Annotated in this window: 57 protein-coding genes and 1 riboswitch (2 of these 58 cut by a window edge); of the genes, 26 read left to right on the top strand and 31 right to left on the bottom strand. The window is 61.4% G+C overall.

The annotated features are described in order from the left end of the window. Window positions 1-335: the end of a calcium-binding protein gene (locus tag IF204_RS17140; protein ID WP_194098395.1), read on the top strand. It extends 505 nt beyond the left edge of the window; the window shows 335 of its 840 coding nt (coding positions 506-840); its start codon lies beyond the left edge, outside the window; its stop codon occupies window positions 333-335. Window positions 336-380: 45 nt separating this feature from the next. Here the strand turns inward: IF204_RS17140 and IF204_RS17135 are convergent, their stop codons facing one another. Further along, complete coding sequence (locus IF204_RS17135) at window positions 381-818, bottom strand: 6,7-dimethyl-8-ribityllumazine synthase (protein WP_167639197.1); 438 nt, start codon at window positions 816-818, stop codon at window positions 381-383. 69 nt (window positions 819-887) lie between these two features. Next, a riboswitch (FMN riboswitch) is annotated at window positions 888-1,017 on the bottom strand. Window positions 1,018-1,076: 59 nt separating this feature from the next. Here IF204_RS17135 and IF204_RS17130 point away from each other — a divergent pair. Further along, window positions 1,077-2,201 (top strand): AMP-binding protein, encoded by a 1,125-nt coding sequence (locus tag IF204_RS17130; RefSeq protein ID WP_194098394.1) that lies wholly within the window; start codon window positions 1,077-1,079, stop codon window positions 2,199-2,201. Continuing rightward, a complete protein-coding gene (locus IF204_RS17125; protein ID WP_194098393.1) occupies window positions 2,198-3,250 on the top strand; it encodes a thiolase family protein in 1,053 nt (350 codons plus the stop codon). Before IF204_RS17130 ends, IF204_RS17125 begins: the two co-directional genes overlap by 4 nt. On the opposite strand, the gene IF204_RS17120 is transcribed toward IF204_RS17125, so the two are convergent. The 7 genes from IF204_RS17120 to repA all read right to left on the bottom strand — a co-directional run bounded on the left by IF204_RS17120 (window position 3,243) and on the right by repA (window position 9,267). Next, a complete protein-coding gene (locus IF204_RS17120) occupies window positions 3,243-3,905 on the bottom strand; it encodes a nitroreductase (protein WP_194098392.1) in 663 nt (220 codons plus the stop codon). The two genes, IF204_RS17125 and IF204_RS17120, sit on opposite strands and share 8 nt — an antisense overlap. Then, window positions 3,902-4,471 carry a biotin transporter BioY gene (locus IF204_RS17115; RefSeq protein ID WP_194098391.1) on the bottom strand — a complete coding sequence of 190 codons (570 nt, stop codon included), beginning with the start codon at window positions 4,469-4,471 and terminating at the stop codon, window positions 3,902-3,904. Before IF204_RS17115 ends, IF204_RS17120 begins: the two co-directional genes overlap by 4 nt. 41 nt (window positions 4,472-4,512) lie before the next feature. After that, the gene (locus IF204_RS17110; protein ID WP_194098390.1) at window positions 4,513-5,118 is read right to left on the bottom strand and encodes an energy-coupling factor transporter transmembrane component T family protein; all 606 of its coding nucleotides are present in this window, start codon (window positions 5,116-5,118) and stop codon (window positions 4,513-4,515) included. Next, window positions 5,099-5,824: an energy-coupling factor ABC transporter ATP-binding protein gene (locus IF204_RS17105; RefSeq protein WP_228069564.1), complete on the bottom strand. Its 726-nt coding sequence runs from the start codon at window positions 5,822-5,824 to the stop codon at window positions 5,099-5,101. The genes IF204_RS17110 and IF204_RS17105 overlap by 20 nt, the downstream gene beginning before the upstream one ends. A 25-nt stretch (window positions 5,825-5,849) precedes the next feature. Next, window positions 5,850-6,995, bottom strand: a complete 1,146-nt coding sequence (repC, locus tag IF204_RS17100) for a plasmid replication protein RepC (RefSeq protein WP_228069562.1) — start codon at window positions 6,993-6,995, stop codon at window positions 5,850-5,852. 180 nt (window positions 6,996-7,175) lie between these two features. Next, entirely contained in the window at window positions 7,176-8,078 is a 903-nt protein-coding gene (gene repB, locus IF204_RS17095; RefSeq protein WP_194098388.1) for a plasmid partitioning protein RepB, read from the bottom strand. Next, the gene (gene repA, locus IF204_RS17090) at window positions 8,068-9,267 is read right to left on the bottom strand and encodes a plasmid partitioning protein RepA (protein WP_194098387.1); all 1,200 of its coding nucleotides are present in this window, start codon (window positions 9,265-9,267) and stop codon (window positions 8,068-8,070) included. The genes repB and repA overlap by 11 nt, the downstream gene beginning before the upstream one ends. Before the next feature lie 339 nt (window positions 9,268-9,606). On the opposite strand from repA, the gene acs reads away from it, so the two are divergent. From acs to IF204_RS17055, 7 genes are all read left to right on the top strand, one after another. Then, on the top strand, window positions 9,607-11,580 hold the full coding sequence (acs, locus tag IF204_RS17085; protein ID WP_194098386.1) for an acetate--CoA ligase: 1,974 nt from the start codon (window positions 9,607-9,609) through the stop codon (window positions 11,578-11,580). Window positions 11,581-11,701: 121 nt separating this feature from the next. After that, window positions 11,702-11,959: a DUF4212 domain-containing protein gene (locus IF204_RS17080; RefSeq protein WP_194098385.1), complete on the top strand. Its 258-nt coding sequence runs from the start codon at window positions 11,702-11,704 to the stop codon at window positions 11,957-11,959. A 12-nt stretch (window positions 11,960-11,971) separates the two neighbouring features. Beyond that, window positions 11,972-13,729: a sodium:solute symporter family protein gene (locus tag IF204_RS17075; RefSeq protein ID WP_194098384.1), complete on the top strand. Its 1,758-nt coding sequence runs from the start codon at window positions 11,972-11,974 to the stop codon at window positions 13,727-13,729. Between the two features lie 147 nt (window positions 13,730-13,876). Continuing rightward, entirely contained in the window at window positions 13,877-15,634 is a 1,758-nt protein-coding gene (locus IF204_RS17070; RefSeq protein WP_194098407.1) for a DUF294 nucleotidyltransferase-like domain-containing protein, read from the top strand. Between the two features lie 12 nt (window positions 15,635-15,646). Continuing rightward, on the top strand, window positions 15,647-16,123 hold the full coding sequence (locus tag IF204_RS17065; RefSeq protein ID WP_194098383.1) for a hypothetical protein: 477 nt from the start codon (window positions 15,647-15,649) through the stop codon (window positions 16,121-16,123). Window positions 16,124-16,155: 32 nt separating this feature from the next. Beyond that, window positions 16,156-16,536 (top strand): response regulator, encoded by a 381-nt coding sequence (locus tag IF204_RS17060; RefSeq protein WP_194098382.1) that lies wholly within the window; start codon window positions 16,156-16,158, stop codon window positions 16,534-16,536. Further along, complete coding sequence (locus tag IF204_RS17055; RefSeq protein WP_194098381.1) at window positions 16,533-18,623, top strand: 3'-5' exonuclease; 2,091 nt, start codon at window positions 16,533-16,535, stop codon at window positions 18,621-18,623. The genes IF204_RS17060 and IF204_RS17055 overlap by 4 nt, the downstream gene beginning before the upstream one ends. Here the strand turns inward: IF204_RS17055 and IF204_RS17050 are convergent. Next, on the bottom strand, window positions 18,620-18,814 hold the full coding sequence (locus IF204_RS17050) for a YbaN family protein (protein ID WP_194098380.1): 195 nt from the start codon (window positions 18,812-18,814) through the stop codon (window positions 18,620-18,622). The genes IF204_RS17055 and IF204_RS17050 overlap by 4 nt on opposite strands. 52 nt (window positions 18,815-18,866) lie before the next feature. Between IF204_RS17050 and IF204_RS17045 the strand changes: the two genes are divergently transcribed. Further along, window positions 18,867-20,026 (top strand): IS3 family transposase gene (locus IF204_RS17045; RefSeq protein ID WP_194093722.1). Its coding sequence is split into 2 segments (ribosomal slippage): window positions 18,867-19,119 and window positions 19,119-20,026, totalling 1,161 coding nucleotides; the frame shifts between segments, so codons are not numbered across the junction. Window positions 20,027-20,054: 28 nt separating this feature from the next. Here IF204_RS17045 and IF204_RS17040 read toward each other — a convergent pair. The 7 genes from IF204_RS17040 to IF204_RS17010 all read right to left on the bottom strand — a co-directional run bounded on the left by IF204_RS17040 (window position 20,055) and on the right by IF204_RS17010 (window position 25,986). After that, a complete protein-coding gene (locus IF204_RS17040) occupies window positions 20,055-20,321 on the bottom strand; it encodes a YbaN family protein (protein ID WP_194098379.1) in 267 nt (88 codons plus the stop codon). Between the two features lie 60 nt (window positions 20,322-20,381). Continuing rightward, the gene (locus IF204_RS17035) at window positions 20,382-21,560 is read right to left on the bottom strand and encodes an AGE family epimerase/isomerase (protein ID WP_194098378.1); all 1,179 of its coding nucleotides are present in this window, start codon (window positions 21,558-21,560) and stop codon (window positions 20,382-20,384) included. A gap of 81 nt (window positions 21,561-21,641) precedes the next feature. After that, on the bottom strand, window positions 21,642-23,066 hold the full coding sequence (locus IF204_RS17030; RefSeq protein WP_322743307.1) for a TrkH family potassium uptake protein: 1,425 nt from the start codon (window positions 23,064-23,066) through the stop codon (window positions 21,642-21,644). Window positions 23,067-23,156: 90 nt separating this feature from the next. Further along, a complete protein-coding gene (queE, locus tag IF204_RS17025; protein WP_194098376.1) occupies window positions 23,157-23,864 on the bottom strand; it encodes a 7-carboxy-7-deazaguanine synthase QueE in 708 nt (235 codons plus the stop codon). Beyond that, window positions 23,861-24,214: a 6-carboxytetrahydropterin synthase QueD gene (gene queD, locus IF204_RS17020; RefSeq protein ID WP_194098375.1), complete on the bottom strand. Its 354-nt coding sequence runs from the start codon at window positions 24,212-24,214 to the stop codon at window positions 23,861-23,863. The genes queE and queD overlap by 4 nt, the downstream gene beginning before the upstream one ends. Next, complete coding sequence (queC, locus tag IF204_RS17015; protein WP_194098374.1) at window positions 24,214-24,915, bottom strand: 7-cyano-7-deazaguanine synthase QueC; 702 nt, start codon at window positions 24,913-24,915, stop codon at window positions 24,214-24,216. The genes queD and queC overlap by 1 nt, the downstream gene beginning before the upstream one ends. A gap of 213 nt (window positions 24,916-25,128) precedes the next feature. Continuing rightward, window positions 25,129-25,986: a MurR/RpiR family transcriptional regulator gene (locus IF204_RS17010; RefSeq protein ID WP_194098373.1), complete on the bottom strand. Its 858-nt coding sequence runs from the start codon at window positions 25,984-25,986 to the stop codon at window positions 25,129-25,131. 142 nt (window positions 25,987-26,128) lie between these two features. Here IF204_RS17010 and IF204_RS17005 point away from each other — a divergent pair, with 142 nt between their 5' ends. From IF204_RS17005 to IF204_RS16980, 6 genes are all read left to right on the top strand, one after another. After that, complete coding sequence (locus IF204_RS17005; protein ID WP_194098372.1) at window positions 26,129-27,088, top strand: TAXI family TRAP transporter solute-binding subunit; 960 nt, start codon at window positions 26,129-26,131, stop codon at window positions 27,086-27,088. A 76-nt stretch (window positions 27,089-27,164) separates the two neighbouring features. After that, on the top strand, window positions 27,165-29,798 hold the full coding sequence (locus tag IF204_RS17000) for a TRAP transporter permease (RefSeq protein ID WP_194098371.1): 2,634 nt from the start codon (window positions 27,165-27,167) through the stop codon (window positions 29,796-29,798). A 13-nt stretch (window positions 29,799-29,811) separates the two neighbouring features. Continuing rightward, window positions 29,812-30,237 (top strand): universal stress protein, encoded by a 426-nt coding sequence (locus IF204_RS16995; protein WP_194098370.1) that lies wholly within the window; start codon window positions 29,812-29,814, stop codon window positions 30,235-30,237. Window positions 30,238-30,240: 3 nt separating this feature from the next. After that, a complete protein-coding gene (locus IF204_RS16990) occupies window positions 30,241-31,566 on the top strand; it encodes an aspartate aminotransferase family protein (protein ID WP_194098369.1) in 1,326 nt (441 codons plus the stop codon). Then, a complete protein-coding gene (locus IF204_RS16985) occupies window positions 31,566-32,342 on the top strand; it encodes a BKACE family enzyme (protein ID WP_194098368.1) in 777 nt (258 codons plus the stop codon). The genes IF204_RS16990 and IF204_RS16985 overlap by 1 nt, the downstream gene beginning before the upstream one ends. Window positions 32,343-32,353: 11 nt before the next feature. After that, the gene (locus tag IF204_RS16980; protein WP_194098367.1) at window positions 32,354-33,958 is read left to right on the top strand and encodes an FMN-binding glutamate synthase family protein; all 1,605 of its coding nucleotides are present in this window, start codon (window positions 32,354-32,356) and stop codon (window positions 33,956-33,958) included. A 36-nt stretch (window positions 33,959-33,994) separates the two neighbouring features. Here IF204_RS16980 and IF204_RS16975 read toward each other — a convergent pair whose 3' ends face one another. The 5 genes from IF204_RS16975 to pcaC are packed head-to-tail and all read right to left on the bottom strand — an operon-like array spanning window position 33,995 to window position 38,457. Further along, a complete protein-coding gene (locus tag IF204_RS16975) occupies window positions 33,995-35,350 on the bottom strand; it encodes a TRAP transporter large permease (protein WP_322743306.1) in 1,356 nt (451 codons plus the stop codon). Continuing rightward, on the bottom strand, window positions 35,350-35,826 hold the full coding sequence (locus IF204_RS16970) for a TRAP transporter small permease (protein WP_194098366.1): 477 nt from the start codon (window positions 35,824-35,826) through the stop codon (window positions 35,350-35,352). The genes IF204_RS16975 and IF204_RS16970 overlap by 1 nt, the downstream gene beginning before the upstream one ends. A 23-nt stretch (window positions 35,827-35,849) precedes the next feature. Next, entirely contained in the window at window positions 35,850-36,878 is a 1,029-nt protein-coding gene (locus tag IF204_RS16965) for a TRAP transporter substrate-binding protein (protein ID WP_194098365.1), read from the bottom strand. Between the two features lie 23 nt (window positions 36,879-36,901). Further along, the gene (gene pobA / locus IF204_RS16960) at window positions 36,902-38,083 is read right to left on the bottom strand and encodes a 4-hydroxybenzoate 3-monooxygenase (protein ID WP_194098364.1); all 1,182 of its coding nucleotides are present in this window, start codon (window positions 38,081-38,083) and stop codon (window positions 36,902-36,904) included. Next, on the bottom strand, window positions 38,080-38,457 hold the full coding sequence (pcaC, locus tag IF204_RS16955; RefSeq protein WP_167639087.1) for a 4-carboxymuconolactone decarboxylase: 378 nt from the start codon (window positions 38,455-38,457) through the stop codon (window positions 38,080-38,082). The genes pobA and pcaC overlap by 4 nt, the downstream gene beginning before the upstream one ends. Before the next feature lie 145 nt (window positions 38,458-38,602). On the opposite strand from pcaC, the gene IF204_RS16950 reads away from it, so the two are divergent. Further along, window positions 38,603-39,511 carry a LysR substrate-binding domain-containing protein gene (locus IF204_RS16950; RefSeq protein WP_194098363.1) on the top strand — a complete coding sequence of 303 codons (909 nt, stop codon included), beginning with the start codon at window positions 38,603-38,605 and terminating at the stop codon, window positions 39,509-39,511. Here the strand turns inward: IF204_RS16950 and IF204_RS16945 are convergent. The 5 genes from IF204_RS16945 to IF204_RS16925 all read right to left on the bottom strand — a co-directional run bounded on the left by IF204_RS16945 (window position 39,508) and on the right by IF204_RS16925 (window position 45,230). After that, entirely contained in the window at window positions 39,508-41,394 is a 1,887-nt protein-coding gene (locus IF204_RS16945) for a bifunctional sugar phosphate isomerase/epimerase/4-hydroxyphenylpyruvate dioxygenase family protein (RefSeq protein WP_194098362.1), read from the bottom strand. The genes IF204_RS16950 and IF204_RS16945 overlap by 4 nt on opposite strands. 12 nt (window positions 41,395-41,406) lie before the next feature. Next, a complete protein-coding gene (locus IF204_RS16940; protein ID WP_194098361.1) occupies window positions 41,407-42,681 on the bottom strand; it encodes a TRAP transporter large permease in 1,275 nt (424 codons plus the stop codon). Between the two features lie 4 nt (window positions 42,682-42,685). Next, window positions 42,686-43,213, bottom strand: a complete 528-nt coding sequence (locus IF204_RS16935; RefSeq protein ID WP_194098360.1) for a TRAP transporter small permease — start codon at window positions 43,211-43,213, stop codon at window positions 42,686-42,688. Window positions 43,214-43,297: 84 nt separating this feature from the next. Then, window positions 43,298-44,305, bottom strand: a complete 1,008-nt coding sequence (locus tag IF204_RS16930) for a DctP family TRAP transporter solute-binding subunit (RefSeq protein ID WP_228069560.1) — start codon at window positions 44,303-44,305, stop codon at window positions 43,298-43,300. A gap of 22 nt (window positions 44,306-44,327) precedes the next feature. Next, window positions 44,328-45,230 carry a shikimate dehydrogenase gene (locus IF204_RS16925; RefSeq protein ID WP_194098359.1) on the bottom strand — a complete coding sequence of 301 codons (903 nt, stop codon included), beginning with the start codon at window positions 45,228-45,230 and terminating at the stop codon, window positions 44,328-44,330. Between the two features lie 122 nt (window positions 45,231-45,352). Between IF204_RS16925 and IF204_RS16920 the strand changes: the two genes are divergently transcribed. After that, entirely contained in the window at window positions 45,353-46,012 is a 660-nt protein-coding gene (locus IF204_RS16920; RefSeq protein ID WP_194098358.1) for a TetR/AcrR family transcriptional regulator, read from the top strand. Here the strand turns inward: IF204_RS16920 and IF204_RS16915 are convergent. Beyond that, window positions 46,009-46,455 carry an RrF2 family transcriptional regulator gene (locus tag IF204_RS16915; RefSeq protein ID WP_228069559.1) on the bottom strand — a complete coding sequence of 149 codons (447 nt, stop codon included), beginning with the start codon at window positions 46,453-46,455 and terminating at the stop codon, window positions 46,009-46,011. The two genes, IF204_RS16920 and IF204_RS16915, sit on opposite strands and share 4 nt — an antisense overlap. A gap of 86 nt (window positions 46,456-46,541) precedes the next feature. On the opposite strand from IF204_RS16915, the gene IF204_RS16910 reads away from it, so the two are divergent. Next, entirely contained in the window at window positions 46,542-47,171 is a 630-nt protein-coding gene (locus IF204_RS16910; protein WP_228069557.1) for a class I SAM-dependent methyltransferase, read from the top strand. Here IF204_RS16910 and IF204_RS16905 read toward each other — a convergent pair whose 3' ends face one another. The 4 genes from IF204_RS16905 to IF204_RS16890 all read right to left on the bottom strand — a co-directional run bounded on the left by IF204_RS16905 (window position 47,172) and on the right by IF204_RS16890 (window position 51,436). Next, window positions 47,172-47,762 (bottom strand): TetR/AcrR family transcriptional regulator, encoded by a 591-nt coding sequence (locus IF204_RS16905; protein ID WP_194098356.1) that lies wholly within the window; start codon window positions 47,760-47,762, stop codon window positions 47,172-47,174. It abuts the gene before it with no gap. An 84-nt stretch (window positions 47,763-47,846) separates the two neighbouring features. Then, a complete protein-coding gene (locus IF204_RS16900) occupies window positions 47,847-48,719 on the bottom strand; it encodes an aldo/keto reductase family oxidoreductase (protein WP_194098355.1) in 873 nt (290 codons plus the stop codon). A 160-nt stretch (window positions 48,720-48,879) separates the two neighbouring features. Further along, entirely contained in the window at window positions 48,880-50,616 is a 1,737-nt protein-coding gene (gene dhaL, locus IF204_RS16895; RefSeq protein WP_194098354.1) for a dihydroxyacetone kinase subunit DhaL, read from the bottom strand. Between the two features lies 1 nt (window position 50,617). Further along, window positions 50,618-51,436: a sugar phosphate isomerase/epimerase family protein gene (locus IF204_RS16890; RefSeq protein WP_194098353.1), complete on the bottom strand. Its 819-nt coding sequence runs from the start codon at window positions 51,434-51,436 to the stop codon at window positions 50,618-50,620. 216 nt (window positions 51,437-51,652) lie between these two features. Here IF204_RS16890 and IF204_RS16885 point away from each other — a divergent pair, with 216 nt between their 5' ends. The 6 genes from IF204_RS16885 to IF204_RS16860 form a co-directional block, all read left to right on the top strand. Then, the gene (locus IF204_RS16885; RefSeq protein ID WP_194098352.1) at window positions 51,653-52,504 is read left to right on the top strand and encodes a transketolase; all 852 of its coding nucleotides are present in this window, start codon (window positions 51,653-51,655) and stop codon (window positions 52,502-52,504) included. Further along, the gene (locus tag IF204_RS16880; RefSeq protein ID WP_194098351.1) at window positions 52,501-53,529 is read left to right on the top strand and encodes a transketolase family protein; all 1,029 of its coding nucleotides are present in this window, start codon (window positions 52,501-52,503) and stop codon (window positions 53,527-53,529) included. The genes IF204_RS16885 and IF204_RS16880 overlap by 4 nt, the downstream gene beginning before the upstream one ends. 28 nt (window positions 53,530-53,557) lie before the next feature. Further along, the gene (locus IF204_RS16875) at window positions 53,558-54,313 is read left to right on the top strand and encodes an SDR family NAD(P)-dependent oxidoreductase (RefSeq protein ID WP_194098350.1); all 756 of its coding nucleotides are present in this window, start codon (window positions 53,558-53,560) and stop codon (window positions 54,311-54,313) included. A gap of 133 nt (window positions 54,314-54,446) precedes the next feature. Further along, complete coding sequence (locus IF204_RS16870; protein ID WP_194098349.1) at window positions 54,447-55,418, top strand: TRAP transporter substrate-binding protein; 972 nt, start codon at window positions 54,447-54,449, stop codon at window positions 55,416-55,418. 32 nt (window positions 55,419-55,450) lie between these two features. Next, the gene (locus tag IF204_RS16865; RefSeq protein WP_194098348.1) at window positions 55,451-55,975 is read left to right on the top strand and encodes a TRAP transporter small permease; all 525 of its coding nucleotides are present in this window, start codon (window positions 55,451-55,453) and stop codon (window positions 55,973-55,975) included. Between the two features lie 12 nt (window positions 55,976-55,987). Beyond that, on the top strand, window positions 55,988-56,093 hold the start of the coding sequence (locus IF204_RS16860) for a TRAP transporter large permease (RefSeq protein ID WP_194098347.1). The gene runs 1,151 nt beyond the window's last position; 106 of the gene's 1,257 nt are visible here — the first part of the coding sequence; the start codon lies at window positions 55,988-55,990; its stop codon lies beyond the right edge, outside the window.

Below are 56,093 nucleotides of genomic sequence, written 5' to 3'. Positions count from 1 at the left end.
CGGGCCGCGATAAACTGCGCGGCAATGCGGGTGACGACACCATCATTGGCGGCGGCGGACGTGACAAGATCAACGGCGGCGCGGGCGACGACATGCTGACGGGCGGCGGCGGAAACGATCGCTTTGTTTTCAAGGGTGAGTTCGGCAACGACGTCATCACCGATTTCGAGGTCGGCGCGGACCGCCTGATCATCGAAGGCGGCAATATGTATCACACCCACACGGGCTACGCGGATACCGATGCGGGTCTGCTGCTCATCTACGAAGGCGGCACGATCTTGCTAGAAGATCTGCAACTCAGCGATTTCGTCCAGCAAGGCGACATCGACTACTGAGCAAACCGCCCTCCCCTACTGCGGGGAGGGCGACATTCCGAGAAATCAGATCTCGATATCGGCGACCATACGGACCGCGTTCGCAGCCTCGGCGCCTTTTTTCACAAAGTGTTCGGTGTAGAACTTCACGTGCTCGTCGTTGCCGTGGAAGTGGTGCGGCGTCAGCGAAACCGAGTACACCGGAACGCCGGTGTCCATCTGCGCGCGCATCAGATTCTCAACGACGGTCGACGCAACGAAATCGTGGCGGTAGATGCCGCCGTCAACGACGAGCGCCGCACAAACGATCGCATCGAACTTGCCGCTTTCGCCCAGTTTCTTGGCCAGCAGCGGCATTTCGAAAGCGCCCGGAACGTCGAAGGTTTTGACGTCGCAGTCGCGGCCTGCATCGGCCATGCTCTGGTTAAAACCGACGAGCGTCTGATCGACGATATCGGCGTGCCAGCGTGCCTTGATGAAGGCGATGTTCAGAGTTTTGGTCATAGGGTCCACCTTTAATTACCAATGGTCCCCAAGGCGATATTGAACAGGGGCCGGAGTCTCCTCCGTCCTGTCCATTCTCTTTCATCCGGACTCTAACCGTCGGCGCCGGAATTACACCGGACTCTGCTGACCCCTCACAGGAGGGCGCTCGCGGGCTTTAACCGCCGGTGGGGAATTTCACCCCGCCCCGAGAATGTGTTTCAGCTAGCAAACGCGGTTCTGCTTCGCAAGGCAGATCACATTCGCTATGAGCGCACCATGACCCTGCATCCCGACGCCCGCCTTTCGATAAACGGCATTCCGGTGCCCTTCCCCGTCGCGTCAGAGCCGGGATCGCGCCTGCGCGTCATCAAAACGCCCGCCGAAGTCATGCAAGCGATGGCCGACGGAGCGCCTTTCTGCGTGGCCGAGTCGAAAATTGACGAGGCGGAGGCCCCGCAACGGCTTCACACGCTTACAAGCGGCTCCTCAGGCGCTCCCAAGCGCATTCGGCGCACATATGATAGCTGGATTGCGTCCGCGAAGGTCAATGCAGAGCTTTTCGGGCTCACTCCCACGGACAAAACCGTGATCCTCGGCGGGCTCGAGCACTCCCTTGCGCTTTACGCGCTATTCGAGGCGCTGGTCCTCGGGATGGAGGTCGACGTGTTGACAGGCGTCAGGCCTGATCGTCAGGCGGACGCCATCGCGAAAATGGAGGCAACGCACCTCTACGCCACGCCGACCCAGCTGCGGCTGATCTCCACGCGCCCCCTGCCCTCTTTGCAGCACGTGGTCGTTGGCGGCGGAAAGCTGGATGAACGCACGCAGGTCGCGTTCTGGAAACGCACCCCCACCGCCCGCCTCGTCCCTTTCTACGGCGCGGCGGAAACGTCCTTCATGACCATCGGCAATGACGAAACCGCCGTTCACAGCGTCGGCCGTCCCTACCCCAAAGCCGAGATCGCACTGCGCAATGTGGTGGACGGGATCGGAGAGGTTTGGGTCAAAAGTCCTTACCTGTTCCTCGATTACGCCGAAGGTGCATCAAGCACCACTATCCGCGATGGCGACTGGATGACGGTGGGCGAACTGGGCACCATCATCGACAGCAGCATCCACATCGTCGGGCGCGTCGACCGGATGTTTCAGGTCGCGGACCAGAACGTCTATCCCGAGCTGATCGAAGAAATGCTCCTGTCAACCAAAGGCGTCGAAAGCGTTGCGGTGCTGCCCCTTCCCGATCCGGTGCGCGGGAATATCTCCGTCGCGCTCTACTCTGGTACGGCCTCGCCCGATGACCTCGACATCCGCCGCGCGTTCAGGTTGGAGGCGTTCCCCACCCTGCCCTCCGGCAAACCGGATTACGTCCGGCTGCGCACGCTGCTACAGTCGCTCGTATGACCGCATTCATCACAGCTGCCCGCCGCACGATCGTCGCGCCCAAGGGCGGCGCTCTTTCGGCCTTCTCGCTCCATGACCTCGCCGCACCTGTGATCCGCGCGGTGCTGGAGGACGCGGGTCTGAGCGCCCATGACGTCGACGAAGTGATCGTCTCCAACGCCATCGGCGGCGGCGGCAACCCTGCCCGCCTCTGCGCGCTCGCCGCTGGTCTGCCGGAACGGATCGCTGGCCTCTCCATCGACCGTCAGTGCGCCGGCGGTCTGGACGCCATCGGCCTCGCCGCCGCACTGGTGAACTCTGGCCAAGCCCGCGTTGTTATCGCCGGCGGTGTCGAGAGCCATTCCCGCCGTCCGCTGCGTTTCGCACAAAACGGAGACGGCTCACCGATCCCCTATGACCGCCCGCCGTTCACCCCGTGGGCCGACCGTGATCCCGACCTGACCGTGGCAGCCGACAGCCTCGGCATCAGCCGCGAACGTCAGGACGTCTGGGCCATCGACAGCCACGCCAAGGCCATGGCGGCACGCGAACACCTCCGCGCTGAAATCGTCCCGCTCGGCCCCGACCTCGACGATCCGTTCACCCGCAAACTCGCCCCGCGCGTCGTTGCCCGTGCGCCTGTCATCGCGGGATCGGTTACCACTGCGACCACCGCCGTCGCCGCCGACGCTGCGGCCTTTGTCATTGTCACCGACCACGCCACCGCCCGCGCCCTGCGCATCGACGACTACAAATCAGTCGGCGGTGATCCGATGCAGCCTGGCCTTGCACCCATTGCCGCGATCAACGCGCTCGGCCACGCGGACCGCTACGAGATCATGGAAGCCTACGCCGCCCAAGCCATCGCGTGCGTCGAAGGTGCGCTGCTCCCGCCCGAGGCTGTGAACCTGAATGGCGGCGCACTGGCCCGAGGTCATCCCATCGGCGCGTCCGGCACGATCCTCGCCGTGCGGCTGTTCCACGATTTGCAGGATCAGGAAACGGGCATCGCCGCGATTGCTGCGGCTGGCGGGATCGGCTCGGCGATAAAGTTGACAGCTGTCAACTAAACCCGCGGAACTCCGCAAACACATCCAGCGCGTCACGCTCGGTCCGGAACTGGTTCACCGGCGCGTCCATATCGGGATGCCCCAGAGCGATCCCGCAAACCACGACTTCGTGCTCCGGCAGCGCCAGCGCCTCGCTCACCACATCACCGTAGTTTGCCAGTGCTCCGATCCCGCAAGCACCGAGCCCCGCATCGTGCGCCGCCAGCAGAAACGTCTGGAGCGCCATGCCCAGATCCATCCAGCAGCCCTTGCCGAAGTCGCGGCGCATGGTGACGACGATCCCGACGGGCGCATCGAAGAAGCGGTAGTTCTTGTCGAACTGCGCCTTGCGTCCGTCCAGATCGCGCTTGTCGATGCCGAGCGCCTGATACAGCGCATAGCCTGCCGCACGCTGCCGCGCTTTGAGATCGGCGGGCATCGGCTGCGGGAAATAGCTGTATTCGGAAACCATCGGGCGGCCCGCTGAAATCGCGTCGGCCAGTGCGCTTTGTAGCGCCGCGAACGGCGCGCCCGTCAGAGCGATGAGCCGTCCGGGTTGCAGGTTGGCTCCGCTGGGAGCCATCCGTGCCTTGGTCAGCAGATCAGCGACCTGCGCTTGCTCAACGGGTCGATCCAGAAAGGCCCGAACCGACCGACGTTCAGCAAAGATACTCATGCACGCGTCAGAACGTATTGCGGACGCGCGCGGTAGATCGCGTGAGTGACCAGCGCGGTCGCGATGACTTTGATCAGGTCGCCCGGAATGTAAACCGACATGACGAAGGTCGCGTCAGCGATGCTGCGCTCGTTACCCATGGAGAAATTCATGATCGCCCAGAACCCGAAGATCCCGCAGATATAGAGCGCGACGACACCGCCAGCGAACGCGCCGATACCGGCGGACAGACGCACATCCATGTCGCTGAGTTTCTCCATCACGAGGCCGGTGAAGAATGCCGCAATCGGGAAGCCGATCACGAAGCCAGCGGTCGGCGAAGCAAAGACGCCCAGACCGCCGCGACCGCCAGCCAGTAGTGGCAGACCAAGCGCGACAAGGCCGACAAACAGAAGGACCGAGAGGAAGCCGCGCTTCGCGCCAAGAACCGCACCAGCGAGCATGACGCCAAGGCTCTGCGCCGTGACCGGAACGCCCCAAGGCATGTTGATCGCAGGGATCAGCCCCAATGCCGCGATAAGTGCCGCAAACAGTGCAATGAACGCGATATTCTTTTCTCTGGTCATTTTTTGCCCCTCAACTGTTGGGCAGCGATTTAACAGGAAGTTTATTTTCCCGCTAGTCCTCCGCGCGCTCTGAGAGCTTCTGACACGTGTTCCGCGTCATCCATGGCAGAAATGGTCAGGGGCGCCACGATGCGCCAGAAAGGTCGCTTGGTCGAACGGGCCTTCCATGCGTGGAGGATCGTCGTCGTGCGCTCACCCAGCACCGGCACAAACCGGATCACCAAGGCAATCGCCAGCGCGATGGGGGCGGTCTTCAGGCCGAGCTTCTCGAATGGCTTCAGCACCGTCATCAGAACGTCGATCATCTTGTCGAGCGGAGTGGTCAGCGTCACGAGGTTTGCGATCATCAGCAGCGTGACCAGACGCAGCACGAGGATCAGCGCGGGCAGCGGCGAGACCGTAATCGCGATCCAGCCGCCGAAGATGACGAACATGATCCAGAGCGGTTTGATGGCCCGATACATCTCGCGGCGAATGACTGGGCCGAGAAAGTTGACAGCTGTCAACACAATCAGAAACGCGGCGAGCACCAGCCAGACGGAGTCCAGCGCATAGATCAGCCAAGCCGAAACCAGCATGAAGCCGAGCTTGAAACCCGCCGGAACGCGATGCAGCGGAGTAGGGGTCTCAACGCAGAGCGTCAGCATCGTCAGCCTCCATCGCAGCGATGTATTCCGGCATGAGGCTTGCAGGCGTCCCATCACCGCGCAGCTCGCCGCGCTCGATCCATAGAACGCGGTCATAGTCGGCGATGTGGCGCGGTTCATGGGTAATGTGGATCAGAGTCTGATCGACTTGGTTTAGATACTTCTCCAGCGCCCGGACGGTCGGAATATCCAGCCCGCTGAACGGCTCGTCGAGGATAATCACCTTCGGCTCCATCGCCAGCACGGCCATGAGACAAACGAGATGCCTTTGTCCTTGGCTTAGGGTCGAAACGGAGCGGGGCGCCCACTGCGAACGGTCGAACTTCGCCAGCATCTCTTCGGCCATCCGGTTCGCGGTTTTCGCATCGTGTCCCATCTGGCGCAGGCCGAACGACAGCTCCTCGATCACCGTTGGAAAGATGATCTGGTGGTCGGGGTTCTGAAACAGAATACCCACCGAAGCGATCGCGTCCTTGCGATCGTTCAGAACATCGACGCCCGCGATCACAGCTTTGCCCTCATTCGGCGCAATCAGACCGCTCAACACGCGGGCCAGCGTCGACTTGCCCGAGCCATTGCGACCCACGACGCCGATCCGCTTTTCACTTGCCGTGAAAGTCAGATTGTTCAGCGCGGTGCGCTCGCCGAAACGGCAGGTGACGTGGTCGATATTGATCAACGGGTTTTCCATAGGGCCAAGGGCCATATCACTGGCTCAAAGTAAAGTCCGGTTAAGCCGCTGCCTGCCGCCGCAAGAGCGACATGACCATCGGGGCAGGGGAATAGCTCCCGTCCATCGCCTTGAGCGCAAGGGACCGCATGTAGCCGCCAGGTGATTGGACCTCACTCATGCGTTGAAGGATCGCAGCGCATGTAATCGCCGCTTTCTCAGCCCCCATACAGGTGATCGCATGATCCCACGTTTCCTTGGTGATCCCCATCATGGCTCTCACATAGGCCATCGCTGCCACAAGATCCCGCCACGTATTCACCTGCCTGTCGCTGTAGGTCAGCACTTCTGGGCAGGCTTTGAGCACGAGGCCGAGCGGTACGGTGGTTTCGGATTTCGCGGGCTGTTCAGATTCATAAGAGGTTTTATCTGACTCTGTATGGTGCCGCTCATTTTGGCTGTCAGAGGCGCTCGTTTCGGACGCACAATCCACAGACATTCCCAGCAAACCGTGGAGTTTTTCCACCAGCTTTTCCATCCGCTGACGCAGATCGGTGAGGGCGGAGAGGTCGAGCTTACGGCGGAGCATCTTGCCCAGTTCGGCGAGCGCAAGGCGCGGCGTGTCCCAACGGTCGTCAGGATGGGCTTCGGCACCGTAGGCGATGAGCTTGGACGCATCACGGCGCAGGATCGCGACGTCATCACGAGCGATGCGGAGCGTTTCGCGTTCCTCGCGGACTTCCTCGGCGGCTTCGAGAATTTCGCGGGCACGGACGAGGAGGGGACGCAGGTCAAAACCGAACGCCCGGACCATGTCACCGCCGCGGGTGCGGGTCGCGTATCGTTTGCCGTTCGGACTGTCGTTGCGCAGGATCAGGCCGGCATTCACCAGCGCGGCCACATGACGGCGCAGCGTGCTTTCGGGCATCCCGTGGGCGCGCTGTGACAAGGTGGCGTTTGACGGGAACACGACGGTGCGTTCGCCGTCGGTGATCTGGGTCGGTCTATGGAAGGTCAGAAGAGCGTTCAGGACCGAAAGATCACGGTCTGTCACCCCGAAGCGGGCGCGCGCCTCGCAGAGGGCATTGAACACTTCCCATTTGTGGACGGTCGGCAGGCTAGGATTCTGTTGACGGAGCGCAGCCCGTTCAATCAGCCCAGCCGTCACCGGTCGCCGCCCGAAAGGCGTCGTGGCATGTACTGTCATCGCGTTTCACGAAGCAAAACTTTTTCGTCCGCCCGAAATCGACGCCTGTTGACAGCTGTCAACTCAATGCCTAGTTTGGAGGTGCTAGAACCAAATTGGCCTTCTGGGGTGTCGCCTCGGGGGGCCTTTTTGTTTTTGTCCTGCTGTTGTCGTGCCTCCTAAGTTATTGATACTGCTCGATTAATTACCGTTCTGGGCTTTCCAGTCACGGTGCATGATGGCCAGATGGCTGGCCAACCATTCGTCAAAACCGTCCTTTGGCAACGTGATGACAGTCGCGTTGCGCTTCCGTGCGATCCGCGCGATCTCCGCGCCGTCCGACTTCACCGTTTCAGGAAGCGGGGCAGGGGCCTTTGGCGGGTTCAGCGCGGTGAAAACAGCCTCGAAACGAGCGTCCGAGGTGTCACCGACGGCGGCCAGCGTCATATCGCGGCCTTTGAGTTTATCGGCCAGCGATAGCCAGCGATCACGCCCGATGGAGGGCGCCGCGCCGATCGCTTCGATCAGATCGAGCGGAATGGTGTCCGCCACGGTCAGCATCCGCGAGATCAGCGATTTATCCATGTTGAGCGCGTCGCAGATCACCTTGCGCTCGTATCCTGCGTCCCGCATCTGGCGGGCGAAGTTCGCGCGTTCGATGAACGACAGCTCTTTGCGGGTGGAGTTCTCCTGACCCTGCGCAATCACCAGCTCGCGGTCGTTGAGAACGCGTACCATCGCGCTGACCGGCATCTGGAGCAGCTTCATCGCCGCCACACGGCGACGACCGTAGACCACTTGATACCGCTCGGGATCGTTGGGGTTCGGACGCAGAAGAACCGGAACCTGCTGACCATAGGTCTGGAGGCTTCGGATCAGGTCTTCGAGGTCGTTACGCTCCAGACGGTCCTTCATGCCCGCGTCGTCGATCATGCGCGGATCGACCTGCACGATGGAACGCGCCTTCAGATCGGCAATCGACTGGCTCACGGCACCGATGGCGCCCTTGGTGTAACGGGGCTTCGCCGGATCGACGCGCGATCCTTCCTGCGACGGGGCAGGGGCCTGATCCATCAGTCCGTTCAGAATGCCCTTACGCGCCATTGGTCCGTCCCCATCCTTGCTGCACCAGTGCTTCGATCTCGTCGCACACGTTGGTGATGGACTCGATCGCCCGCTCGTAGGTCGAACGGGTGAACTGGGTTTTCTCGATCTCCCAAAGGGTCTGTTTCGTCAGGCCCGCGTCCGAAATCGCGGTGGATTTAAGCATCGGGTGGTTCAGTACGTGCTCCCCGAACATGGAACGCATGAAGCTGACCATCTGGTTCTGCGGCCCGTCACCCGGCTCGTAGCGGGTCACGACATAGCGCAGCCAGTCGTAGGACATGTCCCCGCCCGCTTCGGCCACAACGCCCAAAAGGTTGGAGGTCATCAACAGGAACTGACACATCGACATCACGTCGAGCATCTGCGGGTGCACCGTCACCAGAACCGCGGTTGCGGCGGACAAGGCGCTCATCGTCAGGAAGCCCAGTTGGGGCGGGCAGTCTACAATCACCACGTCGTAATCCTCTTCCACTTCGGAAAGCGCGTCGCCCACTCTAGTGAAGAAAAGGTTACCGTCCCGTTGTGCCAGCGCACGGGGGGTGTCGTGCTCGAACTCCATGAGGTCGAGGTTGCCCGGAATGATGTCGAGATTGCGGAAATAGGTCTTCTGGATCACCTCGCGCAGGGGCTTGGGATCATCGTAACGGATCGCATCATAGAGCGTCCCGCCGTCCAGAAGGTCGAACTCGGGCTGGAACCCGTGCAGCGCACTGAAGGACGCCTGCGGGTCGATATCCACGGCCAGAACGCGGTAGCCGTCGAGCGCCATCTTCTGCGCGAGGTGCGCCGAAGTGGTCGTTTTGCCGGAGCCGCCTTTGAAGTTGATCACGCAGATTACCTGCAAATGGTCGTCACCCTGACGGCCAGGCAGGTAGGTGCCGGGGACCTTCGCGCCTTTTTCGAGATATTCGCGCAGCGCCACGATATCATCGGGGCTGTAGAATCGGCGTCCATTGGAGCGGATCTCGGGCTCGGGGCCTTTGCCTTCGAGGCTGATCTTGCGCAGATAGGCGTCTTTCACGCCCAGAAGATCCGCCACCTCGCCGCTGGTGAACTTGCGAAGTTCCTTGCGTGCGTTGGGCGGAAACAGTTGGGCGCGGTGCATCTGCAACCGCTCGGACAGCATTGCTGCATGTTGTCCGACGACTTCATCGATACGAAGGTTTATGCCTGTATCCTTGCTCATGTGCCTCTCGACTGCGGACCGTTTGTTACGGTTTTCGGCGTTAGTTACCGTTTTTCCGTATATTACTGCCTCCACTTCCGGATTCTCGCAAGTGTTTTTCCACAGGCACCCGCTCCCGCCCGTATGCGGCGTTGCGGCGAAGCTGTTTAAATCTTGGGATTTTCGCGGCGTTCTGAAAAGCGATTTACATGTTTTCAGAACGCATAGTCAAAACGTTTACAAAAAAATGCTGTTAGCGTAGCAAGTTACTTCTTTTTTGACATTTCGTTCGTCTACCTTCGCATCAAATGCGATCCGATTGAGGAGTCGGGCCGCAGCTTGATGCAACCGGAGGACCACATGACCGACGAATCCGTCAAAACATACCCGCCCGCCGAATCCTTTAGCTCTGCCGCACACATTGACGCCGACACCTATGCCTCGATGTACGAGGCGTCTGTTTCGGATCCCGAGGGGTTCTGGGGCGAGCATGGCAAGCGGCTGGACTGGATCGAGCCGTATACCAAGGTCAAGAACACCTCGTTCGACTACGGCAATGTCAGCATCAAGTGGTTCGAGGACGGCGTGCTGAACGTCGCCGCCAACTGCATCGACCGCCATCTTGCGACCCGCGGCGAGCAGACCGCGATCATCTTCGAGCCCGACAGCCCCGAGGACGAGGCGCAGTACATCACCTACAACCAGCTCTCGGACAAGGTGAACCGTTTCGCCAACGTTCTGCTGAGCCAGGGCGTCATGCGCGGTGACCGCGTGGTGATCTATCTGCCGATGATCCCCGAAGCGGCCTACGCCATGCTGGCCTGTGCGCGCATCGGCGCGATCCACTCGGTCGTCTTCGCAGGCTTCTCGCCCGACGCACTGGCCAACCGCGTCAACGATTCCGGCGCCAAGGTCGTCATCACCGCCGACACCGCGCCGCGCGGTGGTCGCCGCACCCCGCTCAAGGCCAATGCCGATGCCGCGCTGCTGCACTGCTCGGACAAGGTGCGCTGCCTCGTGGTCAAGCACACCGGCGATCAGACCACATGGATCGACGGCCGCGATGTCGACGTCAAAGCGATGATGGAAACCGTCGCTCCCGACTGTCCGCCGCGCCCGATGAACGCCGAAGATCCGCTGTTCGTGCTCTACACCTCCGGCTCGACCGGCAAGCCCAAGGGCGTCGTCCATTCGTCGGGTGGCTATCTCCTGTATGCGGCGATGACCCACCAGTACACCTTCGATTACCACGAGGGCGATATCTACTGGTGCACCGCCGACGTGGGCTGGGTCACCGGCCACAGCTACATCGTCTACGGCCCGCTGGCCAACGGCGGTACCACGCTGATGTTCGAAGGCGTGCCGACCTACCCCGACGCGGGCCGCTTCTGGGCCGTCTGCGAAAAGCACAAGGTGAACCAGTTCTACACCGCCCCCACCGCGATCCGCTCGCTGATGGGTCAGGGCAAGGAGTGGGTCGAAAAGTACGACCTGTCGGACATCAAGGTGCTCGGCACCGTGGGCGAGCCGATCAACCCCGAAGCGTGGAACTGGTACAACGACGTCGTCGGCAAGGGCACCCGCCCGATCGTCGATACGTGGTGGCAGACCGAAACCGGCGGTCACATGCTGACCCCGCTGCCGGGCGCGACGCCGCTCAAGCCGGGCTCTGCGACCAAGCCGTTCTTCGGCGTGCAGCCGGTGGTTCTGGATGGCACCTCGGGCGCCGAGATCGATGAGACCGCCTGCGAAGGCGTTCTGGCGATCAAGGACAGCTGGCCGGGTCAGATGCGCACGGTCTACGGCGACCACGAGCGCTTCATGCAGACCTACTTCAGCGACTACAAAGGCTACTACTTCACCGGTGACGGCTGCCGCCGCGATGCGGATGGCGACTACTGGATCACCGGCCGCGTGGACGACGTGATCAACGTCTCGGGCCACCGCATGGGCACCGCCGAGGTCGAAAGCGCCCTCGTCGCCCACGCCAAGGTCGCCGAGGCTGCGGTCGTGGGCTACCCGCACGACATCAAGGGTCAGGGCATCTACGCCTACGTTACCCTGATGAACGGCGAGGAGCCTTCGGACGAGCTGCGCAAGGAGCTTGAAAAGTGGGTCCGCACCGAGATCGGCCCCATCGCCAAGCCCGACGTCATCCAGTGGGCCCCCGGCCTGCCCAAAACCCGCTCCGGCAAGATCATGCGCCGCATCCTGCGCAAAATCGCCGAAAACGACACAGGCGCACTGGGCGATACGTCAACGCTCGCTGACCCGTCGGTCGTGGATGATCTGGTCGCCAATTCAATTCACAAGAAGCAGGCCGAACCGGCCTGATGAATAACGGAGCGCCGGACACACGGCGCTCCGGTCATCGCCCTGCATAACGGCAGGGCAGGGGGACAGGCGCTATCGCCGGTCTAGTCGGCCCTTGGGAGAGGGCCTCATGGAGGAAGTTATGGCTATCCAAAGCGACAAAAACGCTTACTGGTCGGCGAACAAGAGGATCATCGGCATCAGCCTCGTGATCTGGTTCCTGTGTTCGTTCGGCTTCGGCATTCTGCTGCGTCCGATGTTGTCGGGCATCATCATCGGCGGGACCGATCTTGGTTTCTGGTTCGCCCAGCAAGGGTCGATCCTCGTGTTTCTCATCCTGATTTTCGCCTACGCGTTCCGCATGAACAAGCTGGACCGCGAATACGGCGTTGACGAGTAAGGGGCGCGGGACATGGACCAGTTTACTCTGAATATCATCGTCGTCGGCGCGACCTTCGCGCTTTATATCGGCATCGCCATCTGGGCGCGTGCGGGCTCCACGTCGGAGTTCTACGCAGCGGGCCGCGGCGTTCACCCTGTCGTCAACGGCATGGCCACCGGCGCTGACTGGATGTCGGCGGCATCGTTCATCTCGATGGCCGGCATCATCGCATTCGGCGGCTATAACACCTCGGCCTACCTCATGGGCTGGACCGGCGGTTACGTGCTACTCGCCATGCTGCTTGCGCCCTACCTGCGCAAGTTCGGCAAATTCACCGTGCCCGAGTTCGTCGGCGACCGCTTCTACAGCCAGACCGCCCGCACCGTGGCCGTGATCTGCCTTGTCGTTGCCTCGCTCACCTACGTGATCGGCCAGATGACCGGCGTTGGTGTTGCGTTCTCGCGCTTCCTCGAAGTCGACAACCTCACCGGTCTGCTGATCGGCGCCGCGATCGTGTTCTTCTACGCGGTTATCGGCGGCATGAAGGGCATCACCTACACACAGGTGGCGCAGTACGTCGTTCTGATCATCGCCTACACCATTCCGGCGATCTTTATCGCGCTGCAACTGACCGGCACGCCGATTCCGGCGCTTGGTCTGTTTAGCGACACCACCACCCAGATCGCAGGTGTTCCCGCAGGTCAGCCGATGCTGGCAACGCTCGAACAACTCGTGACCGACCTCGGCTTCGGTTCGTATCTGGCGCAGACCGATACCACGCTGAACCTGTTCCTGTTCACCATGACCCTGATGATCGGTACCGCAGGTCTGCCGCACGTGATCGTTCGCTTCTTCACCGTTCCCACCGTGAAGGACGCACGTTTCTCGGCTGGTTGGGCGCTGGTGTTCATCGCTCTCCTCTACCTGACCGCTCCGGCAGTCGGTGCGATGGCCCGCCTCAACGTGATCGATACCTTCTGGCCGAACGGCCTGAACGCCGAGGCCGTTTCGGTCGAGGAAATCGAGACCAGCGACGAGCTTTCATGGGTGCGTAACTGGGAAAAGACCGGCCTTCTGACTTTTGAAGACACCAATGGCAACGGCACGATCGAGTACCGTTCGGGCGAAGGCAACGAGCTGGACGTGAACCGCGACATCATGGTTCTGGCCAACCCCGAGATCGCCAACCTTCCGGGCTGGGTGATCGCGCTGGTAGCTGCTGGCGGTCTAGCTGCGGCTCTGTCGACTGCGGCAGGTCTTCTGATGGCGATTGCGTCGGCGGTTTCGCACGACCTGATCAAGTCGCAGATCAATCCGAACATCTCGGAAAAGAACGAACTGCTGGCTGCCCGTATCTCGATGGGTGTTGCGATTGTCGTGGCGACCATTCTGGGTGCGAACCCGCCGGGCTTTGCTGCGCAAACCGTGGCTCTGGCCTTCGGTCTGGCCGCTGCGTCGATCTTCCCTGCACTGATGATGGGCATCTTCTCGAAGCGCATCAACAACAAGGGCGCGGTCGCCGGTATGATTGCAGGTCTCGTCGTGACGCTGGTCTACATCTTCCTGCATAAGGGCTGGTTCTTCATCCAAGGCACCAACAGCTTCACCGATGCCGATCCGCTGCTGTTCTCGATCAAGTCGACCTCGTTCGGTGCGGTCGGTGCGCTGGTGAACTTCGCCGTGGCCTACCTGGTGTCCAACGCCACCGACGAGCCGCCGGTCGAAATTCAGGAGCTCGTTGAAAACATCCGCATCCCGAGCGGTGCAGGAGCGGCTGTCGACCACTAAATCGACCTCGTTTGATACAGGTCAATTTGTTGGAAGAAGTCTCATGTTTCACTGAAGGCGCGGGGGAAACCTCGCGCTTTCTGCCCGAAAGGCCATTACTTGAAGTCGCTACTCCCCTTTCTGAAACAGACCCATCCTTACGACGGAATGGACCCTGCCGCGCTTGAGGCACTGGCTGTCCAGTTGATCCGTCAGAACGTCGACGCAGGGCAGACCGTTTACACGCATGGTGACGACCTCGACGGCGTGTGGCTCATCGCCAGCGGCGCGGTCGAAGTGACTGACGGCAACGGGGCGCTGGTTTCTGTTCTGCGCGCCCGCAACCACTTTGGCGAACGTGGTCTGCTGCGCGACGGAAAGGCTGCGACGACCGCAGTCGTTACCAAAGACGCGGAACTCTACCTTCTTCCCGCCGCCGTTTTCCGGCAGGCGATGACCGACGCGCCTGCGTTCAACCGGTATTTCAATCGCGGCGGCACGCGCGGCATGACCCAAGGCGGGATCATGACTCTGAAGCTGGGCGATATGCTCACCCACGCGCCGGTGACCTGCACCCCCGATACGACAATCCGCGATGCGGCGAAGCTGATGCGGGAGCACCGGATTTCCTCGCTCGGCGTGGTGAAGGGCGATCTGCTCGTCGGGCTGATTACCGTGCGCGACATGAACAACAAGGTCATCGCAGAGGGCCGCGATCCGTCCGCGCCCGTGTCCGAGGTGATGACTGCTGATCCGGTTTCCCTCCGCCCCGAGGCGCTGGGGTCCGATGTGATGCACACCATGATCGATCGCCGCATCGGGCATATTCCGGTGGTGGAGCAGGGACATTTCGTCGGGATGATTACCCAGACGGACCTGACCCGTTTCCTCGCCAGCAATCAGGCGAATATGGTGGCCGATGTCACCCGTGCGGGATCTGTGGCGGAAATGGCGGATGTCACGCGCCGCTTGCCTGAAATGCTAATGCAGCTTGTCGGTAGCCACCTCGCGCATGATGTCGTCACCCGCAAAGTCACCGACATCGCGGATATCGTCACCCGCCGCCTACTGAAAATGGCGGAGGCGCAGTTCGGCCCCGCGCCCGTACCCTATTGCTGGGCGGCTTGCGGCAGTCAGGGGCGACGCGAGCAGACGGGCGTCAGCGATCAGGACAACTGCCTGATCATCCACGACAGCGCCACGGACGACGATATGCGCTGGTTCGAACAGACTGCGCGCTTTGTCTGCGATGGTCTGAATGCCTGCGGCTATGTCTATTGTCCTGGTGATATGATGGCGACCGCCGACCGTTGGCGGCAGCGGCTGAAAACGTGGAAGGGCTACTTCCACCGCTGGATCACCCAGCCGGACGAGGAGGCGCAGATGCTCGCCTCCGTCATGTTCGACCTGCGCCCCATCGCGGGCGACGAGCGGCTGTTCGATGAACTGCAAGAGGGCACACTCAAAGCTGCGGGCAAGAATTCCATCTTCGTCGCCCACATGATCGGCAATTCGCTCAAGCACACACCGCCGCTGTCGCTATTTCGCGGCTTTGCTACGATCAAATCGGGCGAGCACCGCCATCAGGTCGATATGAAGCACAACGGCGTTGTGCCCATCGTCGATCTGGGTCGCGTCTATGCGCTCCGCGGCCAATTGTCCGTGGTGAATACGCGTTCGCGTGTTGACGCAGCGATCGAGGCAGGCATCATATCGGATAGCGGGGGGAGGGACCTGCTGTCGGCTTACGATACGATTGCCACCGTGCGTCTGGAACATCAGGCCGCGTTGGTGAGGGCTGGAGAGAAGCCCGACAACTATCTCACCCCATCGACATTGCCCGCGTTCGAACGGAGCCATCTTCGCGATGCCTTTGTCATCGTCCGCACCATGCAATCGTCGCTGGGGTCGGGCGCGGTAAAGTAGGGGGGAGAGGCCATGCTTTTCGAATTTGCAGCAACGCTCATCGCAGGCGTTGCCTTAGCGGGCATCGCGCTCGGGGCGGTCAAGATGTCGCGAGAACGCCTGCCGAAATGGATCGTGCCAGCAGCGGGCGGAATTGGAATCCTGTGCACAACGATTTACGCGGAATACGTGTGGGCCGAAAATACGGTGCCCGCAGACGCGGTTGTCGTAGAACGCGCATATTCACAAAGTCCTTTCAAACCCTGGTCATACGCGTGGCCCGTGGTTTCCGGCGTGTTATATGCGAAAGATATTTCTATTACTGACACCAATAACGTGTATTCTGGATACATCATTGCCGCGTCTCGGTGGAAGGAGTCGTCTGGCGTATTGGTCCGAGTGAACTGCAACCAAAGTACTATTGCACGAGCGCTTACCGACGGTAGCTATGAACCAGAGGAAATGCTCGCCAAAGGAGAAACCATACTGCAAGCATTCTGTCAGGCGTAAAGTCTGGCAGGGAACACTGATTGGGGTTCCTTATGAACGCGAATTACATTCTGATTGTTGAACACGATCTGACCTTCGGGCAGTCGCTGTCGACGTTGATCGAGGAGGAAGGCTACACCACCTCGTACGTTCGCTCGGCCAACGCGGCCATGGAAAGCTTGCAGCTCCACAAACCCGACGCTCTTCTGATCAATGCCCAATTGCCTACCATGTCGGGCTTTGCGTTTACGCAATGGGTCCGCCTCGAAGCCGATTTTCGTGACATCCCGATCGCGCTGATGATCCCCGCCGACAATGACATCGTGCGGCTCAAAGCCAGTGGCGTGGGCGCGACGGTGGTGCTGCCGTTGCCGTTCGATCTGCCCGAATTGAATTACGCGATTTCGGAATTAGGGAAGGGAGTGCGGCTATGATGGCAATTCTCCGCAGGAAAAAGCTCCGGACGCGGATGGGGCTGTTCTTTGTCCTCATGTTCGTGGGCAGCGTGGCGATCATTCTGCTCTCCGCAGCGTTTGGCCGCCTTTATCCCGACGCGGGTCCGGCGCTGCCCATGGTCCTGTCGATCATCTTCCTCGCGGCATTCCTGACGTGGGTCTGGACGCTGTTCGACCAGAACCTCGCGACGCCGATCCAAGCCGTCGCAAATCACCTTCAAGCCCGCGCCCAGCACGACAGCGCGGTGCCGCCCAGTCCGGAAATGACTCGCTATCTGGGCGATCTCGTTCCGGCGGTGGAGCAAATCGGACGCAGCCTCAGCAACGCGCGCAATTCGATGGCGGAGTCCGTGGCGCATGAAACCACTCGGATGAGCAGCGAGCTGGAAAAGCTGATCCAGACACTTGCGGTCCTGCCTTTGGGGGTCGTCGTCTGCTCGGGTCGCCACACGGTGACGTTCTACAATGGCGCGGCCACCGTGCTGCTGAACGAGGGCGAAACCGCGATGGCCTTGGGGCGGTCGGTGTTCGAATTCACCGAATACGGCCCGCTGCTGGAGGCGTATAACCTCGCGGTCGCTAGCCATTCGCCCGACCGTTCGGTCACTTTCTTGATGGAGAACGCGCGCACGGGTCAGTTCATCATGGGCGAGGTGCGTCTGCTCTACGCGCCCAGCACCGTCGATGCGCAGCCGCCCTATGTGCTGGTCCTGCGGGACGCGAGTTTCGAGACGCGCAACGCGATTGCGGCGGGAACGCTCATGGCGGACCTCTTCGTCACGCTCCGCCCCGAACTTGCCGCGCTCGAAGCCAACCTTGCGCTGCGCGAACAATCCCCGAGCCTTGCCGCCGATATCACCGTCTCCGAGGCGCTGCTGACGAGAACCCACAAGCTGATCGCACAGGTCAACAACATGGACGCGGCATATCGCAAAACGCGCGAGGCGTACTGGCCGCTGGAAGAAATTTCTCCGACCAAGTTCATCCGCGCGATCCGCAGCCGTCTAGATGGTGTGACACTGATCGCCGAAGGTCACGAGCAGTACCGCCTCAATATCGCGCTGTCGCCGATGGCGTCGCTGGTTGCGCAGCTGGCAAGACTCATCGCGAAACAGCACAACGCGCGGGCGCTGTCGCTCATCATCCGCGAAGAGGCCGGCATGACGGTGATCGGTCTGGGGTGGAGCGGTCAGCAACTCTATTACGACCGTCTGGCGGAATGCATCGCAGCGCCTCTGCCGGATCGCCGCACGGTGCTGACGGGCCGCTCGGTCCTGCGCCTGCACGGGACCGAATGTTGGCCCGAAGAGGACGGGGCAGGGCGGTATATCCTGAAAATCCCGCTGCCCAAGACCATTGGTCAGCACTCGACCAAGCTGGCGACCGGCGTGAATTACGACTTCGAACTCCTGCGCCGCCCGCCGCCGACCGAGCTGATCAAGGCCAAGCTGTCGGAGATGACCTACACCGTCTTCGACACCGAAACGACCGGCCTGATGCCGTCCCAAGGTGACGAGATTTGCCAGATCGCCGCCCTGCGTATCGTCAACGGGCGGATCGTGCCGAACGAGGTGATGGAGCAACTGGTCAATCCCGGACGGCCCATTCCGATTCAGACGACCAACCTGCACGGCATCACCGACGACATGGTGGCGCAGCGCCCGACCTTCGACGTGGTGGGGCGGCAATTCCACGCCTTTGCCAAGGAGTCCGTGCTGGTGGCGCACAACGCGCCCTTTGATATGGAGTTCCTGCGGCGGCACGAGGCGGGGATCGGAAAAAGCTTCGATCAGCCAGTGATAGACACTGTTTTGCTGTCCGCATTCCTGTTTGGACGCGGCGAAAAGCACTCGCTGGATTCAATCTGTGAACGGCTGGGTGTCCGCATTCCCGAAGGCGCGCGCCACACGGCTATGGGCGACACGATTGCCACCGCCGAGGCGTTCCAGAAAATGCTGAAAATGGTCGAGGCGCGGGGCATTGAAACCTTCGGTCAGCTCATCGCGGAGTTCCGCAAGCACGAGCGCCTGCAAAAGGATCTCAACACCGACCTGATGCAGATCTAGTCCGCGTCGACCCGTCCCGATGGGCGGGTCACGATGTAGATCGCAACGAGCGAGATGCAGACAAGCTGGATGATGATGACCTTCTGCGGCGCGCCGAGCACGAGGGCGGACACGACGGTCACCAGCATCGCGCCGATAGCGATGACTTTGTACTTGGGCGCGATTGACCTGCCCCCAAGAAACTGGGCCATTCAAAAGGAGAGTTTGTTCTCGTAACGTTCGAAGCAACGAGGAGAACAAAGAATGCGTAAATCACGTTTCACGGAAGAACAGATTGTCCGGATTTTGCAGGAATATACGGCCGGGGCGAAGGTCGCGGAGCTGTGTCGCAAGCATGGCATGTCGGATGCGACGCTCTACAAGTGGAAGAGCCGGTATGGGGGCATGCAGGTTTCCGAACTGCGCCGCCTGAAAGATCTGGAAGCCGAGAACGCTGAACTCAAGCGGCTTCTGGCGGATGCCATGCTCGACAATTCGGGTCTGAAAGGGCTGCTGGCAAAAAACTCCTGACGCCTGCACACCGCCGGGATGCCGTGAAGACGCTGATGGCGGATCATCAGTTCACGGAGCGGCGGGCGTGCAGGCTGGTCGGGATTTCGCGGTCGAGCCTGGCCTATCGGGCACGGCCAGACCGCCATGTGCGACTTCGAGAACGCCTGATCACTCTTTCAGGCAAACACAGGAGGTATGGTTATCGCATGCTGCATGCCAAGCTTGTCCGCGAGGACTTCAAGGTGAACGTGAAGGTCGTCGAGCGCCTCTATCGGGAGGAGCGCCTATGGCTGCGCCGGACGAAGCGCAAGAAGATCCCGCGCGAGGCGCGTGAGGGCAGTTGGTGCCCGATCGCTGCCAACCAGCGTTGGTCGCTCGACTTCACCAGCGATGCGTTGGCCAATGGCCGGAAGTTCCGCACCGCCAATCTCAAGGACGATTGCACCCGCGAATGCCCGGTGATCGAGGTGGACTTTTCTCTGCCTGGTGAGCGGGTTGTGGAAATGCTGGAGCGGGTTGCCCGGGAGCGAGGATACCCCGATATCCTGGTCGTTGATAACGGCCCGGAACTTCGTGGTCGGGCCATGGACAGATGGGCCGATGATCACGGCGTGCAGCTGTATTTCATCGACCCGGGGAAACCTACGCAGAATGCTTACATCGAGAGCTTCAACGGGCGGTTCCGCGAGGAATGCCTGAACCAGCACTGGTTCACGAGCATCGGTGAAGCCCGAGAGATTATCGAAGAATGGAGGGCCGATTACAATACGGAACGCCCGCACAGCAGCTTGAAGTATCAGACGCCGGAGGAGTTCGCCGCAGCGCGGCCCTTCGACAAAACGCAATGGGCACCGACGCTTGAGCTACCTGATGGCTCCGCGCCTGCGCCCATTGCTCACGCAGCCGAATGATGGCACACAAAAGGGGAACAGGCTCTTCTCACAAGTGGCCCTGAGAAAAGGGGCAGGTCACGATGGCCCCGTACTTGCGCCAGTCCTGAATGATCGGGCCGAAATAGCGGTGGTTGAGCAGATACGCCTCGATCGCCGGTGACGATTTGCCGAACGCGAATGCCGCCATGATCACGAACACCGTCGTCGGCATGATCGGGAGGACCGCGCCGATGACCGCAAGCACGATCATGATGACGCCGATGCTGAACCAGACAGCGCGAGCGACGTGTTGATGGGCGCGGGTTTTGGGCATCGGTTGGATGTACCTCCGAGGGCCAACATAATCCTCGAAGCAGGCGGAGCAATATCCGATTTACGCGCTCATGATGCGCGTCACGCCCTTTTGCGCGGGCAGGATCGCGGCCTGGATCGAATGATAAAGATCGGGCTTGCCGCGGACCGTCGCCTCGGTCGGGGTGCCGTCGGGCGCGACCTCGTGGAACCAGCCGCCATAGTCGTGGTCGATAAACAGCGCCTCGGCCTCGTCCCAGAGCCTGCGGAAACGGCCTTCGTCGTTGGGCATCGGTGCGACCTTGATGAGCGCCTGCAACGCGAGGATCGCTTCGGTCACGGGCCACCAGTAACGGGCGGGGTTCAGGATGCGGCCATCGTAGTCGAGCGTATATGAAATGCCGCCGTCATCATCCCAAGCATCGGCCAGCGCGGTGTCGATGATGTTGCGCGCGTCATAAACGAGGTCGCCCCGCGGCTGTCCGGCGAGGTCCCAATACTGGATCATCAGCCGCGCCAGTTCGAACGAATGCCCCGGTGTCGTGCCGCGCGGGGTCAGCGCGAAATGACCGTCGTAGTCCATGTCGGGCGACCAGTTGGCATCGTAATGTTCGATCACCCGCCAGTGGTTTGCCCGCGCGATGCGGTTCGCGAAAAAGTCGATCACCTGTTCGGCGCGGGCCAGAAAACCCGTGTCGCCCGTGGTTTCATAGGCGGCGAGGTATGCCTCCAGCCCGTGCATGTTGGCGTTATAGCCGCGGTAGGCGGAGCAATAGCTCCAATCGCGGGAAAACTCGTCGGCCAGCAGACCGGCGGAGCTGTCCATGAAACGGTTCAGAAGGAGGTCCGACAGATCCTCCAGCAGTTTGGGGCCAAGCGGATGACCGACTTGCGTTGCGGCGGATGCGGCGAGCAGCACATGGACGTGCCCATAGGCCATTTTGTGATCGACGGTCGGTTCGGTGCCATTCAGCGTCCAGTAAAAACCGCCGTGGGCCTTGTCGCGGAAATGGCTGTCGAGCCACGTCAGGCCCGCGTCGATCATGTCATCGCAATCTGCGTGGCCCGTCGATTTGGCGAGCGCGTAGGAATAGACGTGCCGCGCGGTGCCTGTCAGCCCTTGGTCCTGCCCGGTGATCGGGGTGCCGTCAAACGCCAGCAGGTCAAACCCGCCATCGGCCCTCAGCGATCTGCGGAAGAACGCCAGTTGCGCCTCGGCCTCGGTTCGGAGTTTTTCGCAAAAGGAAGGTTCGTCAATCAAATGGGAGTCGAGCGCGGAAAAATCCGAGGCGTCCATCGCAATAAACCTCAATCACTGAAATACTTTTCTATGATTAACGTTCTAGTTGCGCGTGTCGACCAAAACTTCCCGCCAGAAAAGGGGGGTGAAGAGGACAAAGACGGTGAGCATCTCCAACCGGCCGAGGTACATGCCGAAGGTTAGGACCGCTTTGACCGGCGCGGACAGCGTGGCGAAGTTGCCCGCCGGCCCGATGATGTCACCCACGCCAGGGCCGACGTTGGCCAGTGCGGTGAGCGCGCCCGAGGTCGCCGTCGACAGGTCCAGCCCCAGCATGGTGAGCGCGGCAGACATCAGGCCAAAGGTGATGGCGTAGAACACGAGGAACGAGACCACACCGCTCATGACGTCTGGCTCGACGCGGCGGCCTTCGAAGTAGACCTCTGAGATGCGGTTCGGGCTGCGCACCTTCTTTAGCGATGCCCAGATGGCCCGCGCAGCGATCAGCCAACGCATTGCTTTGCCCCCGCCTGCGGTCGAGCCAGTGCAGCCGCCCGTTGCCGTCAGGATAAAGAACCCCATCACCGCGAACGGTCCCCAAAGGGTGTAATCGGTGGTCGCGTAGCCCGTGGTCGTCACGACAGAAATCACGTTGAACGCCACCATCCGCAGCGCGGTCAGTAGGTCGATCTGCTGGTGGAGCGCCAGCCACGCGGACATCGGCAGGATGACAGCTGTCAACGAAATCAGCATCGCGTTCACCTGCTCGGACCGCACGGTGCGGCGCAGGATAAAGCGGATGTACCACGCGAAAGGAAGCGCCCCGAGCAGCATGAACAGCGTGCAGACCCATTGCAGATAGGCGCTCTCGAAATGGCCGAAGGAGGCGTCGTAGCCCGAATACCCACCCGTCGAAAGCGTCGTCATCGCGTGGGTGATCGCGTCGAACCCGCTCATCCCGCCCGCGAGGTACAGCAGCGCGCAAATGGCGATCAGGCAGACGTAGATTTTCAGGGTAGAGGAAGCAAAGGTCGCGGCATTGCGCACCTCCTTATCGCCCTTGTCCGAACTTTCGGTGCGGAAAAGCTGCATCCCGCCGACCTTGAGGAACGGCAGCATCGCGATGCCCGTCACGATGAACCCGACCCCGCCGAGCGCCTGCAACAACGCCCGCCAGAAAATGATGCCCTTGGGCGTCTGGTCCAATCCGCTCATCACGGTCGAACCTGTGGTGGTGATGCCTGACATCGCCTCGAAAATGGCGTCGATGGCGTGCATGCCCCAGAACTCCAGCGGGATCGCACCGACCAGCGCGGCGATCAGCCAGACCGAGGATGTCATCAGGAAAAGGTGCAGCCTGTGGACGCGGTCGCGGCGGTGCGCGGTGGCAACCGCCATCAGCCCGCCAACGCAGCCCACGATCACCGCCGACGTCAGGAAGTGTACGGCGGTTTCGCGGAAGAAGAGCGCATCCAGCCCCATCAAGGCAGCCAGAAACACCATCACGATGCCATTGACGTAGACCACAAAGTGCAAGGCGAGCTCTCACAAGCGAAACTTGTCCCTGTTTCTCTGCCTCTTATCGGCAGAGTACAACAGGGAATGCAGGGGCGCCCGTCAGACGCCCCGCTTGTTGCCCCACACCATCACGTGAAGCTGCGGCAGAACCCGCGCGCGGAAGAAACGGTCGGCAGTGACCTTGTCGATCAGCCATTCCAGCCGCTCGGTGGTCTGTTCCAGATCGACCGGCCTATCGGGATCGACCATCGGATTGCCCGGTTGCAGATAAAGCTGCATATCCGGATACCGCGCGGCGGCGTCCTTGGCCCACGCGTAATCGGTGTCGTCGAAAATGACGATCTTCATGCAGCGCGGCGCGTCCTTGGCGGCGGCGACACACTCGGCGAACATGTCCCAATCGACGGTCTCACCGCTCGACGGCGGCTTGGGCGACAGGACCAGCATCGACAGATCGGCAAACCACGGACGTGCGACAGAGCCTTGGGTCTCGCAGGCAAAACGATAGCCCTCGGCCTTCCCCAAAGCGATGACGCCGGTGAAATCCTGAATGGCCGGATTGCCGCCCGAGATCGACACCGTCAGCGGCACGCCGCCCGACAGGTCACGCACCTCGGACCAGACGGCCTCGTCGGTCATCGGCAGCCACGTGTGGCGATACTCGCTATCCACCGCGTGCATGGAGTCGCACCACGAACAGCGGTAATCACAGCCGCCTGTGCGGATGAACACCGTCGGCTCGCCGATCAGCGCGCCTTCGCCCTGAACGGTGGGACCAAAGATTTCGGCGATGCGCAGATTGCTCATGGCCGGAACTCTGCCCAAGTCTTCGGCGTCTCGGACACCTTCACAGCCGAGGTCTCGGGCCAGCGCGCTTTGCACCAGTCAAAGAAATGCTTGGCCATGTTTTCGGCGGTCGAGTGTCCTTCCATCACGTCGTTGAGGTGACGGTGATCGAAGGTGTCGTCGATATAGGTCTTGAGCGGCTTCAGCTCATGATAGTCCCGCACGAACCCGTCACTGTTGAGCGTGGCCGAGGCCAACTCCACGACGACGATATAGTTGTGCCCGTGCAGACGCGCGCACTGGTGATCGTCCGGCAGGTGCGTCAGCTGGTGCGAGGCAGAGAAATGGAATTCCTTGGAGATACGGAACATCAGCCCTGTCCCCGCTCTTCGACGGCCTTGATCCAGAAGTCCGGATCTTCATAGGGCGTCGGATCTTCGACGCCCGCCAGATGGAACGCTTCGCGCCGCTCGACACAGGTGCCGCAACGCCCGCAATGGATCTCACCGCCTTTGTAACAGGACCACGTCTCCGCGAACGGCGTGTTCACCTTGGCGCCTTCGGTCACGATATCCGCCTTTGAGCGACGCACGAACGGCGTGTAAAGGCTCACGTCCGCATACCCGTCCAGCGCCGCCTTCTGCATGGCATCGAACGCCTCGGTAAAGGCGGGACGGCAGTCCGGATAGATAAAGTGGTCGCCGCCATGCACAGCGGTCGCCACATGGTCGTCCCCGTTCGCCGCCGCGATGCCATAGGCAATCGTCAGCATGATGGCGTTCCGGTTCGGCACCACGGTGATACGCATGGTTTCTTCGGCATAATGCCCGTCGGGCACATCGACATCGTCGGTCAGCGCCGAGCCCGTGAGGCTCGCCCCGACAGAGCGCAAGTCGATCACATGATGCGGCACGCCCAAACGCTTGGCGCAGGCCGCAGCCGAGTCAATCTCCTTGCTATGGCGCTGGCCATAGTCGAACGAGATCAAACGGCTCAAATCTCCACTGGCGGCAACAACATGGGCCAGCGATACGGAATCCAGTCCGCCGGAGCAGACAACAGCTACTTTCATCATTTTCCCCTTGTTTTGTTGACCGGGTAGGCTGCGACCGGTGCGGCGCACATATGCCTGTCCCTGCATGAAAGCAACCCGCTTTGAAAAACCGGGCGCAGCGTTACCGCTTCATTCTGATAAAAATACCTCCGCCGGAGGCTATGGCCGCTAGGCCATACTGCAAGTCTACCCTGCCTCGCGCGTCCCGAAAGGCTGGAGCAGCCCCCAAGCTCAGTCCTTGAAGTATCCACCGTAGTGGCTGATCGCGCTTTCGAACTTCGCGACGTTTTCTGCCGCGTTCGGGCTGCGGGCGGTCATGGCGGACAAAAGGAGTTCGCAGGTGATGAACGCCGTGGTCAGCGAGGGCATCAGTTGCGGGCCGCTCATGGGGAGGCGAATGACTTTCCACGCGCCGATGGCGATGGGGGACTGGTAGCTGTCGGTCAGTGCCAGAACCCGCGCGCCTGCGTCGCGCGCGACCTGGCAGGCGCGGACGACCTCGGATGAATAGTGTTCATAGGTGATCGCAACAACGATATCGTCGGGCGTGGCGCGGCTGATCTGGTCGAGGATCGCGCCGGGCATCGCGGGGACGTGGACGAAATTGTCGAATGCCATCGCGCCCGCGTAACTAAAGTAGTGCGCAATGGAAAAGCAGCTGCGCACGCCGAGCGAATAGACTTTTTTCGCCTCCAGCAGCGGATCGACGCATTCGTCCAAGGTCGCCAGCGCCTCGCGGGTGAAAAGCGTCTCGACGTTGGTCCAGCTTGAGAACAGAGCCTCCTGCCAGATGTCCGAACCGGTCTTCTGGCTGAGCGCCTGCGCGCGGTCGCTGTATTGCGAGCGGGGGCGGTTCAAAAGCGAGCGGACGTCTTGCCGAAAGGCTTCGTATCCGTCATAGCCCAATTCTCTCGCGAGGCGTGTGACGGTGTTGGGGTTCACCTCCGCCATGGTGGCAAGCCCGCGAATCGATTGGAAAGCGACATCGTTCAGGTGATCGAGGATCCATGCCGCGAAAGAAGAGAGTGTAGGGGTGCCGTCCTCCACAACTCCTATAAGCAGCTGACGGATTTCCTTGTACTTTTCCATATCCCAGACCCCCTGATGCGTTCGTTTTGTTGCGCATTTTGCGCTTATATAAACAAAAAATAATACATTTGCATTATCTGAATGGCTTGTTATCACAAACGCATACTCATCACGAAATGATGAGCCTTCAGAGGAGAGAAACATGAAAATCACGAACATTGCGCTCGCAGGCGCTCTGGCAGTGGCAGGCGCACCGGCGTTTGCACAAGACTTCATCTCGATCGGTACCGGCGGCGTCACCGGCGTTTACTACCCGACCGGCGGCGCGATCTGCCGCATGATGGCCAAGACCCGTTCCGAGCACGGCATCCGCTGCGCCGTCGAGTCGACCGGTGGTTCGGTTTACAACGTGAACGCTGTCCGCTCGGGCGAGCTGGAATTCGGCGTTGCACAGTCGGACGTCCAGTTCAAAGCCTACAACGGCGAAGGCTCGCTCGCTGAAGCCGGTGCAAACCCGGATCTGCGTTCGGTCTTCTCGATCCACCCCGAGCCGTTCACCGTTGTTGCCCGTGCCGACGCTGGTATCGTCAACTTCGAAGACCTCAAGGGCAAGCGCGTCAACGTCGGCAACCCGGGTTCGGGCCAGCGCGACACGATGGAAGTCGTGATGAACGCTATGGGCTGGACCATGGACGACTTCGCGCTGACTTCGGAGCTTCAGGCTGCCGAGCAGTCGCAGGCACTGTGCGACAACAACATCGACGCCATGGTCTACACCGTCGGTCACCCGTCGGGTTCGATTCAGGAAGCCACCACCGCATGTGACGCAACCCTCGTGAACGTCACCGGCGATGTCATCGACGGCCTCGTGGAAGAGTTCCCCTACTACCGTACCGCCACCATTCCGGGCGGCATGTACCGTGGTAACGACGCAGACACCGAAACCTTCGGCGTTGGCGCGACCCTCGTGACCTCGGCTGCTGTTGACGAAGAAGTTGTCTACCAGCTGGTCAAGGCTGTCTTCGAAGACATCGACGGCTTCCGTTCGCTGCACCCGGCGTTCGCGAACCTCGACCCCGAGCAGATGGCAAACGACGGTCTGTCGGCTCCGCTGCACCCGGGTGCAGAGCGCTACTACCGCGAAGCCGGTCTGATCGACTAATTCACGGCTGATCGAATTTGACAGGCCGCTGCTTCTGGCGGCGGCCTGTTTTGCTAGCGTGACGGGGGCATTTTGAATGAGTGACGCAGAGACTAAACAGAACCGGACCTTCTCGGACGACGAGCTACAGGACCTCGTTGCGAGCACGGACTCGGGCGGTCGTAATCCGACCAACAGGGCGGTTGCGCTCTTTATCTCGGGCGCGGCGTTTGCCTGGTCGCTCTTCCAGCTCTGGATCGCGCAGCCGCAGCTGTGGTTCGGCGCTTGGGTTCCCGTTCTGAACTCGTCGCAGACGCGTCCCGTTCACCTCGGTTTTGCCATTCTTCTGGCTTTCCTCGCCTATCCGGCGATGAAGTCCTCCCCGCGTGATCGCGTTCCGCTGCTCGACTGGGTGTTTGCCATCGTCGGCGCGGGCTGTGCGTTCTACGTGTTCCTTTTCTCCCGCGAACTGGCGATGACCGCGCGGTCGGGTCTGCCGACCACGCCGCAGATCGTCATCGGTTCGGTGGGTATCCTGCTTCTGCTCGAAGCGTCGCGCCGCGCCTTGGGGCCTGCGCTGACCATCGTCGGGTCGATCTTCCTGCTTTATGCCTACATGGGCCAAGGCTGGCTGATCCCCGATATCATTGAGCACGCGGGTCTGTCCTTCACCGCTATCGTGAACGCGCAATGGCTTGATACCACGGGTGTGTTCGGCATTCCGCTGGGTGTGTCGACGGCGTTCGTGTTCCTCTTCGTGCTGTTCGGCGCGATCCTCGATAAGGCGGGTGCGGGTAACTACTTTATCCAGCTGGCGTTTGCGGGCCTTGGCGCGCTGCGCGGCGGTCCTGCGAAGGCGGCGGTCGTCGGCTCTGCGATGACCGGCCTGATTTCGGGCTCGTCGATTGCGAACGTTGTGACCACTGGTACCTTCACCATTCCGCTGATGAAGAAGGTCGGCTTCTCGTCCGAAAAGGCCGGCGCGGTCGAGGTTGCGTCTTCGGTCAACGGCCAGATCATGCCCCCCGTCATGGGCGCGGCGGCGTTCCTGATGGTGGAATTCGTCGGCATTTCCTACGTCGAGGTCATCAAGCACGCCTTTATTCCGGCGGTGATTTCCTACATCGCGCTGGTCTACATCGTGCACCTCGAAGCGCTGAAGCGCGATATGCCTGCGCTGGGTGCTGCGGCGAACCTCGGTAAGATGTTCCTGAAAATCGCGATCGGTTTCGTCGTGGCGGGCGCTGCCTTCTACGCGCTGATCTGGGCGGTCGGCACGCTGCAAAGCGCGGCTCCGGCGATTTCGGGCTGGATCATCATGGCGGCGATCATCGTGACCTACATTCTGATGGTCCGCACCGCTGCGCATCATCCGGACTTGACGCTGGACGATCCGAATTCGGGCAAGTTCACCCTGCCGACCGTCAAGGAAGTCTTCCCGACCGGTCTGCACTACCTGCTGCCGATCCTCGTTCTGGTCTGGTTCCTGATGGTGGAGATGCAGTCTCCGGCGAAGTCGGCATTCTACGCTGTGGCCGTGATGCTCGCGATCATCATCACCCAGCGTCCGCTCAAGGCGATGTTCCGCGGCGAGTCCGTTGGCCTCGCGTTCCGTGCGGGTCTGATCGACCTCGTGGATGGCATGATCACCGGCGCGCGCAACATGATCGGTATCGGTGTGGCGACGGCTGCGGCGGGTATCATCGTGGCGACCGTGACCAAAACCCCGATCGGCACCGAGCTTGCGGGTCTGGTGGAGATGCTTTCGGGCGGCCACCTGATGATCATGCTGCTGCTGGTGGGTGTGTTCTCGCTGATCCTCGGTATGGGTCTGCCGACCACGGCCAACTATATCGTCGTGTCGTCGCTGATGGCGTCGGTCGTCGTGCAGCTTGGCGCGCAGGAAGGTCTGATCGTTCCGCTGATCGCGGCGCACCTCTTTGTGTTCTACTTCGGCATCATGGCGGATGTGACGCCCCCCGTCGGCCTCGCCAGCTTTGCGGCGGCGGCTGTGTCGGGCGGCGATCCGATCAAGACGGGCTTTACCGCGTTCTTCTATTCGATGCGGACCGTCGCGCTGCCGTTCCTGTTCATCTACAACCCGACGCTTATTCTGTATGGCGTCGATCTGGGAACGACCGCGGGCATCCTGCAAGCGATCATGGTGTTCTGTGTGGCAACGGTTGCGATGTTGCTGTTCGCAGCGGCGACGCAGGGCTATTTCCTCGCCGCGTCGCGCAAGTGGGAAAGCGCCGCGCTGCTGCTCGTCGCGTTCACGCTGTTCGTGCCGGGGTTCTGGCTCGACCGCATCCAGCCGCGTTTCGAAGAACTGCCGCCGACCCAACTGGCGCAGGCTTTTGACGAGGCGAGCGTGGGCGACACCATCCGCTTTGTCGTCTCTGGCCCTGCGTTCATCGACGGTAGCCCGAGCGAGCTGACGCTGGTGCACACCGTCACCGAAGACGAGCCCGCGACGGGCCGCGCCGATGCGGCGGGTCTGTTCCTGATGCCGGAAGGTGACAACCTTTATATGGAAGAGCCGATGTTCGGCACGCCGTACCAGCAGCAGCTTCAGGGCTTCGACTTCTACATGGACGAGCGGGTCGAAGTGACCAGCCTGCTGCATCCGGCGGACCGTCTGCCCAAGCAGATCTTCTGGATCCCTGCAGTTCTGCTTCTGGCGCTTGTCGTGGTGATGCAGCGTCGTCGCCAGACGAAACCCGCATTCTGAGGAGGGCGCGGACATGGCTAACTCAATCCTACTCACCGTGGACCTGAGCGAAGAGGCGGCATCGCTGTCGCCTCTCAAAGAAGCGCTCCGCCTGCTGGACGACAACGGCACGATGCACATCATTGCCGTGCTGCCCGATTTCGGCATGGCGCAGGTGTCGGGGTTCTTCAAACAGGACTTCGAAAAAGATGCGCTCAAGGCGTTCGGCAACAAGCTGAAGTCCTGGGTGAACACCAACATTCCGGACGGGATCGACGTGCGTCCGCACGTCACCCACGGCACGGTCTATGACGAAATCCTCCGCGCGGCCGACAAGCTGGCGGTGGACACGATTGTCATGGGCGCGCTGCGACCGGAGTTCTCGGACTATCTGCTCGGCCCGAATGCGGCCCGCGTTGTCCGCCACGCCAAACAATCGGTTTATGTCGTAAGGAACTGACACATGACCCACATTTTCGGACGTTCAACGCGCGGCCAGTTGCCCACTGCCGTCGCGGGGGATGGCTGTTATCTGATCGATGCCTCGGGCAAGCGTTATCTGGACGGTTCGGGCGGCGCGGCTGTGTCGTGCCTCGGTCACTCCAACGCCCGCGTTCGCGCGGCCCTGCATGAGCAACTCGATCAGGTCGCGTTCGCGCACACGGGCTTTTTCACCTCCGATCCGGCGGAGCGTCTGGCGGACCGTCTGACCGCCGCTGCGCCCGAAGGCATCGACCGCGTCTATCTGGTGTCAGGCGGCTCCGAAGCTGTCGAGGCGGCGATCAAGCTGGCCCGTCAGTACTTTATGGAGATCGGCGAGCCCCAGCGTCACCGCGTTATTGCCCGCCGTCAGAGCTACCACGGCAATACGCTTGGCGCGCTGGCTACCGGCGGCAATGAATGGCGCCGCGCGCAGTTCGCGCCGCTGTTGGTCGAGACCTCGCACATTTCGCCCTGCTACGAATACCGTGGCCGCGAAGACGGCGAGACGGTCGAAGCCTACGGCCTGCGCGTTGCGAACGAGCTGGAGGCAGAGATCGAACGCCTCGGCGCGGAGAGCGTCATGGCATTCGTCGCGGAGCCTGTTGTGGGCGCGACCTCGGGCGCGGTGCCTGCGGTCAAAGGCTACCTCAAGCGTATCCGCGAGATTTGCGACAAGCACGGTATCCTGCTGATCCTCGACGAGGTTATGTGCGGCATGGGCCGGACGGGTTATCTGTTCGCGTGTCAGGAAGACGGCATTTCACCCGATATGATCACCATCGCAAAGGGCCTCGGCGCGGGATACCAGCCGATTGGTGCGCTGATGGTGCAGGGCAAAATCTACGACGCGATTGCGAGCGGGTCGGGCTTTTTCCAGCACGGTCATACTTACATGGGTCACGCGATGGCGGCGGCTGCGGCGAATGCCGTGCTGTCGGAAATTGAAGAAAACGACCTTCTGGCGCGCGTCCGAACGCAGGGCGAAAAGCTGCAAGCGGCGCTGGAGGCCGAATTCGGCCAGCACCCGCATGTGGGCGACATCCGTGGTCGCGGCCTGTTCCGCGGGGTGGAGTTCGTGGCCGACCGCGACACGAAGGAACCGTTCGACCCGGCGCGCAAACTGAACGCCAAGATCAAGAAGAACGCCTTTGACGCGGGCCTCGTCTGCTACCCGATGGGCGGCACCATCGACGGGGTGCGCGGAGACCACGTTCTGCTTGCGCCGCCGTTCATCATCGAAGACGCGCAGATCGACGAGCTTGTCTCCAAGCTGTCGGGCGCAGTTGAAAAGGCACTGGCCGAATAATGCGACCCCTTCCGCAAATCATGGTCGCGCCCAATGGGGCGCGGCTGACGACCAAAGACCACTCCGCCGTTCCGGTGACGATTGCCAAGACGGTGGCCTGTGCGGTTGCCTGCAAAGAAGCGGGCGCCGACGGCATCCACGCCCATGTCCGCGACGCGGGCCAGCAGCACGTTCTGGACGCAGGTGCGTATCGCGAGCTGATCGCGGAGACCAAGCAGAAGCTGCCCGATTTCTACGTGCAGATCACGACCGAGGCCGTGGGGCGCTACACCCCCGAAGAGCAGCGCCAGCTGGTTGCCGATGTCGACGCCGAAGCCGTCAGTATTGCCGTGCGCGAGATGATCGTCGGGCAGGATGACAAGGTGCTGCGCCGTTTCTACCACGACACCCATGCGGCAGGGACGGCTGTGCAGCATATCCTCTATGACGCGGGGGACGTGCATAAGCTGGCGGATATGGTGGCCGACGGGATCGTGCCGTCCGACCATCTGCAAGCGCTGATCGTTCTGGGCCGCTATGCGCCGGGGCAACGGTCGACGCCGTCGGACCTCGGCAAGCCTGCGAATTTACTCCTGACCATGTTGCCCTACGTTGATTGGGCGGTCTGCGCGTTCGGCGCAGAGGAAACCGACTGTCTTCTCGCAGCGCGCAAGATGGGCGGCAAAGCCCGCATCGGATTTGAAAATAACCGGATCAACCGCGATCTGACCTGCGCCAAGGACAACGCCGAGCGTGTCAGGGAACTGGTCGCCTCGCTTCCGGAAGAAAAAGCATAAAGGAGCCCGCTATGTTGGCCCGTTATCTGGTATTTGCGATCACTGTCGTGATTACCATCGTCTGTTTCGCGTTCCCCGTCTGGCACGATTGGTCCTACGCGATCGGGTCGCTCAGCGGGATCTTCATGCTGGTGGGCATCTACGACATGCTCCAGTCGCGGCACGCGGTGCTGCGCAACTATCCCGTCATTGGTCACTTCCGGTACCTGTTCGAAACCATCCGCCCCGAGATCCGCCAGTATCTGATCGAAGGCGATGACGAAGAGGTGCCGTTTAGCCGCGAAGCGCGGGCGATCGTGTATCAGCGCGCCAAGGACGTCGAGGACAAGCGGCCATTTGGCACGAAGAAGCGCGTCTACGATTCCGGCTATCAGTGGATGACGCACTCGATCAAACCCAAGAAGATCGCGGACTCCGACTTCCGCGTTCTGATTGGCGGTAATGATTGTGCGAAGCCTTACTCCGCGTCGATCTACAACATCTCGGCCATGAGCTTTGGCGCGCTGTCGGCCAACGCCATCTCCGCGCTGAACAAGGGCGCGAAGATCGGCGGGTTCGCGCATGACACGGGCGAGGGCGGGATCAGCCGTTATCACCGTGAAGGCGGCGGCGATCTGATTTTCGAGATCGGCACGGGCTACTTCGGCTGCCGCACCCACGACGGTCGTTTCGATCCCGAAAAGTTCGCGGCGCTGGCTGCGGACGATCAGGTGAAGATGATCGAACTCAAGCTGTCCCAAGGCGCGAAACCGGGGCAGGGCGGTATGCTGCCCGCCGCGAAGATCACGCCAGAGATTGCTGAAGCGCGTGACATCCCCGCAAACGAGGATTGCCATTCGCCCGCCAGCCATTCGGCCTTCGATACGCCGCTGGAGATGATGGACTTCATCCAGCAGCTTCGCGATCTGTCGAAGGGCAAGCCCGTGGGCTTCAAGCTGTGCATCGGGCACCGCCGTGAGTTCATGTGCATCGTCCGCGCCATGCTGGAGACGGGGATCACGCCCGACTTCATCGTGATCGACGGTAAGGAAGGCGGCACGGGGGCGGCTCCGCTGGAATTCACGAACCACATGGGGATGCCGCTGGTCGAGGGTCTGACCTTTGCCCACAATACCCTGCGCGGCGTGGGTCTGCGCGACCGTATCCGCATCGGTGCGAGCGGCAAGCTGGTGCAGTCCTTCGACATCGCCCGCACGCTGGCGCTGGGGGCGGACTGGTGTAACTCGGCTCGCGGGTTCATGTTCTCGGTCGGGTGCATTCAGGCGCAGGCTTGCCACACGAACCACTGTCCGACGGGCGTTGCAACGCAGGACGAATGGCGCCAGCGCGCGCTGAACGTGCCGGACAAAGCGCAGCGCGTGGCGAATTTCCACCGCAACACCATGAAGGCGCTGGCCGATATCACCGGCGCTGCGGGCCTCAGCCATCCGGGTGAATTTCTGCCGCGTCACCTGATGATGCGCGAGAAAGACCGCGATATGGTCACAGGCGACGACGTTTATCCGTACATGCCCGAAGGGTTCCTGCTGCGCGAGGATGACGACCGCGGCGGTTATCTGCAACGGTGGCGGCGGGCTGCGTCAAACGACTTCCGCCCCTTCGACGATGGTATCTAAGAAAAGAAGGCCCGCTGGAATAGCGGGCCTTTTCAGTTAGTTGCCCAACAGGGCAGGGAGACCGAGCGTCAACGCCGGAAAGGCGATCAGGAGAGCGACGCGAACGAGTTCAGACGCAAAGAACGGCATGACGCCTTTGAAGGTCGTCAACATAGGTACGTTCTTGGCCATGGCAGAGATCACAAAGACGTTCATGCCGACGGGCGGTGTGATGAGCCCGAGCTCCACCACCACTAGGGCCAAGATGCCGAACCAGACCTTCAGATCCATCGTAGACATCCCGTAGCCCGCGCCCTCCGCCATCTGGTAATCGCCGCCGTTCATCGCGACGAGCACCGGCCAGAAGAACGGGAGGACGAGCAGGATCATGGACATGGAGTCCATCAGGCAGCCCAGCAGAACCAGCGCGAAAAGAAGGATCATCATGATCATCATCGGCGACAGGCCCGAGTTCACCGCGATATCGGCAGCGGCTTGGGGCACGCCCGCGCGGGACATGAAGATCTTCAGCAGTTCGGCCCCCAGCAGGATCAGGTAGATCATACCCGTGGTGCCTGCCGTTTCCTTGATCGACGAGGCCAGCGTGGAGAGGTTCATCTGCTTGCGGATCAGGCCGTAAATGAACACCGCGAACACACCGATCGCTGCGGCAGGGGTCGGGTTGTAGAGGCCGGCATAGATGCCGCCGATCACGATGCCGAACACCACAAGCACAGGGATCACGCCGCGGGTCGCGGCCCAGAACTCTGCCTTATCGGACGCGCCGTGGGCAGGGCCGGAGCCAGGAACGAGGCGGACATAGATCGCGATGGTCGCGATGAACAGGGCCACGGCCAGCAGACCGGGGATCAGCGCCGCCATGAACATGGTGACGATATTGGCCTCGACCAGCACGGCATAGATCACGAGGATCACCGATGGCGGAATGAGGATGCCGAGCACGCCGCCTGCTGCGACCGAACCGGTGGCAAGCGCAGGGGAGTAGTTGTAGCGCTCCAGCTCGGGCAGGGCGACTTTGCCCATCGTGGATGCAGTCGCCAGCGACGAGCCGCAGACCGCGCCGAAGCCTGCACAAGCCGCAATCGCAGCCATCGCAGTGCCGCCGCGCATCCAGCCGAACCACGCGTTTGCTGCGCGGAAGAGGTCTCGGGACAGGCCGGTTTTCGTGGCGAGCGCGCCCATCAGGACGAACATCGGCACCACGGTCAGGTCGTAGATCGAGAACTGGCCGTAGCCGAGCGTTTTCAGCTGCGAGAAAAGGATCTTGTAGCCGCTGATCGAAACCGTGCCGACAGCGCCCACGATAATCATGGAGTATGCGATCGGCATACGAAGGGCGATCAGGCCGATCAGGACCGCAAGTCCGATCAGGCCGAGAGTAATTGGTTCCATCAGGAAGCTCCGAAAAGGTCTTCGGCAGTGGTGATGACGGCTGCGATAAACAGCAGCGCCAGCGACACGAGGATCGGCACATACGGCCACCAGAGCGGAACGCTCAAGATGGTCGAGGAATAGTTGTATTCCTTCGTGTCGAGCATCCCGTACGTCATCCGCCAGAGCAGAAGCGCGGCGAAGCCGAGCGCGACCAGCGATGCGATCCCGTTGAGGATGTTCACAAACCGCGGGTTCATGTTCGAGGTAAAGATGTCGGCGGTCACGTTGTGGCGGTGGAGCTGACAGAACGGCAGGAACATGAAGGCCGCCGCAGCAACCATCATTTCAGTGAGTTCGACGTCTCCCGCAAAGGGCAGCCCGATCAGGCTGCCCACTGTGGTCCACACGTTGACCAGCACGATCACCGCGAGGACGAGCCCCCCCATCAGGGCCCAACCGTCGATCACCTTGCGACCAAGTGCGAAAATTTTCATGCGAAAGTTCCCGTGGTTCGATGTTATTCGGCGTGCGAGGCGATGGCCGCGCGTGCCGCTTCGACCAGACCGTTGCCGTCAAGACCGGCGCCGTTGGCTTCTTCGATCCAGCGATCGACGACACCGTTCATCGGCTCCTCAAAGGCAGCGTATTCTTCTGCCGAAAGGGTCACGTGGGTGTTGCCTGCTTCGGTCGCCATGTTGATGCCGAAGTCATCGGCGCCGCGCCAGATGCCGCCGACTTCGGTCAGCCACTCTTCGTTCGAAGCCTGACGGAACGCGTCCTGAATATCGGCGGGGAGCGACTCCCAGACGTCCTTGTTCATCGAAACCTGGAAGATCGACGTGCCGAAACGGGTCATGTCCGGACCTTCGATCTGGTAGTCGGTCTGTTCCTGAAGCTGGAGCGCGGGGATGATTTCCCAAGGGATCAGCGCGCCTTCGACGACCTTTTTGGAGAGCGCCTGCGGCAGTTCCGGAACCGGCATCGCAACCGGCGACGCGCCGAGAGCTTCGATCACCCATGCGCCGGTGCGGCTCGGGGTGCGGAGTTTCAGACCTTCGAGGTCAGCGGGGCTGCGCACGTCGGCGTCGACCATGTGGAGCGCGTTACCTGCGTGGGCTTGCAGGAACATCACTTCGAGGCCCTTGTATTCTTCGGCCAGATATTCGTCGAACATCTCGCGCATGGCGAGGTTCGCTGCGGTCGGGTCGTTCACGAAAACGGTCGGAAGTTCAAAGACTTCGGTGCGCGGGAACAGGCCCGGCGTGTAGCCGTTGAGGGTCCAGATCAGATCGACAACGCCGTCGCGTGCCTGCTGAACGAGTTCCGGCGGACGACCACCAAGGGTCATCGACGGGTAAACCTCGATATCGACGCGGCCTTCGGTCAGTTCCTCGACGCGCTCGGCCCACGGAACCAGCATCTGCTGGTGAGCCGGCGAACGTTCGCTGAGGAAGTGGTGCAGTTTGAGGCTGTAGTCCTGCGCAACTGCGGGCAGTGCGATAACGGTGAGCGCGGTGGCGGCGCCGAGAAGTGCTTTCAGTTTCATGTTTTCCTCCCTTGGGGTTCTTATCAGTAGGGTAGCCCTACGTAGTTTTCTGCCAGACTCTTGCGGGCAGTTTCCGAGCGGGCGAGGTATTCGAACTCGGCCCTTTGCATCCGTTTCTCGAAGTCTCCCTGATCGGGGAAATCGTGGAGGATGGACGTCATCCACCATGAGAAACGCTCACATTTCCAAACGCGGGACAGCGCGGTGTCGGAATACCCGTCGATGCCTGCGGTGTTGTTGTCCTTGATAGCCTGCTCCAGCGCGCGATGCAGGTAATAAACGTCGCCGATGGCGAGGTTCAGGCCCTTCGCACCCGTCGGCGGCACGATGTGCGCCGCGTCACCCGCAAGGAACAGGGAGCCGTAGCGCATCGGCTCGGACACGAACGAACGGAGCGGAGCGATGGACATCTCCAGCACTTCGCCTTCTGTCACGAGGTTTCCGGCAACATCGGCGGGGATGCGGCGCTTGAGTTCGTCCCAGAAACGGTCCGGCGACCAGTCCTCGACCTTTTCGGTCAGCGGTACCTGCACGTAATAGCGGCTGATCTCGTCCGAGCGCATGGAGCACAGCGCGAAACCGCGATCATGGGTGGCGTAGATCAGCTCTTCGGTCGCGGGCGGGGTGCGCGACAGCATTCCCAGCCAGCCGAAGGGATATTCGCGGATGAATTCCTTGCGGTGCGTGTCGGGGATCGCCTTGCGGGCGGGCCCGTGGAAGCCATCGCATCCGGCGACAAAGCGGCATTCGATGCGGTGTTCCTGACCGTCCTTATGGTAGACGACAACGGGGCTGTCCGTCTCCGCGCCTTCGATGCGTTGGACCTCGGCCTCATGGATCACCTGACCGCCGCGCGCTTCGCGGGCATCGTAAAGGTCGTGGGTGATTTCGGTCTGACCGTAGACCGTCACCGGCGTTCCGGTCAGCGCCTTAAGGTCGATGTGTAGGCGTTCGTCGTGCCAGCTCAGTTCGACGCCGTCGTGGGTCTGGCCTTCGCGGGCCATGCGGTCCCCGACACCTGCGTCCTGAAGCAGTTTCACCGACCCCGCTTCGAGCACGCCAGCGCGGATGCGGCCCAGCACGTATTCGCGGCTTTTGCGTTCAATAACAATGCTGTCGATGCCATTCAGATCGAGCAGTTGCGATAGCAGAAGGCCCGAAGGCCCGCCGCCGATGATGGCAACCTGAGTGCGGGTTGTCGTCATTCCGCTTCCATTTCCTGATAGGTCTGCTTGGCCAGTTTCAGCGCGTGATTGGCGCGCGGAACACCGGCGTAGATCGCGACGTGCTGGAGCGCCTCGGCCACGTCTGTCTTAGTCGCACCCGTGCGGGCGGTGGCGCGGATGTGCATCGGGATTTCTTCGTGATTGCCCGTCGCGGCGAGCAGCGCGATCGTGATCATGGACCGTTCGCGGTCGGTGATGCCATCGGAGGCCCAAACGGTGCCCCACGCGCCTTCGGTGATCAGATCCTGAAACGGTTTGTCCAGTTCGGTCGTGCAAGCTTCGGCCCGGTCGACATGCGCATCGCCAAGGATGCGGCGGCGCGTTTGTTGTCCGGTTTCGAAATGATCAGCCACGGGTCGGTCCTCTTAATTTACGTATGGGGAGGGCCGACGACAATGCGCATATCTGCGACTTTCGTCTCGTTTTCTCCCCCTTTCGTATTGGTGACATAAGAAAATGACTTGTTAAAATTCATTCTCGTGCCTTATCCATAACCAAATGAGCATACCTAACGGACTGAAGCTGCGTCATATCGAAGGATTCCTCGCCGTTGCGCAGGATGGCACGATCTCTGGCGCGGCGCGAAAACTGAACATGACGCAGCCCGCGTTGTCGAAAACCATCGGCGAATTGGAGCTGAGGTTGGGGTCGGTTCTGTTTGATCGAGTGGGGCGCAAAACCGTGCTGACCGCGGCCGGCGAAACGTTCCAGCGCCATGCGCTGAGCGCGATGAACAGTATCGAGGCGGGTGTCAGATCGCTCGGCGGTGAGGATCGGCGGCACACTGTTTCGGTGGGCATTCTGCCGACGGTGGCGGGGGAGTTTTTCCCCTCCGTCGCGCTGGAATTTTCCCGTCAGCGGCCAGAAGCGCAGATCCGTGTCCTCACCGGGCCAAACAAATATCTGCTGGAGCGGCTACGAGCGGGGGAGATCGACCTGATGGTCGGGCGGATGCCGACGGCGGCGGACCTTGCGGGGCTGAAATTCGAATTCCTCTATGAAGATCCGATCTGGCTGGTCGCTCGTGCGGGGCATCCGATGGCAAATGCCGACCCCGCCGACGCCGTGCGGAAAAGCCCGCTAATCCTGCCGAACAAGGGCGCGATCATCCGCGAGGCGGTGGACGCGTACCTCAACGTCATCGGGCTGGACGATGTGCAGCCCGCGTTCGAATCCGTGACGTTGTCGTTCGCGCGGGCGCTGCTGCTGAATTCGGACATGATGTGGTTCATCTCGCGCGGGGTGGTCCGGCAAGAGGTCCGGTCGGGCTCGCTGATGACGTTTCCGGTCAAGAGCGCGTTCATGTCGGGCGCGCTGGGGATGACGACAAAACCGACCGCTGAAGCCAACGGCATTGTCGCGCATCTGGCTGAATTGCTGAGGAAATTCGGCGCCTGCGAGGATTAGGCCGCAGGCACGCCCTTGACCCGTCCGAGCCGCTTTTGGGCAGCGATCCGGAACGGCGCGTTCGGGCCGCCAAAGCCGGTGTATCCGTCGCCGCGCTGGACGATTTCGAAGAACATGCCGCCCGCGAAACTGCGAGAGTAAAGCTGGAAGAAGCTGCGACCGTTTTCTTCGTCGTAGAGGACATTCGCGGCCTTCAGCCGGGCCAGCAGATCGGGCGAGATGTCGAAACGGCTGGCGAGGTCGGCGTAGTAGTTCGCGGGGATCGGCAGAACCTCGAACTTGCAGTCGGCCAGAGCTTTCGCCGTCGCGAAAATATCGTCTGTATCCAGTGCGATGTGCTGGACCGACGCACCGAAATTCGACGCAAGGAAGTTACCCGCCAGCGTGCGGTGCGTTTCGGCGCCGTTGAGCGTGACGCGCATTTCGCCGCCCTTTGATTCCACAATCTGGCTACGGACGAGGCCGTCGGGGTCGATCACGTCGACCATGGGCGATTTCTGCATGTCGAACAGCGACGAATAGAACAGCGTCCAGCTGAGCATATCGTCGTAGCTCATGGTCTGGGCGAGGTGGTCGATCCGCTTGAGGCCCGCGCCCTTGGCCTTGTCGCCGGTCGGCACGAATTCGACGTCCCACACGCGGGACAGGCCGCTGTCTTCGTCGATGAAATGCAGGATCGAGCCTTCGAGACCGCGAATGGCGGGGATGTCCAGCTCTCCCGGGCCGAGCGGTTGGTCAAAGGGTGACATCCCCAGAGCGCGTGCGCGCTCCACGGTGTCCTGCGCGGAGGAGACCCGCAGCCCGATGTCACAAACGCTCAGCCCGCGCGCATTCCAGACGTGAGCGGCGTGGCCCTCGGGGTCGGAATTGACGACGATGCGGATCTCGCCCTGCTGCCACAGGTCGATGTCTTTGTTGCGGTGGCGGGCGGTGCGGACGAAGCCGAGCGAACCGAGAAGGCCAGCCAGCTTGCCCGCGTCATCGCCGCGCGCGGTGAATTCGATGAACTCGACACCGTGAACGCCGATGCGAGAAGGGATCGCGGGCAGGTCGACTTTGACCTCCGGTTCGGCTTTGCGCACGTCGTCCATCAGGGTGATGAGCGAGCGGTAGCCATCCTTGGCCACGGTGCGAGCATTGCCGCCGCGGAACTGGTCGTTGAAAATCTCGAGGCTGAGCGGGCCGGTGTAGCCCGCCGCCATGACCGCCTGCATAAAGCCGCGCACGTCCAGATCGCCTTCGCCCGGCATGTTGCGGAAATGGCGGGACCAGTAGAGCAGATCCATCGGGATCGCGGGCGCATCGGCCAGCTGGACAAAGAAAATCTTGTCACCGGGGATCGAGCGGATGCTTTCGGGCGACAGTCCGCGACCCAGCGTGTGGAAGCTGTCGAGGATCAGACCGATGTTGTCATGATCGGCGCGGCGCACGATTTCCCACGCGTCGCGGTGGTCGTTGACATGGCGGCCCCACGCAAGCGCCTCGTAACCGACCCGCAGACCTCGCGCCTTGGCGCGCTCGCCCAGCTCATTGAGGTCATTGGCAGCACGGTCGATCCCGCCGAGCGAGGCGGGATGGCATGACGAGCAGATCAGGATGAGGTCGGTGCCCAGTTCCTGCATGAGGTCGAATTTCCGCTCCGCACGGTCGAACGCCTTGTAGCGCAGCGGCTCGGGCAGGCATTCGAAATCGCGGAACGGCTGGAGCATTGTGATCTCCAGCCCGTGATCGCGCACCATGCGGCCCACCTCGGCGGGGGAGCCGTCATGCGCGATGAAATCCTGCTCGAAAATCTCGATGCCATCGTACCCCGCCGCCGAAATCGCTGCGAGCTTTTCGGTAAGCGTGCCGGAGATGGAGACGGTGGCAATCGAGGTTTTCATCGGAATAACTCCTTAATATCCCAGCGCTTGCGGCAGCCAGATCACGGTCTGGGGCACGAAGGTCAGGATGAGCAGAACAAGGACTTCGACAAAGAAGAACGGCAGGATGGCGCGGGTGAGTTTCGCCATGCCGACCTGAGCAATGCCTTCGGCCACGAAAAGGCAGAGGCCGAGCGGCGGGGTAATCAGACCGATCATCAGGTTGAAGATCACGAGGATACCGAAGTGCACCGGATCGACACCCATCGACACAGCGATGGGGTGGAGGATCGGAACGAGCACCAGCATGGCCGCGATGCCTTCGAGGAAGAGACCCACGAAGAGGAACAGCACGATGGTCGCCAGCAGGAACGTCGTCTTGCTGTCCACATTGCCGACAACCCAGTCGGTCAGCATGTTCGGCACCTGATTGTAGGTCAGCAGCCAGTTCGCAGCGCCCACAGCGGCAATGATCGCGAGGATCACGGCGCTATCGCGCATCGCATCCGAGAAGATACGGGGCAGGGCGGCGAAGCTGATCTTGCGGTAGACAAGGCCACCGAGGATCAGCGCGTAAGCCACGGCGAACGTGGCCGCTTCGGTTGGGGTGACGATGCCGAGCAGGATCGAGCCGACCACAAAGAACGGCATCAGCAGGGGAAGGATACCGCCGAGCAGTGCCTGCGCGGGCGGGGTGCTCACGAGGTCGCTGGATTGGTCGCCCTTGTCAACTTTGACCGTCAGCATCACGTAGGCCGACAGGAAAATCGCCAGCAGAATGCCGGGAATGACGCCCGCAAGGAACAGCGAGGGCACGGTGACGCCGGTCACAGTCAGCGCGTAGATGATGACGGGGATCGACGGCGGAATGATCGGGCCGATGACCGAGGACGCGGCAGTCAGCGCGGCGGCGAATTCGCGGGTGTAGCCGTGCTTTTCCATTTCGGGAATGAACACGCGGCCAAGCGCGGAGGTGTCGGCAACCGCAGACCCCGACAGGCCCGCAAAGATCACGGAGGCCCAGATATTCACCATCGCGAGGCCCGCGCGCATACGGCCGACGAGGACGTTCGCGAATGCGATGATCCGCTGGGTGATGCCGCTTTCGTTCATCAACTCGCCCGCGAGGACGAACAGCGGAATGGCGAGCAACGGGTAGCTGTTGAGGCTCTTGTACATTTCGGTCGCGACGATGCGGATAGCGTAGGGCGCATCGTTCATCGACATGAACGTCAGAAGGGCCGCGATGATGGAAATGGCGATCGGGGCGCCGATCAGCAGGGCGACGATGAGGACAACGTAGACCATGTTCTCAGGCCTCCTTCAGTTCAGCGGCGCGCTCGATCAGGCGCAGCAAGGCCGCAACGGCAAGCATCGCGCCGCCAAGGGCAATGGCGAACTGCCACGGGCCGACTTTGCCGATCCATTCGAGCTGGACGATGCCGGTGCTGTCGGCGATCCAGTCGGCGGTTTTCTTCAGGCCAGAGCTGTCGCGATCACCGCGGCGCATCATGAACTGGTAGCCCGACTGGATCAGCGCAAGGCCGCAGATCAGAGTGATGACGTCCGTGATGAGGAACAGAAGCTGGCGGGTCTTGGCGCTCAGCATGTCCGTCAGCACGGTGAAACGGATGTGGCGGTCGGTCATATAGGCATAGGCCAGACCGAACATGACGCCATAGATCGTCAGGTAAATCGGAAGCTCCTCGCCCCACGGCAGCGACTTGCCGATGGTGTAGCGACGGACCGAGTTCACGAAGATGATGAGAAACACGAGGGCCATCGACGTTCCCGCTCCGAAGGCAAAGATACGTCTGACGATGCGGTTAATTGTGTCCATGAAAGCAGCTCTTTTCGGGCTTTGGGGGAACAGGGGCGCGGTGGGCGCCCCTGTTCTTTGCATGGGAGAGATAGATTTAGGCGATTAGTTCGAGGCCGACGAAACGGCTTCTTGCAGGTTGTCGATCCAGACAGCGTCGTCACCAAGCTCGCCGCGCAGGTATTCGATCACTGCCGGCTGGGCCTTTTCAGCGAACGCAGCGATTTCGTCTGCGGTCGGCGAGTAGACCTGCATGCCTTCTTCCTGAACCTTGTTCACGCCTTCAGCGGTGCCCCACTGCTGGATCGCGCGGCCCATGTTACCAGCAACGCGCGCCGCTTTGGCGACGACCTGCTGTTCGGCGTCCGAAAGACCCTGATAGAAGTCATCCGAGATCAGGATGAAGTCGGCAGCGTAAACGTGACCGTCGAGGGTCATGTACTTCTGAAGCTCGTGCAGGCCGTTGTTGTAGATCACGCCAACGGGGTTTTCCTGACCGTCGACAACGCCGGTCGACAGCGCGTTCGGCAGTTCGGTCCATGCGATCGGGGTCGGCTCACCGCCCAGACCCGAAACCATCTCGACGTAGAGCGGGATCGGCTGAACACGGAACTTCAGGCCTTCCATATCGGCAGGCGAGCGGATTTCGCGGGTGTTGTTGGTGAAGTTGCGGAAGCCGGTTTCACCGTAAGCCAGCGTGCGCAGGCCGGTCTGCTCAAGGCAGTGCTCTGCCAGTGCGTCACCGAATTCACCGTCCAGAACGTCCCACGCGATAGTGGCCGACGAGAAGGTGTAAGGGATGTCGAGAACGCCAGCCGCGGGGCAGACCTTGGACATTGCGCCCGAAACCATGACGACCTGAGTGAGGCCCTCTTCGGCCTGACCGACGAGTTCGTCTTCGTTGCCGAGTGCGCCAGCCGGGAAAAGCTCCACGGTCAGGTCGGTTTCACCTTCGACGATGTTCTTGAAGATGTGAGCGGCAGCGCCTTTTTTCGATGCCATCCAGTCGTCCGGATCAACGTGACCGAAACGGATGGTCTGTGCGTTGGCCGAAGCGGCCATGCCCGCGACGAGCGCGGTAGTTGCTGCGAGTGCTGCGAATTTGAAAGCCATTGTGGTCTCCTCCCTTAGGCGTTCAGGATCCCGCATTGCTGCGGGGTTGAGTGTCGAAGGCATCGAAAGTCGCCTTCATTCGTGAAGGATCGGCAGGCCGACCCGTAAACAGTTCGAAGGCGCGGACGGCCTGATAGACGGCCATCCCGGACCCGGGCATCGTCTGACAGCCCGCAGCGCGCGCGTCTTTCAGCAATTGGGTCTCAAGCGGAAAATACACGATATCCGCGACCCAAGTGGAATTTCTGTGAAGTTCGGCAGGAACGGCGGTTCCCGGCAGCTTGGCCATACCCATCGGGGTGGCGTTCACGATGCCGTCCGGCGCGGTATCCCGTAGGAACGCGACGAGGTCGCTCACGGTTTCGGACAGGCAGTCGGTCTGGCTCTCGTGGAGTTGCGCCGACAGATCGTTCGCGCGCTTTTCGTCCGTGTCGAAGATCGACAGACGTTTAACGCCCGAGCGGGCCAGCGCGTGAGCTACGGCAACGCCTGCACCGCCTGCGCCGATCAGCACGACGTGATCGTGAGCGCTGTCGCCGAGGTACATCTCGAACGCGGTTTTGAAGCCGGACGCGTCGGTGTTGTGGCCGGTGCGCTTGCCGTTACGGAAAATCACGGTGTTCACCGCGCCAACCGCACGCGCACCGTCGGACAGATCGTCGAGGTGGTCGATGACCTCGACCTTGTAGGGGTAGGTGATGTTGAGGCCCGCGTAACCGCTGTCCTCTGCGATGTTCAGAAGGTCGCGGAGCGTGTGGCCTGCATAGTCCGACGTGTCGGTGTCGATCAGATCGTAGGTGCAGCGCAGACCTTGGGCCTCGGCCTCGGCGATGTGCATCGCTGGGGTGCGCGACAGGCCGATACCTTTGCCGATCAGTCCCATGCGGACTGTGGTCTGCACCTGATCTGTATCGGTCAACGGCATTGCGGGCGCTCCTCCCAAAGCGATTCTGACCTCACAATGAACCGTACGGTTAATTGCGTCAACGCAAATGTACCGGACGGTTAAACTTGACCAGGCAAGCCGTTTGAACGAAAGTATTTTTTATGACCAAAGAGCCCAAGATTTCAGCACCCAAGAAGCCTCGTTCGTGGAAGCAAGACCCCGAAGCGGTGAAGGCTGACATCCTCGCGGCGGCCAAGGTCGAATTCGCGAAACACGGGCTTTCTGGTGCCAGAGTTCAGGACATCGCGGATCAGATCCAGACGTCCAAGCGTATGATTTTCTATTATTTCGGGGACAAAGAGGGGCTCTACCGCGCTGTCCTTGAAGAGGTCTACGGCAGCGTCCGTCAGGCCGAACGCGACCTGAACCTCGACGGTTTTCCGCCCATGGAGGCCCTGCGCAAACTGGTGGAGTTCACATTTGACCACCACGCCAACAACCGCGATTTCATCCGGCTCGTGATGATCGAGAATATCCATCACGGGAAGCACATGATGGACGTGGAATCGCTGATGATAACCAACACGGCGGCGATTACGCAGATTGAACGGATCTGCGATGCGGGCGTCAAAGAGGGCGTGATGCGGACCGGATTGTCACCGCTGATGATCCACTGGCAGATCTCGGCGATGAGCTTTTTCAACGTCGCGAACCAGTCGACGTTCTCCTACAACTTCGGCAACGATCTGTTCGACGAGGCGGGCCAAGCCGCGCTGCGCGAACAGGTGGTGCAGAGCATTCTGGCGTCGGTCGCGGCCTAACAGCCCGCCGCTTTGCGCCGCGCATCCACGTCGGTCTGGATGTCGGACAGGCGGATGCTTTCGAACTTTGCTAGTAGCGCCGCGGTCGCCTCGTCCAGCGTTTCGGAAATCGTCGTATTCACCGACTGCTCCACCAGACATTGCGGCGCGGGGTTCGACAGGTTGAATGCGAAGAGCGTCGGCTCTCCGATACAGGCGTAGATATCGCGCAGGGTGATGTCTTGCGTGTCTTTGATCAGCGTCCAGCCGCCGCCGTGACCACGCTCCGCCGCGACCAATCCGCCATCGCGAAGCCCTGCCATCGTGCGGCGGACAACAACAGCGTTCGTGCCCAGCATGTCCGCGATCTGCTGCGACGTCATCGGCGCATCGCTGTGAGCCATGTGCAGTAGAACGTGCAGCAGGCGGGATAGGCGGGTGTCCTGACGCAAGGGCGGCTCCATCGGGTTAAGATACTTTCTACGTTACATGATGTTGACACTGGTGCGCAATCAAGTAACTTACGATGATACTAATGAAGGAGAGTCGCATGACCACGGAAGATCCGAAGGCTTACTGGGAAGAGTTCTACCAGACCAAGCGCACCACATCCTCGGGCACGCCAAGCGGCATCCTTGTGCGGGTGACGACCGATATGGCACCGGGGCGGGCGCTGGACCTCGGGTCGTCGAACGGTGACGACGTGATCTGGCTGGCAGAGCAGGGCTGGGACGCGGTGGGTGTCGATATCTCGGAAACGGCGTGCGAGCGGGCAAGGGGGAGGGCGGAAACGCTGGAACTCAAGGGCACCGCAACGTTCGAGGCGATGGACCTGACAGAGCGCCAGCCCGAAGGCCCCTTCGATCTGGTGACGGCGCTGTTTTTCCAGTCCTCGTTCGACTTTCCACGTGGTGAGATTTTGAACAAGGTTTCGAAGCTTGTCGCCAAGGGCGGCACGCTGCTGATCGTCGCCCATGCCTCCGCCCCGCCTTGGGCGAGCGAGGAGATGAAGGAACGCGCCAAAAGCTTCCCCACGATTGAAAGCGAACTGACCGATCTGCAAGCCACTGAAGACGATTGGGAATTCGTGCAGGTCGGGATCGCCACGCGCCCTGCGAAATCGCCCGAGGGTGAGCATGCGCAGCTGGAGGATACGGTGATCCACCTGCGCCGGAAGTGATCAGAAGTCCCTGACCTTCATCCCGTTCAGAAGACAGTCGAGCGTTTCGCGGAGGTGGGCCGAATGGTCCTCCTCTGCATGGCCGGCAATCATGGCGGGGTGGATGAAAAACACCATCGCACGGAGGATCAGCCGCGCCCGCTCCATCGCGGTGTCGCCCTCATAGCCAAGCTCATGCATCAAGTCTGCCATCTGCTGGCGCAGCGCGGCGAGGTGATGGACAACGGCGGGCTGTTTTGCGTCGCTCGCCAGATTGTACGCGTGGAACACCTCCGCATCATTGAGCGCACGGTCGCGGTTCATCGTGTAGCGGGTCATGAACCACTGCTCGACCCTTTCGCGGGCGGGCAGGTCCAGCGCGCAGACCTTGGCCAATGCCTCTTCGCTTTCCAGCAGCCATTTCGCGGTGACCGCATCGACCAGCGCAGCCTTGTTGGCGAAATGCGGATAGAGCGAGGTGTGTTTGACGTCCATCGCCTTGGCCACGTCCACCAGCCGCAGCTTTTCCGAGCCGACCTTACGAAGCTGCGCCAGCGTCACTTCCAAAGCGCGTTCGCGGAGTTCTTCCTGGCTGAGGCCGGTTCTTGGCATCGATCGTCCCTGTCGGTTGGTGCGGAAACCTAACCCTATTGCCGAGGGGAGACAACGGGCCGCGCGGGGCGGCCCGAAGGTGTTTTACTTGCCGATCTTGTCCAGAGCAGCCATCGCGTCGTCGTCCAGTTTCAGCGTTGCCGCCTCCACGTTTTCGCGCAGGTGATCGACCGACGAGGTGCCGGGGATCAGCAGGATATTGGGCGAGCGGCGCAGCAGCCACGCCAGCGCGACTTGCAGCGGGGAGGCATCCACGTCCTTGGCCACAGCGGCCAGTTCGTCCGATTGCAGCGGAGAGAAACCACCCAGCGGGAAGAACGGCACGTAGGCGATTCCGGCCTTTGCCAGTTCGTCGATCATCTCGTCATCGCCGCGATTGGCGAGGTTGTAGAGGTTCTGCACGCACACGATATCCGCCATTTCGCGCGCCACGCGGGTCTGGGCGTGGGTGACGTTGCTGATGCCGATATGCTTGATAAGGCCGCGCTCTTGCAGTTTGACCATCTGCTCCATCTGGCGTGCGATCGGTTCTTCGCTGGGGCCATGACCCGCGCCGCCGCCCATGAAGCGCATGTTCACCACGTCGATCACATCAAGGCCGAGGTTGCGCAGGTTGTCTTCGACAGCCGCGGTCAGTTCGTCGTTGGATTGCGCGGGCAGCCAGTTGCCTTCGGCGTCGCGGCGGGCGCCGATCTTGGTCACGATTGTGAGATCGTCCGCGTAGGGGTGCAGCGCCTCGCGGATGATGTGGTTAGTGACGTGCGGGCCGTAGAAATCGCTGGTGTCGATGTGGTTGATGCCGAGTTCCATGGCTTCACGCAGCACGGCAATCGCGCCGTCGCGGTCGCGTGGTTCGCCGAAAGCGCCCTTACCCGCCAGCTGCATAGCGCCGTAGCCCATGCGGTTGACGCGTTTGTCGCCGAGCAGCCAAGTGCCTGCGGTTTCAATGTCTTTCATCTGGAATGTCCTTGCAGAGGAGTTCGATATTACAAAATATGTAATTCGTAAAAAATCTCGCAAGGGGTCGGCGGAAATAAATGTGCGGTTAGCACATAATATGTCCGACGTTTGTGTTTGGTGGCATGGCGCGCGGGATCATTCCGCGCGCCAGCAAGGCTTAGATGCCCGATTTCATCGCGGTCAGGATGACCACAGCCGACGCCGCGCCGGGGTCGACGTGACCGATCGAGCGGTCGCCGAGCTTGGCGGAGCGGCCACGGCGGCTTTCGATGGTTGCGGTGAAGTCGCGCCCGCTGGTGGCACCCGCGATGGCAGCGTCGAGGCATCCGTTCAGGTCGGCGCCGGATTGCAGCGCTTCCTTGGCCTTGGCGACGGCGGGAACCCAAGCGTCTATCATGGTTTTGTCCCCGACCTGAGCGCCGCCGCGTGACTGGATGCCGACGCAGATGCCTTCGATCCAGTCGACCAGCGCGCCAGCGTCAAGGTTCAGGCGGCTCGACACCGATTGACCGGCGCGGCGGAAGGCCGAGGCGTAGAGCGGGCCAGAGGATGCGCCAACGGCGTCGAGGAAAGACTTCGCCATTGTCTCGGACAGCTCCGAGATTGTCTGGAAATCCTTGCCTTCGATCTCGCCACGGACGGCGGTCCAGCCGATATCCATGGTGATGCCGTGGTCGCCGTCACCGATGACGCCGTCGAGCTCCGACAGCCAATCGCGGTTTTCGCGGATCGCATCAGCGACGCTCAGCATCATGGTCTTGAAGATCGCGGGCGTGACCTCGCCGTCCACCGCGAGGGTGGAGAGGTCGATGGCATTGCTTGCGGCGCCTGCGCTGTGGTCGCGTTTCGTGCGCTTGCCAGCAGGTGCGAGTTGGCCCGCGACGGTCAGGGCAGGGGTGCGGCACGGAGTGTCCAGCAGGCCCTTCAGGTCGTCGTCCAGCTTGAGGAACGTCACCGAAGCACCCGCCATTTCGAGCGAGGTGCAGTATTCGCCGACCCACGAGTGATGGATTTTGACGCCGCGCTCGTCGAGGATCTGCGCAACGCGGCGGTGGATGATGTAAAGCTCAAGTTGACCGGTCGCGCCGAGGCCGTTGACGAGCACGGCGACTTCATCGCCTTGGCCAAGCGGCATGTCGTTCAGAATTTTTTCGACCAGTTCGTCCGTGACTTCATCTGCCGTTTCCAGCTTGCCGCGGCGCATACCGGGTTCGCCATGAACACCCATGCCGATTTCCATCTCGTCGTGACCGATGTGGAAATTCGGTTTGCCGGTTTGCGGCATCGAGCAGGCGGTCAGCGCAACGCCCATGGAACGGCAGTTGTCATTGGCTTTCCGAGCCGCAGCCAAGCAGGCGTCCAGATCGCGTCCCTGTTCAGCAGCGGCACCTGCGATTTTGAAGACAAAGAAGTCGCCAGCAATCCCGCGACGCTCGCCAATGCGGTCAGCAGGTGCGGAGGCAACGTCGTCGGTCACTGCGACCGAGCGGGCAGGGATGCCCATGCCTTCGCATTCTTCAGCGGCCATGTCGAAGTTCAGAACGTCACCGGTGTAGTTGCCATAGAGGAACATGACACCAGCACCGCCATCCGCAGCGCGGGCAGCGTCCATGATCTGTTCGGGCGAAGGGGAGGCGAATACGTTGCCGACTGCCGCAGCGTCTGCGAGGCCGCGACCGACGTAACCGGCGAATGCGGGCTCGTGACCAGAGCCGCCGCCAATGACGATGCCGACCTTACCGTCGCGCGGGCCGTCCTTGGCCACGACAGCGCGTCCGGTCGCGCCTTCGATCATCAGCATGTCGGGGTGGGCCGAGATCATGCCTGCAAGTGCGTGGGAGATGATGTCTTCGGGGGCGTTGATGAGTTTCTTGGTGCGAATGTCGTCGGTCATCTTAACGTCCTTCGGTAAATTTTTTGGCCGCAGCGACCGTCTGTTCGATCCACGGTTGCTCTTTGGAGATCGCCGCGTCCAGACCGGCGTCATCAATCATCAGCCAGTGTTCGAGGATCACGCTCATATCGGACGGGCAATGCTTGAGCTGGTCAAGTGTCCACTCGATCGGCGCGCGCCCTTGGCCGAGCGGAACGCCGTGGATGCGGAACCCGACGCCGTAGGGATCGGGGGTGATCTCGTAGTCTTTGAGGTGCAGGTTAATCGCATAGGGCGCAAGCATCGCGATGGTCTCTTCCGGCCATTCGTTGGCACAGATCGAGTTCGCAACGTCCAGACAAACGCCCAGATGGTCATCGTTCACCGCGTCCAGCAGCTCGACCATGCGGGGGGAAGGGTAGTTGAAGTGGTTCTCGATCGCGATCTTCATACCGGCTGCACGGGCACGATCAACACGAGGGCGGAGCTGTTCGGCCAGTTCGGCAACGGGGATATGTCCGTCGGCTTCGTCCAGAGCGACCCGCAGGATTTTCGCGTGAAGGCGCTTGCCGATTTCCACGTATTCATCGACCTGATCGGCATCGAAACACTGGGTGCCAAGTTCGAGCGCGAGACCTTTTTCCTGCGCGATTTCATAGATCTTGTGGTGGTCGGCTTCGCTGTAGCGGTCCAGCGGCATGTTGTCGGCGTATTGCACGACCTCCAGCCCCAGATCGGATGCGCGATCCAGCAGATCGAACGCGTTTAGCGGCTTGGCCGGAACCTGATCCTTGATGCCGATAGACCAACGGTAAGCATAGCTGCCTAGCCCGAGTTTCATGATGTCCTCCGTCTCCTCCGGCCGGATGCGAGGGGCGCTCCGGCGCAGTTGACCTGTAGGCGTAGACAAAAACCTCTGGGCGGCCAACGAAAACCACGTGCGTTCTAGTTTAGAAATACTTCACAGCTATTTAAGATAGGTTGATTGTTTTTCCGGCCGGTTGCAGGCCATGTTCTCCTTCAACCGCGGCAGACTACCGCCGCGATGGGAGGAAATATGACAATCGAAACAGCGAAACAGCTGGCCAATGTGTCACTGGAGCGACGCGCTTGGGGTATCCGGCGCAAAGCCGTGCAGATGGGCCAAGTCCAAGGACAGGGATATGTCGGGCAGGCGCTCGGCGTGGCCGATGTGCTGGCGGTTTCGTACTTCCATGCGCTGAACCTGCGTCCTGAAAACCCCGAATGGGAAGGCCGCGACCGTTTCCTTCTGTCCATCGGTCACTACGCGATCGCGCTCTATGCAGCGCTGATCGAGGCGGGCGTTCTGCCCGAAGACGAGATCGACACTTACGGCATGGATGACAGCCGGATGCCGATGTCCGGCATGGCGTCTTACACTCCGGGAATGGAGATCACGGGCGGATCGCTCGGTCATGGCCTCGGCATTGCTGTCGGCATGGCGCTCGGTCTGAAACGCAAGGGCGGCGACCAGTTCGTCTATAACCTGATGTCCGACGGTGAGCTGGGCGAGGGTTCGACGTGGGAGGCCGTTATGTCGGCGACCCAATGGAAGCTGGATAACCTGATCTGCATCGTCGATTTCAACAACCAGCAGGCCGACGGCCCGACCCGTGACGCACTGGCCGTTGGTGCCGAAGCGCCCAAATGGAGCGCGTTCGGCTGGTTCGCCCAAGAGGTCGACGGCAACGACATGGACGCTCTTGTGGCGGCCTTCGATGCGGCCCGCAATCATGAAGGCACCCAGCCGCGCGTCATCATCTGCAACACCACGATGTGCAAAGGCGTGCCGTTCCTCGAAGCCCGTGAAATCACCCACTTTGTCCGCGTCGAAGCGGATGAGTGGGACAAGGCTCTGGCCATTCTGGATGAAGGAGCTCCCGCATGACCGCCAACGCACGCGCCCGCAAATACGAGCCGCGTCAGGCTCCGCAAACCAAGGTCGCAACGAGCGCGATGATCGCGTCGCTGGCCGCCGAAGGGTATGACACCGTTGCGGCTCCGTTCGGTCAAGCGTTGAACGAAGTTGCTGCGAAGGACGACCGCATTGTTGGCCTGTCGGCTGACCTCGCGAAATACACCGACCTGCACATCTTTGCGCAGGCCAACCCCGACCGGTTCTACCAAATGGGTATGGCGGAGCAGCTGTTGTTCTCGGCCGCGGCGGGCATGGCGCACGAAGGCTATGTGCCTTTCGCCACGACCTACGCCGTCTTCGCGTCGCGCCGCGCTTACGACTTTATCTGCATGGCGATTGCCGAGGAAAACCTCCCCGTCAAAATCGTCTGCGGCCTGCCGGGCCTCACCACAGGCTACGGCCCTAGCCACCAAGCGACCGAGGATCTCGCGATCTTCCGCGGTCTGCCGAACATGACGATCATTGATCCGGCGGATGCGACGGACGTGGCGCAGATGGTGCCCGCGATGGTCGACCACAACGGGCCGGTCTACGCCCGTCTGTTGCGCGGCAAGGTGCCTTCGGTACTGACCCGCTACAAGCCTGACTACCAGTTCAAACTGGGCAAGGCGCAGATGATCCGCGAAGGCGGCGACGTGCTGGTCGTCACTTCCGGCATCATGACGATGCGCGCGCTCGACGCCGCCGAACTGCTGGCGAAGGACGGGATCGACGTGGCGGTGCTGCACTGCCCGACGATCAAGCCGCTGGATACCGAAACAATCATTACCGAGGCCCGCAAAGGGCGGCTCTTGGTGACTGCCGAAAACCACACGGTGATCGGCGGGTTGGGCGAGGCTGTTGCTACCTCTCTCCTGACTGCTGGCGTCACACCGACGTTCCGGCAGATCGGCCTCCCCGATCAGTTTCTCGAGGCCGGCGCACTGCCGACCTTGCACGACATGTACGGCCTGAGCACCGCGAAGGTCGCCGAACAGATCCGCGGCTGGCTCTGAGCCTGACGCACTTACGAAAGGGAAAACAATGGGACTTCTTGACGGTAAATATGCCATCGTCACTGGCGGGGCTTCCCCGCGTGGTCTGGGCAAAGCGACCGCAAAGCTCTTTGCAGAGCACGGCGCGACTGTCGCTATTCTGGACCTGAACGCCGAGCAGGCGCAGGCCGCTGCCGACGACCTGCCGGGGTCGGGCCACGTTGGTCTGGCGTGCAACGTCACCGATAAAGCTGAATGTCAGGCTGTGGCCGACGAGCTGGTCGCCAAGTGGGGCGCTGTCGATATCCTCGTGAACAACGCTGGCATCACCCAGCCGCTCAAGATCATGGATATCCAGCCGGAAAACTATGACGCGGTTCTCGATGTGAACCTGCGCGGCACTCTCTACATGAGTCAGGCGCTGATCCCGCACTTCCGTTCGCGCAAATCCGGTTCGGTCGTGAACCTGTCGTCGGTTTCGGCGCAGCGCGGTGGCGGAATCTTCGGCGGCCCGCACTACTCGGCAGCCAAGGCCGGTATCCTCGGCCTGACCAAAGCCATGGCCCGCGAATGTGCGCCCGATAACGTGCGCTTCAATGCGATCTGCCCTGGCTTCATCGCGACAGACATCACCGCAGGCAAGCTGACCGACGAGATGCGTGCGATGGTTCTGGAAGGCATCCCGATGGGCCGCGCCGGTACTGCCGATGACGTTGCAGGCTGCGCCCTGTTCCTTGCGTCCGACCTTTCGGCCTACTGCACCGGCTCCGAAGTCGATGTGAACGGCGGCTCGCTGATCCACTAACGAAAAACGCTGGTCGCCATCGTGAGGGTGGCGGTCAGCGCGCAATTCCGTCATGCATCCGCATGTCGGGCCATCGCCGGAGTTTTCCGGCCGGGCGGGGAGGAGCCGCCTGTACCAAATAGGGAGAATACCAATGAAAACGACTTTCAAGACCGCGATCCTTGGCGCGACTATTCTGGCAACCGCTGCACCTGCTTTTGCTGAAGAGATCATCTTTGCCCACGGTGCGAACCCGGGTAACCCGCGCTACGCGGCTGCCGAAATGTTCGGCGCACTGGTTCCGGCCTGTACCGGCGGCGAGACCACTGTGAACGTTGCTCCGTCGGCGACCATGGGTAACGACGTCGAGATGCTGACGTCGACCGCAGCGGGCATCATCCAGATTTCCGCAAACAGCCAAGGCCCGCTTTCGCAGATCGTTCCCGAAGCCGGTATGCTCGGCCTGCCGTTCCTGTTCGAAGACCTGCCGACCGTCTGGTCCGTGGTTGACGGCGAAGTCGGCCAGATGATCGACGAGAAGGCCCAGAACGCTGGCCTCAAGATCCTCACCTTCTGGGACAACGGCATCCGTCAGGTCAGCCACACCAGCAAGAACGTCCCGACCCCCGCGGACCTCGCCGGTATGCAGATCCGCACCCCGTCGGACGAAGTGACCATCGCCACCTTCGAAGCTCTCGGCGCATCGCCTGCTCCGCTCGCATGGTCGGAACTGCCGACCGCGCTTCAGTCGGGCGTGTTCGAAGGTCAGGAAAACCCGCTGACCAACATCTACTCGGCAAAGCTGCACGAGATCACCCCGTACATCACGCTGACCGGCCACAAGTACGAGTCGACTCCGGTCGTCGCGTCGCTGATGTGGTGGTCGTCGCTCGACGAAGACACCCAGTCGTGCATCGAGAACGCCGCGAAAGAAGCCGGTTGGTACCAGCGTGGTCTGTCGCTGACCCAAAGCAATGAGCTGCGCGCAACCATGGAAGCCGAAGGCGCCATCTTCGCTGAAGTCGAAGACCGTCAGGCATTCATCGACGCGACCGCCTCGGTTTATGAAACCTACGAAGCCCAGTTCGGCGATCTGATCGCTGCTCTGCGTGAGGCTGCGCAGTGACCCCCCTGCGGGATCAAAAAGAGGGGGGCGGCATGAGCCGCCTCCTGACCAAGGCAATGGACCTCGTGGATAAGGTCATCGAATGGTCGGGCGCGGTGATCATCTTCGGCACGCTGCTGACGACATTCCTCGCGCTTTTGGTAAACGTCGTCCTACGCTACGTGTTCGGTGACGGCATTACGTGGGCCTACGAAATCCACTCGATCCTGTTCCCGTGGCTCGTTGCGGGCGGTATCGCCATTGCCTCGGTTCGTGCGCGTCACATCGCGGTCGATGTTCTGGTCTATGTGCTTCCGGTGCCCCTGCGCCGTGTGCTCGCCATTCTGGTGAATATCCTGATCTGCGCGATTGCGGTGACGGTCGTTCACACCAGCCAACCGATCATCAACGCGTCGAAATTCCAGAAACTGTCCGAGATCCCCGTGACGCAATACTGGGGCTACCTCAGCCTTTATTATGCATTCGTCTGCATGGCGATCAATGCCGCGCTGAATGTGGTGCGTCTCATCATCGGCGGTCAGGCAAACGCTGACGATAGCCAAGTCAGCTACAGCTAAAAGGAGCCCGCAATGGTCAAGCTTTTGATCTGGGTCTTTCCGATCTTCCTCATCATTTCCGTGCCTGTCGCCCAAGCCATGCTGGGCGCGACGGGCATCGCGCTCTGGGCCAACGGCA

It is taken from the genome of Marivivens aquimaris (genome assembly GCF_015220045.1).
Classification (GTDB): domain Bacteria; phylum Pseudomonadota; class Alphaproteobacteria; order Rhodobacterales; family Rhodobacteraceae; genus Marivivens; species Marivivens aquimaris.
The sequence above is the reverse complement of the archived record's forward strand: the minus strand, read 5'-3'. Positions and strand labels throughout refer to the sequence as shown.

Bases quoted from the DNA above. Each gene is read 5' to 3' on its own strand.
- IF204_RS17080 (WP_194098385.1), top strand. From the start codon at position 11,702: ATGGCTATCCAAAGCGACAAAAACGCTTACTGGTCGGCGAACAAGAGG.
- IF204_RS16865 (WP_194098348.1), top strand. From the start codon at position 55,451: ATGAGCCGCCTCCTGACCAAGGCAATGGACCTCGTGGATAAGGTCATC.
- IF204_RS16885 (WP_194098352.1), top strand. From the start codon at position 51,653: ATGACAATCGAAACAGCGAAACAGCTGGCCAATGTGTCACTGGAGCGA.
- IF204_RS17075 (WP_194098384.1), top strand. From the start codon at position 11,972: ATGGACCAGTTTACTCTGAATATCATCGTCGTCGGCGCGACCTTCGCG.
- IF204_RS16990 (WP_194098369.1), top strand. From the start codon at position 30,241: ATGACCCACATTTTCGGACGTTCAACGCGCGGCCAGTTGCCCACTGCC.
- IF204_RS16980 (WP_194098367.1), top strand. From the start codon at position 32,354: ATGTTGGCCCGTTATCTGGTATTTGCGATCACTGTCGTGATTACCATC.
- IF204_RS16920 (WP_194098358.1), top strand. From the start codon at position 45,353: ATGACCAAAGAGCCCAAGATTTCAGCACCCAAGAAGCCTCGTTCGTGG.
- IF204_RS16905 (WP_194098356.1), bottom strand. From the start codon at position 47,762: ATGCCAAGAACCGGCCTCAGCCAGGAAGAACTCCGCGAACGCGCTTTG.
- IF204_RS16915 (WP_228069559.1), bottom strand. From the start codon at position 46,455: ATGGAGCCGCCCTTGCGTCAGGACACCCGCCTATCCCGCCTGCTGCAC.
- IF204_RS16910 (WP_228069557.1), top strand. From the start codon at position 46,542: ATGACCACGGAAGATCCGAAGGCTTACTGGGAAGAGTTCTACCAGACC.
- repB (WP_194098388.1), bottom strand. From the start codon at position 8,078: ATGGCGCGTAAGGGCATTCTGAACGGACTGATGGATCAGGCCCCTGCC.
- IF204_RS17115 (WP_194098391.1), bottom strand. From the start codon at position 4,471: ATGACCAGAGAAAAGAATATCGCGTTCATTGCACTGTTTGCGGCACTT.
- dhaL (WP_194098354.1), bottom strand. From the start codon at position 50,616: ATGACCGACGACATTCGCACCAAGAAACTCATCAACGCCCCCGAAGAC.
- IF204_RS17110 (WP_194098390.1), bottom strand. From the start codon at position 5,118: ATGCTGACGCTCTGCGTTGAGACCCCTACTCCGCTGCATCGCGTTCCG.
- IF204_RS16890 (WP_194098353.1), bottom strand. From the start codon at position 51,436: ATGAAACTCGGGCTAGGCAGCTATGCTTACCGTTGGTCTATCGGCATC.
- repA (WP_194098387.1), bottom strand. From the start codon at position 9,267: ATGAGCAAGGATACAGGCATAAACCTTCGTATCGATGAAGTCGTCGGA.
- IF204_RS17125 (WP_194098393.1), top strand. From the start codon at position 2,198: ATGACCGCATTCATCACAGCTGCCCGCCGCACGATCGTCGCGCCCAAG.
- pobA (WP_194098364.1), bottom strand. From the start codon at position 38,083: ATGACGACAACCCGCACTCAGGTTGCCATCATCGGCGGCGGGCCTTCG.
- IF204_RS17120 (WP_194098392.1), bottom strand. From the start codon at position 3,905: ATGAGTATCTTTGCTGAACGTCGGTCGGTTCGGGCCTTTCTGGATCGA.
- IF204_RS16935 (WP_194098360.1), bottom strand. From the start codon at position 43,213: ATGGACACAATTAACCGCATCGTCAGACGTATCTTTGCCTTCGGAGCG.
- IF204_RS17005 (WP_194098372.1), top strand. From the start codon at position 26,129: ATGAAAATCACGAACATTGCGCTCGCAGGCGCTCTGGCAGTGGCAGGC.
- IF204_RS16965 (WP_194098365.1), bottom strand. From the start codon at position 36,878: ATGAAACTGAAAGCACTTCTCGGCGCCGCCACCGCGCTCACCGTTATC.
- repC (WP_228069562.1), bottom strand. From the start codon at position 6,995: ATGACAGTACATGCCACGACGCCTTTCGGGCGGCGACCGGTGACGGCT.
- IF204_RS16945 (WP_194098362.1), bottom strand. From the start codon at position 41,394: ATGAAAACCTCGATTGCCACCGTCTCCATCTCCGGCACGCTTACCGAA.
- IF204_RS17105 (WP_228069564.1), bottom strand. From the start codon at position 5,824: ATGGCCCTTGGCCCTATGGAAAACCCGTTGATCAATATCGACCACGTC.
- IF204_RS16950 (WP_194098363.1), top strand. From the start codon at position 38,603: ATGAGCATACCTAACGGACTGAAGCTGCGTCATATCGAAGGATTCCTC.
- IF204_RS17050 (WP_194098380.1), bottom strand. From the start codon at position 18,814: ATGGCCCAGTTTCTTGGGGGCAGGTCAATCGCGCCCAAGTACAAAGTC.
- IF204_RS17055 (WP_194098381.1), top strand. From the start codon at position 16,533: ATGATGGCAATTCTCCGCAGGAAAAAGCTCCGGACGCGGATGGGGCTG.
- acs (WP_194098386.1), top strand. From the start codon at position 9,607: ATGACCGACGAATCCGTCAAAACATACCCGCCCGCCGAATCCTTTAGC.
- IF204_RS16995 (WP_194098370.1), top strand. From the start codon at position 29,812: ATGGCTAACTCAATCCTACTCACCGTGGACCTGAGCGAAGAGGCGGCA.
- IF204_RS17135 (WP_167639197.1), bottom strand. From the start codon at position 818: ATGACCAAAACTCTGAACATCGCCTTCATCAAGGCACGCTGGCACGCC.
- IF204_RS16900 (WP_194098355.1), bottom strand. From the start codon at position 48,719: ATGAAAGACATTGAAACCGCAGGCACTTGGCTGCTCGGCGACAAACGC.
- IF204_RS16985 (WP_194098368.1), top strand. From the start codon at position 31,566: ATGCGACCCCTTCCGCAAATCATGGTCGCGCCCAATGGGGCGCGGCTG.
- IF204_RS16940 (WP_194098361.1), bottom strand. From the start codon at position 42,681: ATGGTCTACGTTGTCCTCATCGTCGCCCTGCTGATCGGCGCCCCGATC.
- IF204_RS16975 (WP_322743306.1), bottom strand. From the start codon at position 35,350: ATGGAACCAATTACTCTCGGCCTGATCGGACTTGCGGTCCTGATCGGC.
- IF204_RS17065 (WP_194098383.1), top strand. From the start codon at position 15,647: ATGCTTTTCGAATTTGCAGCAACGCTCATCGCAGGCGTTGCCTTAGCG.
- queD (WP_194098375.1), bottom strand. From the start codon at position 24,214: ATGTTCCGTATCTCCAAGGAATTCCATTTCTCTGCCTCGCACCAGCTG.
- IF204_RS16970 (WP_194098366.1), bottom strand. From the start codon at position 35,826: ATGAAAATTTTCGCACTTGGTCGCAAGGTGATCGACGGTTGGGCCCTG.
- IF204_RS17000 (WP_194098371.1), top strand. From the start codon at position 27,165: ATGAGTGACGCAGAGACTAAACAGAACCGGACCTTCTCGGACGACGAG.
- IF204_RS16930 (WP_228069560.1), bottom strand. From the start codon at position 44,305: ATGGCTTTCAAATTCGCAGCACTCGCAGCAACTACCGCGCTCGTCGCG.
- IF204_RS16870 (WP_194098349.1), top strand. From the start codon at position 54,447: ATGAAAACGACTTTCAAGACCGCGATCCTTGGCGCGACTATTCTGGCA.
- IF204_RS16875 (WP_194098350.1), top strand. From the start codon at position 53,558: ATGGGACTTCTTGACGGTAAATATGCCATCGTCACTGGCGGGGCTTCC.
- IF204_RS16925 (WP_194098359.1), bottom strand. From the start codon at position 45,230: ATGCCGTTGACCGATACAGATCAGGTGCAGACCACAGTCCGCATGGGA.
- IF204_RS17010 (WP_194098373.1), bottom strand. From the start codon at position 25,986: ATGGAAAAGTACAAGGAAATCCGTCAGCTGCTTATAGGAGTTGTGGAG.
- IF204_RS16880 (WP_194098351.1), top strand. From the start codon at position 52,501: ATGACCGCCAACGCACGCGCCCGCAAATACGAGCCGCGTCAGGCTCCG.
- IF204_RS17040 (WP_194098379.1), bottom strand. From the start codon at position 20,321: ATGCCCAAAACCCGCGCCCATCAACACGTCGCTCGCGCTGTCTGGTTC.
- queC (WP_194098374.1), bottom strand. From the start codon at position 24,915: ATGAAAGTAGCTGTTGTCTGCTCCGGCGGACTGGATTCCGTATCGCTG.
- IF204_RS17060 (WP_194098382.1), top strand. From the start codon at position 16,156: ATGAACGCGAATTACATTCTGATTGTTGAACACGATCTGACCTTCGGG.
- IF204_RS17070 (WP_194098407.1), top strand. From the start codon at position 13,877: ATGGACCCTGCCGCGCTTGAGGCACTGGCTGTCCAGTTGATCCGTCAG.
- queE (WP_194098376.1), bottom strand. From the start codon at position 23,864: ATGAGCAATCTGCGCATCGCCGAAATCTTTGGTCCCACCGTTCAGGGC.
- IF204_RS17130 (WP_194098394.1), top strand. From the start codon at position 1,077: ATGACCCTGCATCCCGACGCCCGCCTTTCGATAAACGGCATTCCGGTG.